Origin of the sequence: Bacillus sp. 2205SS5-2 (genome assembly GCF_037024155.1) — a bacterium.
In the GTDB taxonomy this organism is placed as follows: Bacteria; Bacillota; Bacilli; order Bacillales; family Bacillaceae_K; genus Bacillus_CI.
In genome coordinates this window covers 1-57,671 of record NZ_JAYKTS010000009.1, presented here as the reverse complement: position 1 = coordinate 57,671, position 57,671 = coordinate 1, and the positions used below count along the sequence as shown (strand labels likewise).

The window sequence follows — 57,671 nt, the reverse complement described above, 5'->3', positions numbered from 1 at the left end:
ATTTTCTGGTTTTATGTTGGATAAAATTTTAACGGCTTCCTCATCATTCATTTTACTTAGTATACCCGCCGCGCTTTTAGCTGCCATCGTTTCAAAAGTGCTGATAATTTCTTTAAAGGCTCGTTTATTTTCACTCTGAATTTGCTTTAGCTCCTCAATTTGCTGTTGAAGCTGCTCATTAGAGAGAGTGGCATTTTCGAGTTTTTCTTCCTGTCTTGAAACCTCGACTTCTAATTGCGCTATTTTTGCTTCCTTGTTTTGCACCTCAGCATGAAGTGCTGTTGCTAGTTCTTCCGTTTTCTGTTTCGAGTCATCTTCACCAACCATACTCGATATTACGGGAATACGCTCACTCACTTCTTTCGCCTTTTCTATAACATTGATATCCGCTGCTGTAGCTACCACAAGGGCGACAACAATAGCAAAAAGAATTGGAAAGATGACAACTAACAACACCCATTGAAAAAGGCCATATGGTTTTCCTTGCTTATCTAGATCACTCTTTCCCATGAAATCACCTAATTTCGCGGTTCACGAATTTCATCACCGATAATTCGTCTAGCATTTTATTTTCTTCCTTTTGCTGCTCTAGCTTATAGGCACTCGCATCATTTTCTTTTATTTTCTCAAACTGTTTAACTTCCATATTTTTTTCGGAAAATTTTTGTTCTAACCATTTCATTTTATTGCGTGCTTTCATGACTTGATCCTGATAATATGAGATGGTTTTATCCATATTCATAATAAAGGTCTGAAAGTGTCTGATTTCTTGTACAGCGAATCCCTTTACAAGCTGGTCAGCCTGATAGGTCTCTAAATCTTCTTTCTTTTTTAAGGTTTCATAGAGTTTTTCGGCCGCTTTCTCAAAAGAATGAATACTATTTTGATAATTGTAATAAACTTCCTCTTTTTCCTGCTCTTTAATTGAAAGGATCTTATCAAATTTAAACTGAAAAATGGTCATAAATTGTCACCCTTTTCGGCTAAGTGAATCAAGGAAAGGATACTCTCTTCCATTGAAATTTTTTCATGTGTTCCCTGCTTCAAGAACGTTAAAATTTTCGGATAAAATGCGATCGCTTCATCTATATCTTTGGAGGTTCCTCGTTTATATGCACCGATGCTGATTAAGTCCTCCGAATGATGATACGTACTCAATAAATCACGAATTCGACTTGCACCATCTGAATGGAGGGGCTCGGCTAAGTGATTCATTAATCGACTGACACTTTTCAGCACATTGATTGCGGGAAACTGACCTTTATTGGCTATGTTACGATCCAAGACGATATGACCATCTAAAATTCCACGTACGGTATCTGCGATTGGTTCATTCATATCATCTCCGTCAACAAGCACCGTATAAAACGCTGTAATACTTCCATGCTCATTTGTCCCCGTCCGTTCTAATAACTTAGGTAATATCGCAAAAACTGACGGAGTATAACCTTTTGTAGCTGGAGGTTCACCAGCAGCAAGACCTATTTCCCTTTGAGCCATAGCCACACGGGTTACAGAGTCCATCATGAGCATGACATTAAGTCCTTTATCTCGGAAATATTCAGCGACAGCCGTGGCCGTAAAAGCTCCTTTAATCCTCATCAACGCAGGCTGATCAGAAGTTGCTGCAATCACAATGGACTTTTTTAGCCCTTCTTCCCCTAAATCTCTTTCAATGAATTCACGGACTTCTCTACCACGTTCCCCGATCAAAGCTATTACATTTAAGTCCGCATTTGTATTTCTGGCAATCATGCCAAGTAAGGTGCTTTTCCCTACCCCACTACCAGCAAAAATGCCCACCCTTTGCCCCTTACCAACTGTTAACATTGAATCAATGGTTCGAACTCCTACCTCCATTTTCTCATCAATCGGGGGTCGACTTAACGGATTGGGCGGGAAACGATCTGTCGCCGTCGTCGTTAGGCCCTTTGGTAATTGATTTTCTGTCATTGGTTGCCCTAACGAGTCAAGTACTTGACCAATTAAAGGCATGCCTACTTTAATTTCGAGCGGATTTCCTGTCGCTTCGACTAGGGATCCAGATGATATGTCACTTACATTCGAATAGGGCATCAAAAGCACAGAGTCCTCATTAAATCCGACCACTTCCGCCATGATTTTGTTGGCTGGACGAAGCGCTTTTCCTTTGAGATGAATAAAACACACTTCGCCAATTGCACTTTCAGGACCTTGCGACTCAATCATTAAGCCGATCACTCGTTTAACTTTACCAAAGCGTTTATACGTATCTTGCGCTTCGATTTCTTCTACAAGATGCTCTAATTTCATCATGAGCCCCCTTCAAGTAGCTCAACAAGTTTAGCTTGCAATTGTTGCAACTGGCTGTCGACACTAACGATGATTCTACCCTGATTGGAATCAATGTAGCATTCAGTTTCTGTCAAATCTTCATTTGGATACAAATAATACAAGGTATTGGGAGGAATCAATTTACGGATTTCTTCACTGTACCCCATTAAGAGCGCATGATTAGTTGGATGAACATGAATTTGAATTTCCTTCATCTCTATAGCTTCTTTTATGCCCCGTTTCACAATAGAAAGAAAAGCCTCTGGTTCTTCTTTTAGGGTTTTACCTAAAATTTTCTCAGCACTTTTCATACCTAAAGTTAAAATTAATTTTTCAGCTACTTGAATCTGACGAAGGTATTCTTCCTTTGACGATTCAATTATTGATTGAGCTTCCTGGATGAGTTCTGTGTGTTTTTGAACGCTCTCTACATACCCTTGTTGAAAACCTGCTTCATACCCTTTAGTCCGTGCTTCTTCGAGGGTAGCTTGTTTAAATTGCTGAAACTCCTGCTTTTCAATTTCTATCTCTTCACTAAGTGAAATCCTTTGCATATTCGCTTCTTCTACTATCCGGTGAGCTTCTTGATTTGCTTCTTTCAAAACGTCTACATGTCGGTTTTCTAGTTCTGGCTGAGCTTTATCCTCTTCCTGTGAGAAGAAGGAAGGAAGGACTTTCAGACCGATTTCTCTTGTTGTTTCGGGAGTGGGAGATGTTTGTCGAGATTTAAAAATTCTAGACAATGATATCATCTCCTCCACCGCGAGCAATAATGATTTCTCCAGAATCTTCCAGTCGTCGGATCGTGCCGACAATTCGGGACTGAGCATCTTCAACATCTCGAAGTCGAACTGGACCCATGAGCTCCATCTCCTCTTTAAAGCTATCAACCATCCGCTTAGAAAGATTTTTATAGACTACCTCTTTAACTTCTTCACTTGAAACTTTTAGTGAAAGAAGTAAATCTTCATTTTCACAATCTCGGATGACTCGCTGAATGGCTCGGTTATCCAAGGTAACTATATCTTCAAAAACAAACATTCTCTTTTTAATTTCTTCTGCCAATTCAGGGTCCTGAATTTCTAAAGCATCTAAAATGGTTTTTTCAGTACTTCGGTCGACACCATTGAGGACTTCAACAACCGTCTCAACGCCACCTGTTTGGGTATAGTCTTGAGTAACAGTTGCAGAAAGCTTCCTTTCAAGAATCGCTTCGACTTCGCTAATAACCTCAGGGGACGTACTATCCATAAGGGCAATCCTTCTTGCAATATCCGCTTGAACCTCTTGCGGCAATTCTGATAAGATTTGACCCGCTTGTTGGGGGTCTAAATAGGACAGAATTAGCGCAATAGTTTGAGGATGTTCATTTTGAATAAAGTTTAATATTTGAGCTGAGTCTGCTTTTCTAGCAAAATCAAAAGGTTTCACTTGTAATGATGAGGTCAATCGATTGATGATGCTCGTTGCCTGTTCCGGACCAAGGGCTTTTTCTAGTATCGTTTTTGCATATCCAATTCCACCTTGACTGATAAAATCTTGCGCCAGAGCAATACTATGAAACTCTTCTAATATATCTTGCTTTGCGGCTGACTCAACCTTTTTCACACCAGATATTTCAAGTGTTAATTTTTCAATTTCTTCTTCAGACAAGTGCTTATAAATAGATGAAGCAACATCTGGACCTAATGATATGAGGAGAACAGCAGCTTTTTGCTTTCCCGTTAGTGGTTTTTCTCTACTCATGCTCTCTCCTCCTAATCTTCAGCTAACCAAGTTCGTAACAACTTAGCAAATTCTTCAGGTTTATCTTTGGCCATTTTTTCAAGTTGCTTTCTTCTCAGTGATCCTTCCGTTTCTTGGCTATTGTTCACATCAGGAAGGGTAACGGCTTCTGGTTCACTTTCTAAAACAACTTCTTTATTCTTGCGAGAACGAAGCATCATGATAATCAATAAAATAATAACAACAAACAAAATGCCGCCAATTACATAAATCCACCAAGGAATTGACGAAATTTTCGCTTCGGCAAACTCCATTTTCCCGTTAAAACGCTGAACAGAAACGATAATTTTATCTTGAATCGCTTCATCTGAGATATCTGTTCCCACATTTTTATCAATAGATGTACGAACAATGGTTGAGAGGATTTTACTTATATCATTTTTGCTCTCTTCAGAGAGTGAATTTAAATCATCAGGATTTGGCGGTTCTACCATCACTTGAATTCCCAAATCTCTGATTTTGTATGGGCTCTCAACGATTTCTTTGCGGATACGATTTACTTCGTTATTAATTGTTTCTTCTACACGTTCATAGTCTCCGTTCCCGGAAGTTCCTTCAATGTAAGAACTACCAAGTGAATCGGCAGGATCTTCAGCGGCTGGTACCCCAATAGCTCCGTCTCCATTTCCTGTATACGTCTCTGATATCCTTTGTGCGCTAAGCGCAATTCCTTCATTATTTTCTTCATCAACTGGGACAACAAGATCTTCTTTCCGATTCTCCTGCTTAAAATCAACATCTGCAGTTACTGACACGACAACCTTATCAAACCCAATTAATGTGCCAAGCATATTTTGTACTTGCCTCTGAAGGTCTCGTTCAATTTTTTGTTTGATGTCCATTTGTTCAGTGAAACTTCCTGCAATGGATTTTTTTTTGAAATTATTTAGTTCAAAGTACTCAAAAAATTGGTTCATAATGACGATATTATCTGTAGGAAGGTTTGGCACACTTTTCGAGACTAAGTGATACAAAGCTGCGATCTGTTTTTCTTCAAAAATTTGTCCCGGAAGCGTGTTTAAAACGATGGAGGCTGATGCGTCTTTTCCTGTGTCAGCAACGAAAATCCCTGCTTCTGGTAAAGTAATCATTACTTTTGCATCTTGAACTCCATCAATTCCTTTCATTAATTCAGCTAATTCCGTTTGCATAGCATCTAATTTAAGTACATTAAATTCATTGTCCGTCATCCCAAAACCTGCATTTTGACTAAAAAATGAATAATCAATGCTTCCAGATTTAGGAATTCCATCAGCTGCCAATTCTACCTTTAGCGTATCCACCATCTCTCTTGGAACCATAATGGTAGTACCACCGTCGGATATTTGCGAATTGATACCTCTTGAATCCAAACTCTCTTTAATTGTGCCGGTTTCAGAAGGCGTTAAGTTTTTATATAATGGTTCAAGTGTTGTTTGAGTTGCGAAAAAACTTGTTAAAAATATGGCTAGAATGGAAACACCAACGGCGATACCCATAATTAATTTTTGCTTCTTTGACTTGGAACCCCAAAATGCCATACTTTTGTCTTTAAGCTTCAATAATGTTTCATTCATTTAGTACCCCCTCGGCTATTCCGTCATCGATTGGCAGAAAGTAACCTCAGCCTCTACATCTGCATCCTCATTACTTCTTGATAGGCTTCTACGACCTTATTTCGGAGTTCTACTGTCGTTTGCAAAGAGATACTTGCCTTCTGTGCAGATATCATTACTTGATGCAAATCCACATCTTCCCCTTTGACAAGCTTTTCCGTCATTACATGAGACTGATGCTCTACTTTGCTCACTTCATTTAATGACTGTTTTAAAAAAGTTGCAAAATTTTGTTGCGATTGATAGGGACTTGTTTTCACTTCTTTTTCGGTTGACGGACTAAAAAGTGATTGGCTTACCGAATGTATTTGATTGAAGGACATGATGATTCTCCTTATCTACCAATTTCTAAAGATTTCATTAACAGTGATTTATTAGCATTAAAAACAGTTACGTTTGCTTCATACGAGCGAGTGGCAGAAATGAGGTCTGTCATTTCTCTCAATGGATCTACATTAGGCATACTAATGTAGCCATCTTTATCCGCATCAGGATGCGTCGGGTCATACACTACTTTAAAGGGAGTTTCGTTATCTTCTTTTATACGAGCAACATTGACACCACCGCTCGTTCCTTTTCTATTTTGAGCTGTCTCTAAAAACGATGAAAAACGAGCTGCATTTTCTTGTAGCACTACCGATTTCCTGGTATACGGTTGCCATTTTCCGTCGACTAACTTCCCCCTAGTGGTGTCCACATTCGCCATATTAGAAGAAATCACATCCATCCTTAATCTTTGTGCTGTTAAAGCAGAGGCTGTAGAATTCATTGAATTAAAAATAGACATGATTATCTCCCTCCTCTTATGACGGTTTGCATATTTTTAAATTGATGATTCAATTGTTCAGTTAACGAGTGGAAATACAATTGGTTTGTAGCTAGATCTGCCATTTCTTTATCCATATCTACTCCGTTACCATTATGGTTATATTGAACTGAGCTTTTTTTGGCAAAAGTTGATTGACCGGTTGAATAACCCTCAATTGGAATATGACGTGTGTGAGTTCTTTCCTCGTTAAATGATCGTTTCATCGATTGATTTAATTGATCTTTAAATTTTACTTCTGTCGATTGGTAGTTTGGTGTATCAACGTTAGCTATATTTTGAGCGATGGCTTTTTGTTTTAAGGAGGAATAGTTTAATCCCTGTTCGATTACATTAAAAGTATTGGAAAATAACTTCAAAATTTTCACTTCTTTCCAAAAAAATGACAAAATCATTGTAAATTTGACAAAATAATTCAAAACCCTCTAACTATTGTAATGTTATTACAATTGACTGTCCATGACTAAACTGTTAATTCCTCTATGAATATTCGCCTATTTTATCTATCTGTAATTAATGTCACAGTTTATCAATTCGACATCTTCAGACAAACACCCACTTTTACAGATTATCACAGCTGCTAACTACATATAAAGACATAATCCATACTTTATTGATAATTCTCGACTTTTTTTCTATATATTTTTTATCGGTTCCCCGTAATTTCATTGTATCACTCTACTTTTTATCATCAATGGTATTTTTTTGGAAATGTATTCTACGATAACTCTTTTCTTATTCCCCAAATTTTTGCTGGCTTTATGGTTATTACATGGCTACTTCTTTCTTACTTCCCTTTCCCAGGCACATCATCTCCCTCGCCTTAACTAAAGTCTCAAAAGAGTTATCACCTGTAATTTCCAAGTTCATTCAATTAAAAACAAGAAAAAAAGGAGATGCACGGAGCATCTCCTTTTAAACTAAACGAGATTTAGTTCGTTTTTAGTTTATCTAGTTCGATTAAGAATTTGTTATTTAAGACTTTGATATAGGTTCCTTTCATTCCTAAAGAACGAGATTCAATAACCCCTGCACTCTCAAGTTTTCGAAGGGCATTAACAATCACTGATCGGGTAATTCCTACTCGGTCTGCAATTTTAGAGGCTACAAGTAATCCTTCATGTCCATTCAATTCTTCAAAAATATGTTCGATTGCTTCTAGCTCACTATAAGATAAAGAAGAAATCGCCATTTGCACGACTGCTTTACTTCTAGCTTCTACTTCGATTTCTTCCCCTTTTTCCCTTAAAATCTCCATTCCAACTACTGTCGCACCGTATTCACCCAGAATTAAATCGTCATCTTCAAAACTCGCTTCTAAACGGGCCAATATTAAGGTACCGAGACGATCTCCCCCACCAATAATTGGTACAATCGTCGTCAATCCATTTTTAAACAAATCTTTATTTTCAACTGGAAAGGCTGTGTATTCACTCTCGACATTAAGGTTAGGTGATGTCTCAGAAATATTGAATAAATTTTTTGTGTACGCTTCAGGAAATTGACGATCCTCTAACATTTGCTTCATACGCTCATTTTCAATGAGTTGATTTACAGCAAATCCTAATAACTTTCCTCTTCTGCTCACTACGAAAACATTCGCTTCAATGACGGTAGATAATGTTTCAGACATTTCTTTAAAATTCACCGGTTTTCCAGCTGAGTTCTGTAGCATTGAGTTAATTTTTCGTGTCTTACTTAATAAATTCATGATTCTTGTCCTCCTAGAACGATCTAAAATCCTATTTTATCTGTATTTTATACCCTGTATCATTTCCTGTAAACAACTAGAGAATAAACTCACTCAAATCCTTATTTTTAGAAATTTTGCCAAGCTTGGAATCCACATATTTAGAAGTGATTTCCACTTTTTCCATCGTTATTTCAGGCGCTTCGAACGAAAGATCCTCAAGAAGTTTTTCCATAATCGTATGTAATCTTCTTGCCCCTATATTATCTGTATTTTGATTCACATCAAAAGCAATTTCAGCCATTCTACGAATAGCTTCGTCAGAAAATTCAATTTGTATACCTTCCGTTTCAATTAATGCAATATATTGTTTAACTATTGCGTTATCAGGCTCAACAAGAATGCGAACAAAATCTTCAACAGAAAGCTTTTGTAACTCAACCCGAATTGGGAATCGTCCTTGAAGTTCAGGGATTAAATCAGACGGTTTTGCAATATGAAAAGCACCTGCGGCAATAAATAATACATGATCGGTTTTTACAGAGCCGTACTTGGTAACGACGGTTGACCCTTCAACGATTGGTAAAATATCGCGCTGAACACCTTCTCTAGAGACCTCGGCTGACGATTGGGAGGAGCTTTTGCTCGCAATTTTATCGATTTCATCAATAAAAATAATCCCAGTCTGCTCTGTTCGTCTGACTCCTTCTGACGTAACCTCATCCATATCGATCAACTTCTGGGCTTCTTCACTGGTTAACACTTTGCGTGCATCTTTCACTTTTAATTTGCGCTTTTTTTTCTTTTTAGGCATGAAGTTACTAAATGCATCCTGCATATTCATTCCCATTTGTTCCATACCAGATCCTTGGAGCATATCAAACATAGATGCTTGTTGTTCCTCGACTTCAACCGTAATCCATTCTTCTTCTAATTCTTCATTAAACAGCTTAGCTTCCACTGTTTTTCTGCGTTCATAGACCGTTGATTCTTCTTTGGTTTCTTCTGAAGAGTCTTGATCAGGTTGATTGCCACCAAATAGCATTTCAAAAGGGTTTTTGATGTTCGTGCTCTTTTTAGCTGACGGGACTATTAATTCCAGTAACCGCTTATTGGCATTTTCCTCAGCTCGTTCTTTGACACTTTGCATTTTTTCTTCTTTTACTAATCGAACAGAAGTCTCAACTAAATCTCTCACCATGGACTCAACGTCTCGGCCTACATAGCCCACTTCAGTAAATTTCGTCGCCTCTACTTTAATGAAAGGGGCACTCACAAGCTTGGCCATTCTTCTGGCAATCTCCGTTTTACCTACCCCAGTTGGACCAATCATTAAAATATTTTTGGGATGAATTTCTTCTTGAAGTTTTTCGTCAAGACGACTTCTTCTGTAGCGATTACGTAAAGCAACCGCAACGGATTTCTTCGCTTCATTTTGACCAACAATATACTGATCTAAACGGTCCACAATCTGACGGGGAGTTAAGTTCATTTCATTCTTCATTCCACTCACTCCTTAAATTATAGTTCTTCTACAATAATATTATGATTCGTATACACACAAATATCGGCCGCCACGCCAAGGGCTGCTTCGGCAATTTCCTTCGCTGAAAGATGATCACTTGCGTGTTGTTTTAATGCTCGACCTGCAGAGAGAGCATAATTTCCTCCAGAGCCAATTGCTAATATGCCATCATCTGGTTCGATGACTTCACCCGTACCGGATATGAGCAGTAAATGCGTTTCATTCATGACAATCAGCATCGCTTCTAGCTGACGGAGCATTTTGTCGCTTCTCCACTGCTTGGCAAGCTCTACTGCTGCTCGTTGAATATTACCGTTAAATTCTTCTAATTTCCCTTCAAACATTTCAAATAACGTAAATGCATCTGCGACAGAACCAGCAAAGCCAGCCACTACTTTTCCATTAAACAGTTTTCGAACTTTTTTAGCTGTATGTTTCATCACGACTGCATTTCCAAAGGTTACTTGACCATCACCAGACATGGCGTTTTGCCCTTTGTGTTGAACAGCAAAGATGGTCGTTGAATGAAATTGTTCCAACCGAATTCCTCCTCTTCATGTTTTCTACGCTCGGGGATGATGGGCTAAATACGTTTTTCGTAAATGCTCTTTGGTCACATGTGTGTACACTTGAGTAGATGAAAGATGAGCATGACCTAATAACTCTTGTACCGACCGTAAATCAGCCCCATTATTTAATAAATGAGTTGCAAATGTATGACGGAGCATATGTGGATGCATTTTGCCATTCACAGTTGCTTTTGAAACAAGTTTTGTAAGAATATGCCGGATTCCCCCTGTTGTTAACGGATTCCCACGAAAATTAACAAACAAAAAGGAATGCTCTTGATTTTTCATCAAGGTCGGACGGGCATTATGTATATAGATTTCTATAGCATCTCCCGCAAAACTACCGAAGGGAACATACCGCTCCTTTTTTCCTTTCCCTTTGACTAGAAGGGTTGAACTTGAAAAGTCAAAATCTCGAAGTTGAATGCTTACACATTCACTTACCCTAATTCCTGTTGCATATAATAACTCAAACAGGGCTAAATTTCGCCGTTGTAATGGTGATTCCCCTTGGCAGATATCTATCAATTTCTCCATGTCTTCTTCGTAAAAAAAATGTGGTAATTTTTTCTCTCCCTTTGGGTGGTGAACTAGGGAGAAAGGGTTGTCTGTTATTACTTTTTCCCTCATAAAATATTTATAAAAGCTTCTTAAGCACGATATTTTTCTTGCCGCAGTATTACGAGAACATTTTCGTTCATATAGTTCAGTCAAGTATATCCTTGCATTAAAATATTCCACATCTGCAATGGATGCAATATTTTCACGAATCAAGAAGGTAGCAAATTCGTTTAAATCACTCTCATATTGCTGGATGGTGTGAGTAGAATAGTTTCGCTCAATTTTTAAATATTGAATAAATTGAGCGAGCTCTTTTTTAAATGTTTCATCCATTTCTGTTCACCCCGCTAAGGCTTTTAAATATTATCATACAATGTTCGAGGTTGCAATGAATATCACTAATTTTTCAAAAATTTCTGAATTGTTTCTAATGCTCTTTTCGCGTGAGCTTCATTTCTCTCTTGTTTGTTTTTATGTCTCTTTTCTAAATCAGGGAACAGGCCAAAATTAGCATTCATCGGTTGAAAGTTCTTTGAATTTGCTGTCGTAATGTATCTTGCCATACTTCCAATTGCCGTTTCATGAGGAAATTCTACCGGTTTTTCCCCTTTAGCTAATCTGGCAGCATTCAATCCCGCAACGAGACCACTTGCTGCAGACTCTACATATCCCTCTACTCCTGTCATTTGTCCAGCAAAGAATAAGTCTTGACGATTTTTGAATTGATATGTAGATTTTAACATCTTTGGTGAATTGATAAATGTATTTCGGTGCATAACACCATAACGAACAATCTCAGCCTTTTCTAAACCTGGAATTAATCGAATAATCTCTTTTTGTGGTCCCCATTTCAAATGTGTCTGAAAACCGACAATATTATATAAGGTTCCTGCTGCATCGTCCTGACGTAGTTGCACAACGGCATATGGTCTTTTTCCTGTTGAGGGATTTTCTAGACCAACTGGTTTCATTGGGCCAAATAACATCGTCTTCCTTCCACGAGCCGCCATTACTTCAATTGGCATACACCCTTCAAAGAACACTTCTTTTTCGAACTCTTTTAGAGGCACCGTTTCAGCAGCAACGAGGGCATCATGAAAGCGATTGAATTCTTCTTCTGTCATCGGACAATTTAAGTAAGCCGCTTCTCCTTTATCGTAACGTGACTTTAAATACACTTTATCCATATCTATGCTGTCCTTTTCTATAATAGGAGCAGCTGCATCATAAAAGTATAAATGTTCTTCTCCAGTTAAGGTACGTAATTGATTTGACAAAGCTTCACTTGTTAAAGGGCCCGTTGCAATGATGGTAATGCCCTGTGGAATGTCTGTAATTTCTTCTTGACTTACTTCTACATTAGGAAGATTTCTTACTCGCTCTGTTACAAGCTGAGCGAATTCATGTCGATCTACAGCAAGGGCACCACCTGCTGGGACCGCACAATCGTCTGCCGAAGAAATAATCACAGACCCCAATATTCTCATTTCTTCCTTTAAAACACCTACTGCGTTAGTAAGTGTGTTCGCTCTTAACGAATTCGAGCACACAAGTTCTGCGAATTGATCCGTATGATGGGCTGCTGTTTGCTTGACAGGTCTCATTTCGTATAACTTTACATTAATTCCTTGGCGAGCTAATTGCCAAGCAGCTTCACTTCCAGCAAGCCCAGCACCAATTACACTTACATATGTTTCCATGACGAACCCTCCACATGACTATCTGTTTTCATCATCTTCTAGTGTTGCCTTAATTGTAAAGCGTTTAACCTTGAATTCAAGAATACATTATCTTCATTTTACTCGTTCACATTAAATGAAGTCTCTTACTTGTACTCTCTCGATCAGGCATAATTCAATGGTCCATTTATCTTGACCTTGAAACATCTGTATAAATAGGTCGCCTTTCGTCTAGAAGTCCCCGAAAAATTAATAAGGAAAACTTCAAGCAATTTGAGACCATTCCTCACTACTAATAAATAGATGAATCATTTGATCACTAACTTTTATTGTATTCGATGATTTGTGAGGAATATTGTTTTTTCCAACAGGGTTAATTCCGAAAAGAGTTCCTTGTAATGAGAGATTACTCGTGATGGTAGCAAGATTAATAAGGAAAGATAAAAAACAGAAAGAGTGAGCTAGAAGCTCACCCTCACAAACTTATTGTTGTGCATCTTCTTTAAAATCACATTTCGTACATTGAACTTGAATACCTTTTTTGAGTTTTTTCTCAACCAATAAACTATCACATTTCGGGCAAGACCTGTCGATCGGTTTATCCCAAGAAAGAAATTCACAAGTCGGATATTGATCGCATCCATAAAAAATTCGTTTCTTTTTCGACTTCCGTTCAATAATGTTTCCTTTTTCACAATCAGGACATTTGACACCGATTTCCTTAATAATTGCTTTTGTGTTTCGACAATCTGGAAAATTACTACACGCCATAAACTTTCCATATCGACCCATTTTGTAAACCATTGGGTTCCCACAAATTTCACAATCCTCACCAGCAAATTCTGGTTTGATTTCTATCTTTTCCATCTCGGCTTCTGCCTTAGTCAAGTGCTTATGAAAATCATGGTAAAATTCATCAATAATCGCGATCCATTCAATCTTTCCTTCTTCTACATCATCAAGCGATCTTTCCATATTGGCGGTAAATTCAACATTCAATATATCAAGGAAGTATTCTGTCATGATTTCATGGACGATATTGCCTAACTCAGTTGAAACAAATCGTTTATTATCAAGTGTCACATATCCACGTTTTTGAATTGTATCTAGTGTTGGTGCATACGTTGAAGGTCGCCCAATACCCAGTTCTTCTAGAGTTTTAACCAAACGAGCTTCTGTATATCTTGGTGGCGGCTGAGTAAAATGTTGATTTGAATTGATTTCATCCGTGTTTACTTTATCACCATTTTCAAAACTAGGCAACCAATTTTCTTTTTCTTCTTTCTGGTCGTCATTTCCTTCAACATATACCTTCATAAAACCTGGAAATTTAACTTTTGAGCCATTTGCTCGAAATTGAACTTCCCCGTTCATCAAATCTACCGCAAGTGTATCCATAATGGCCGGTGTCATTTGACTTGCTACAAAGCGCTCCCAAATTAATCTATATAATCGTAGCTGGTCTCTTGATAAGAATTCCTTTAACGTTTGTGGTTCTCTCAAAACACTTGTTGGGCGAATGGCTTCATGTGCGTCCTGTGTTTTCCCACTTGACTTTTTTCCTCCACTTGAAGGTTTTGTGTAGTCCTCACCGTATTGAGATAGTACATAGCTTGCTGCCTCGTTTTGAGCGGTTTCTGATGTTCTAGTTGAATCTGTTCTCATATACGTAATCAAACCAACAGTTCCTTGTTTCCCAAGATCAATTCCTTCATACAATTGTTGAGCAAGCATCATCGTTTTTTTCGCTCGGAAGTTTAATTTCCTAGCAGCTTCTTGTTGAAGTGACGAAGTAGTAAACGGCGGAGATGAGTTCCGTTTCCGTTCTTTCTTCGTAACTTTCGTGACTTCAAAAGAATCATGTTCAATCTTAGCAAGAATCTCGTTTACTTGTTCTTCGCTAGATATTTCAACTTTTTTTCCATTCAAACCGTAAAAGGAAGCACTAAAGGATTCTTTGCCACTCTTAAACGAGCCACTAATTGTCCAATATTCTTCTGGCTGAAAAATGTTGATTTCTTTTTCTCGATCAATAATCAACCTTAGTGCGACGGATTGAACTCGACCTGCACTTAAACCCTTTTTCACTTTCTTCCATAATAAAGGACTTATATTGTATCCGACTAAACGGTCTAACACTCTCCTTGCTTGCTGAGCATCAACTAGGTCCATGTCTATGGCTCTTGGGTGTTTAAAGGATTCTTTGATTGCCTCTTTCGTGATTTCATTAAATACAACCCGACAATCACTTGAGATATCTACGTCTAAGCTATGAGCTAAGTGCCATGCAATCGCTTCACCTTCACGATCCGGGTCAGCTGCGAGATAAATTTTTTTGGCTTTTTTTGCTGCAGTTTTTAACTCTTTTAAAACGGGTCCCTTACCACGGATAGTGATATATTTTGGCTGAAAGTTATGTTCCGTGTCCACACCCATCTGACTTTTTGGCAAGTCACGTAGGTGTCCCATTGAGGCACGAACTTTATATTTTTTCCCTAAATATTTCTCAATCGTTTTCGCTTTTGCAGGTGATTCTACAATCACTAAATAATCTGACATTAAAAGTCCTCCTTAGAGGTATATATACTGAATATTCAAGAATAAATGTTATAGACTGTTGAACTCTTTGTCAATATTAGATAATCTGATTGATGACAACGTTTACAACTTACGCACCTAATTTTTCGCTATTCTTGTTCTTCATCCTCAATTAACTTCTGTTGCAAAATGTATAACAGTTTCCTTATAAATGCAACCTTTTTGTTAATATTTCATGTAAAAATACTGTTCTGGATGATTTTTTACTCGATTTCCTCTAAAATATCTCCTGATGATTGGACAAGCTTCGCACCCTGTTGAATCAGCCAATTTGTCCCTTTTGAAAGAGGATGATGTATCGGACCAGGTACCGAAAAAACATCTCTTCCTTCATTTAATGCCATTTCTGCTGTAATTAATGATCCACTTCGTTTTCCTGCCTGAATGACTAAACTCCCCATTGCTATTCCACTAATAATTCGATTACGAGCTGGAAAATGCCATTTTTTTGGTGGTACATTCGGGGGATATTCGCTCACTAATAAATGATGATTTGCTATTGCTTTTGCTAATAAACTATTTTCTTTTGGGTAAATATGTGAAAACCCCCCTCCTAAGATAGCAATTGTATTCCCTTTATTTTGAATACAACATGTATGCGCCATCGTATCGACCCCTTTTGCGAGACCACTTACAATCACCACTTCATTTTTGACTAACGGGGGAAGGAGCTTATTGATGGTTTGTTGGGCATATTGGTCTCCTGCTCTCGCACCAATCACTGCCAAGATTTTTGGGGATGTTAATAGACTTGTGTTCACAATACAAAATAACCCCCATGGCGGTTGATATATATGCTTCAGGGGATTTGGATAACTTTCATCTAGAATGGTCACAATGCTAATTTGTTGTTTTTCGTATTGTTCCATTAGGTCTTGGACAGGGAAATCATGTAGTTGAGAAATCAGCTGTGGTAGGGCTTGGGAGGTAAGTTGAAAGGCTTGTTGAAGAGAAGAACGGGAAGAGGTGTATAGTTTTTCAAGAAGTGGGTCTCTCTTTAAATAGCAGTAGATATTTTTCCACCCGAGTGTTTGGCAATGTAATAAATGTACCAATTTTTGTCTTGTTTCCATAGACTCCTCCTTAAATATAGCAGAAACAGCCCTCCACCGAGAAGGGCTGTTTGATTTGGCTTAGTGAGTTTTACATTGATCGAATAGCTTTTCTTCTTTAAGAACTTTAATTAGCGTTTCACCCATTACAGATGGGGTATCTGCTACTTGAATTCCACATTCATTCATTACTTTAATCTTTTCATCTGCTGTTCCTTTACCGCCAGAGATAATTGCACCAGCATGGCCCATACGCTTTCCTGGAGGTGCCGTACGACCACCAATAAAACCAACAACCGGTTTCGTCATATTTTCTTTTACCCAAAGCGCAGCTTCTTCTTCAGCAGTTCCACCGATTTCACCGATCATGATCACCGCATACGTATCTTCATCATCATTAAACGCTTTTAAAGTGTCAATAAAGTCTGTCCCATTAACTGGGTCTCCGCCGATACCAACTGCTGTTGATTGACCAATTCCTGCTTGAGAGAGTTGATGAACTGCTTCATACGTTAAAGTACCCGAACGAGAAACCACTCCTACATGACCTTTTGTATGAATATATCCTGGCATAATCCCAATTTTACATTCATCTGGAGTGATTACACCAGGGCAGTTCGGTCCAACAAGGCGTGTTTTCTTTCCTTCCATATAACGTTTCACTTTTACCATATCTAAAACAGGAATATGCTCGGTGATACAAATGGCTAAATCTAGCTCTGCATCCACCGCTTCAAGAATGGCATCTGCTGCAAATGGTGCAGGAACATAGATAACGGAAACATTAGCACCAGTTTCTTCCACCGCTTGTGCCACAGTATTAAAGACAGGAACTCCCTCAGCTTCTGTTCCTCCTTTACCAGGAGTAACACCTGCAACGATTTTCGTTCCATATTCTAGCATTTGTTTAGTATGAAATAGGGCTGTTGAACCCGTAATTCCTTGTACAATGACTTTCGTATCTTTATTAATAAATACGCTCATTATGTCCCCCTGCCTTTCTTAACCTACTTGATCTACGATTTTTTGTGCGCCATCAGCCATTGATTCTGCCGCAATAATATTTAAACCCGACTCATTTAGGATTTTTTTCCCAAGGTCTACATTCGTTCCTTCTAAACGAACCACTAAAGGAACATTCAAGTCGATTTGCTTGGCTGCTTCTACAACACCCGTTGCAATAACATCACACTTCATTATTCCACCGAAAATATTTACGAATATTCCTTTTACTTTTTCATCTGAAAGAATGATTTTGAATGCCTCTGTTACCTTTTCAGCCGTCGCACCGCCCCCAACGTCCAGGAAGTTAGCGGGGTCTCCGCCATAATGCTTGATTATATCCATCGTCGCCATCGCAAGCCCAGCTCCGTTAACCATACAGCCAATATTTCCATCAAGCGCAATATAGCTTAAATCATAATTAGACGCTTCGATTTCTTTTGCATCCTCTTCTTCTAAATCACGATACTCTATTACATCTTTTTGGCGGAATAGTGCATTAGCGTCAAAATTCAACTTCGCATCAAGTGCCATCACGTTTCCATCGCCCGTAACGACAAGTGGGTTAATTTCAGCAATTGAACAATCTTTCTCATCATATGCTTTGTAAAGACCCATCATAAATTTAACGGCTTTGTTCACAAGTTCTTTTGGGATATTGATGTTAAAAGCGATTCGGCGAGCTTGGAAGCCCGTTAATCCGACAACGGGATCAATATACTCTTTAAAGATTTTTTCAGGCGTTTTTTCAGCCACTTCTTCAATTTCAGTTCCACCTTCTTCAGATGCCATTAAAACAACACGAGATGTGGCTCTATCTAGTACTAGACCTACATAATATTCTTTTTTAATGTCACAGCCCTCTTCAACAAGTAAACGTTTTACTTCTTTTCCTTCAGGACCCGTTTGATGCGTGACTAAGGTTTTTCCTAAAATTTCTTTTGCATATGTACGAACATCATCTAAGCCTTTTGCCACTTTTACGCCGCCTGCTTTACCGCGACCACCCGCGTGGATTTGTGCTTTGACAACACATACTTCAGTACCAAGTTCTTTAGCTGCTTCAACCGCTTCTTCAACAGTGAAAGCGACTTTTCCATTAGGAACCGCTACCCCATACTCTCTGAGGATTTGTTTACCTTGATATTCATGGATATTCATTTCCCATCCTCCTATCAAACTCTTCAAAAAATAGACTGCGCTTACATTGTATAAAATGTCAGAAACTCTGTCCACCTTAATGATAAAAATATTATATTAATTTAAAAATTCAAACTTTAAAACAACTCAAAAGATTGAATCCGTTTTCATTTTACCTTATAAAATTACTTTTGTAAAAAAATATTTAGGAAGAAGAAATATTCTCTTACTTCCCTTCAATTATTTTTCTTTATTTAATGAATCAAGCTTATAAACAAAAGCAAATACTTCTGCTACAGCTTCGTATAAATCTTCAGGTATTTTATGATTAAGGTCGAGTTGACCGAGTAATTCAACGAGATTTTTATCTTCTTGGATAGGAATATCGAATTCATTTGCCTTTGATAGAATAGTATCCGCTATTAAACCGTTTCCTTTAGCTACGACTTTTGGTGCGTCTCCTGACTGAGGTTCATATTTTAAAGCCACTGCTTTTTTTCGCCGATCGGGATTCATATCTTAATATCGACTCCCTTCGATGTAAATTTAGAAGATTGATAGTTTCGTTCAATGGTAGACTGATTTGCTTCTTGTTCAAAAGCAATGGATGTTAAGGTGTAGCCCTTTTCCCTCATTGATTCTTTTAATATCTTTACAAAAGGAGCAGCCAACTCTTTCAGATGCGTATGTTCATTGAACACTCTAAGAGAAACGATTCGGTTTTGCACATTCATGTCAATAATCATTTCGTTTAACGTTTCCAACTGCAAATGAAACACCACTCGACAAAAATCAGCATCAATAGACCCATCCTTTTTTTGTTTTCCGGTCCATTGTAAGGTGAGATCATGAGAAAGACCAATAAAATCTAATGGAATGCTAAAAATAATGTGCTGCATGCCTTGTAAAGGCTGTGAAAGAAGGTTTTGTCCATTTAATTTATGAAGAATTTCACTAGCAATATTTTTGCTTTCACTCGAGACATCTTCAGTTAAGAGGGCCACTAATAAAGGCTTTAGTAAGTGATTTATTTCTTGCAGATTCTCTCTATTTATCGTCTGCAAAAAATGCTCATAATTAAACCCTAATCTTGAAAATTGATGCTGAATCTGTTGAGTGAGTTGACGAGCAGATAGGGGAATATTGTCATTCGAAACAGTTTTTGCGCCCTGGAGCTGCTCATAAAGAAGAGATAACTTTTCTTTGTTTATGGACAGCAGATTCTGAATTTCTTTTGGTTGTTTCTCCTCAATCAGCTTCATGACCGTCCTTTCAATCTCCCTATTTCCCTCGCTTTTTGGCACCTTTTGAATAGGTAAAAGGTGAATTAAATCACTTTCAGTAGCATTTTCAATATGTTGAACTCCTGCAATCACTAGCTGTTGTAGCCAGTTTTTCTCGTTTGCCGAAGACGGTAAGATGCTTGCTTGCTGAAGTTGTGATACACCCCAACGTTTTTCTTGTATTGGCACTGTTTCTTCTGTAAGAGAATTAAGAAGCCTTTGAAAGGTCTCCAAGGGGTCTATTTCTCTTTTATTAGAAAGAAGCTCTTGTAGCACCTTCTGTAGCTCTCCAGAACCTTGATAGCTTTCATTCAGTGCTAATTGTTGCGCTAATGCTCGAAATAAATTCGAAAAACTCTCATTTTGGACGGCTGTTACGATCGATTTGAATACTGTTTTTGTCATTGGTAAATTCCGTTCCACTATTATTCGAACAGCGGATACCCCATCTTCTTTTGTGGAGAGATCTGAAAACCATTGGCTAACCTCGACCAATTGCTTCTTCGTGAATGGAAGATTTTCTTTTACCAGATTTAACAGAGACATCCGAGTGTCTCTGTCTTTCGTCATAAGTAAAGAATCAATTTCTGAATTCACACTCTCATTTCGCGCACCACTTCTAGACTGTGTTGATTCTTTGGGTTTTAAAACTATTCCTTCTTCTGTTAACGCTACTTGAAATAGTCCTGGACCAAGTGTTAGAGCAGTCTCTAATTTTGCTACAAAGGAAGTAGAATTCATTTGTAGTAACGCTGTTTGATTGGGATAAAGTTTTTTTATTGTCGCAAATAGCAATTGACCGTCTTTCAATTTCAAACTCTCTAGATCTATGCCCTTCGTGAGAGTCGATTGAAGCAGACTGGTCAGTCTCCCGATCTGACTCATCATCCACTCTCCTTTTAAACAAAATTCTTAACAGGGGCAAACGTTCTACGGTGAATTTCACATGGACCTACTTGGTTTATTGCCTGAATATGTTCACTCGTCCCATACCCCATATGACGGCGAAACCCATAAACAGGATACAACTTATCATACTCTTTCATCAGTCGGTCCCTCGTTACTTTTGCTACTATAGACGCTGCCGCAATGGAGACAGATTTCCCATCTCCCTTTATGAGAGAAGTCTGCTTGATAGGTAAGTCTAATTTCATTGCATCGATTAGTAAGTAATCAGGCATTGGCGTTAACTGATGCACAGCTTGTATCATTGCTTTTTTTGTAGCTTCATATATGTTCATTTGATCGATTTCGAGAGCGGAAACTAACCCAATACCAACCGAAATAGCCTGCTTGTGAATTTCCTGGTACAATTCCTCTCTTCTTGATTCACTAAGCTTCTTTGAATCATTGAGTCCTGGAATAAAGCTATTTTCAGGAAGAATTACTGCGCTAGCGACGACAGGTCCAGCGAGCGGACCTCTTCCTACTTCGTCAATCCCAGCAATAAATGTGAACCCTTCAAGTCTTCTTTCCCGTTCATAAACAGACATTTCTACAAATAGATCATTTAGCGTTCGGTGTTTCTTATCTTCACGATACCATTTTGCGACTGCTTGCTGGACACCTTTTCGTTTGTCCTCTTCTAAAGACTTCAAAAGAGGGTCCTGCGAATCAGTCACCTGTTGAAGTGCTTCAATAATGTCTTTTATTGTTTTCAACCATATCGCCTCTTTTTCTTTATCGGATTTATATCAAAAAAATAAAGACCCTGCCAGGGCCTTTATTTACATTTCTCTCATTTCTTCTTCAGGAATCTCAAATGTAATCTTGCCTAAATATAATCCACGGATATCACGGATGATCAGCTCTGCTGTTTTATCAAAATCAACTTCTCCACCTGCAATTAAACAGCCTCTGAGCTTCCCAATATGTGTGAATTTCTCGAGAACATCTTCTGGTATTTCAGCAAATTGATAACGTTCTTTTAAGCGAGTGGGGTATTGTTTCTCTAAAAACCTTAACCCAAATAAAGATATATCTTCTAAATTGAGAATCGTATCTTTAATCGCGCCCGTCAAAGCCAATTTATATCCAACCAATTGATCTTCAAATTTTGGCCACAAAATCCCAGGGGTATCAAGCAGTTCAAGCTCTTTGCCCACTTTAATCCACTGCTGTTTCTTGGTAACGCCTGGTGTGTTACCTGTTTTAGCAATATTTTTTTTGACAAGCCGATTAATCAATGTCGATTTCCCTACATTAGGAATGCCAACAATCATCGCACGTATCGCTCTCGGTTTCATTCCACGAGCTCTCATTCGGTCCCATTTTTCTTTTAAAATATCTTGTGAGGCTTTGACAATTTGTTGCATCCCTATCCCAGCTTGAGAATTCACTGGAATAGCCTTCATTCCTTCACTCTCAAAATACGAAATCCACCGCTTTGTCATATGAGGATCCGCCATATCTTCCTTATTCAACAGCACAAGACGTGGTTTATGTTGAACAATTTCATCAATCATTGGATTCCGTGAAGAGAGTGGGATTCTCGCATCTACTAGCTCAATGATAATATCTACTAATTTTAATTTTTCCGTTACTTCCCTGCGAGCTTTCGCCATATGTCCAGGAAACCATTGAATCGTCATGCCTATTCCTCCTGGTTCTATTCAACATTCCGTACATTGCCAACTGGCCAGAAAACAATACTCGTATTGCCCACAATCTCTTCGATATTAACAGAGCCGATCGTGCGACTATCTTGACTAACGGGACGATTATCCCCTAACACAAAAATATGTCCTTCTGGTACGGTGCTTTGATTGATAACTTCTTCTAATGAAAAGTCTTTTGTATAGTGTGTTCCTGGATATTCCTTTTTGTATTCATCCAGATAAGGTTCATCATAAGCTTCACCGTTAATATACAACACATCATCTTTGTATTGAATTTCATCTCCTGGTAAACCAATCACGCGTTTAATATAGTCTTTATTTCCAGGTGCATGAAAGACAACGATATCAAATCGATCTGGTTCTTTGAACTGATAGCTGATTTTGTTCATAATCATTCGTTCACCATTATGTAAGGTTGGGACCATAGAGCTTCCATCTACCACAATGGGTGAGAATAAAAAGAAGCGTATGATCGCCGCAAGTCCCGCCGCTATTAATAAGGCTTTCGTCCATTCCCATACTTCGTTTTTTTGTCGCTCCATTCCCTCCACCCCTTTATTATAGATAATTATCTATCTATTTATTATTTATAACCTTACTAAGTATATACTATTTCGGATTGAAAATGAATATGAAAAAGGAGCTTGAACCCAAGCTCCTTTAATTTCATAACTATCGAATTTCTTTAATACGAGCTGCTTTACCACGTAGATTACGTAGATAATAAAGTTTCGCACGACGCACTTTACCACGACGCAATACTTCGATTTTAGCAATTTTAGGCGTGTTTACTGGGAAAGTACGTTCTACACCTACACCGTAAGAAATCTTACGTACTGTAAATGTTTGAGAAATACCGCCACCACGACGTTTAATTACAACACCTTCGTATACCTGAACACGCTCACGGCTACCCTCAACGATGTTCACATGAACACGTACAGTATCACCAGCACGGAATTTAGGTAAATCAGTGCGAAGTTGCTCCTTCGTAATTTCACGAATAATATTGTTCATTGAATTCAACTCCTTCCAAAGGACATTCATACAAAACTTGTTTGCAGCGGAACATTCAAAATAGACGAAAGTAGAAACTACTTTTAGTCACAAAGAATATCTTACAACATCTTGGGCTACTTTGCAATGGTTATTCAGAATTTCTCCACTGAGATATCCATTTTTGCTGTTGCTCTGATAACGGATAATTCTCTAGTAAATCTGGTCTTCTTTCAAATGTCCTACGTAGAGATTCCTTTTCTCTCCACTCTGCGATTTTCGCATGATTGCCAGAAAGAAGAGTTTCTGGTACTTCTAGTCCACGAAAATTAGCAGGTCGAGTATAATGAGGGTGCTCGAGTAATCCAGAAGAGAAGGAATCTAATATCGGAGAATCTTCGTTTCCTAACACACCGGGAAGTAATCGTACCACTGAATCAATGACGACCATCGACCCTAATTCTCCGCCTGTGAGCACGTAATCTCCTATGGAAATCTCGTCTGTGACTATATTTTCTCGAATTCTTTCGTCATAGCCTTCATAGTGACCACATAAAAAGATCAAATGATCTTCCTTTGATAATTCTTCGGCTTTCTTCTGGGTATAACGCTCACCTTGAGGGCACATCAGTATAACACGGGGCTTCTTTCCTCCGCTGTTCAATTCTTCTACAGCATCAAAGATTGGCTGAGCCATAAGAACCATACCCGCTCCTCCGCCATATGGGTAATCATCAACAGAGTTGTGCTTGTTGCTTGCATAATCACGGAAATTGGTGACAGAATATGTGACTGCTCCCTTTTCGCTTGCTTTTTTTAAGATGGATTCATTCAAGACACCCTGGAACATCGTCGGAAACAAGGAAAGAACATCGATTTTCATGACAAAAGCCCTTCCATCGGTTCTATTACAATCTGTTTTTTCTCCACATCGATGCTGACAACAATATCTTCAATATAGGGAATAAGGAATTCTCCTTTGTTTCCTTTTACAACCCAAACATCATTTGCGCCCGGGGCTAATATTTCTTTCACTTCTCCAATTTCTTCACCTGAAGTAGTTGTAACATTACAGCCAATAATCTCGTGAAAGTAAAATGAACCCTCTTCTAACTCGCTCAATTGATCTTCTGTTACTTTTAATGTTCCGCCCTTAAAACGTTCAACATCATTAATATTTTCGTATCCCTCAAATGTAAGCAAGTCGAAATTTTTGTGTCGGCGATAGGAAGAGACAGTCAATGAAATTTCTTCTTTTTCAAGAAATAAGCTAAGCACATTTCCTTTTCGATATCTTTCCTCAGGAAAGTCAGTACTCGAAATGATTCTAAGTTCACCCTTCACTCCATGCGTATTCACTATTTTACCAACGTTAAACCATTTTTCCATGTTGTTTTCACCTCTCACGAATTTCAGATATAACCCCATCTTTTACTAAGATAGTTTTCCCGCTTATTACCTTCTCCCATTGATCTCCGACTTCAACCTCAATGATCGATTGCAGTTCTTGATCCTTGATCTCACTACCAATGGGCAAAATAGTTAATTGTTCGATTTGAAATTCTACCAACTTTATTTTTTCTTGTCTTGCTGCGATTTCTTTTTCAAAATGAACGGCAATTGTTTTCGGAGAAAATTTTTTCATTTTCTCTTGTTTTTTTAATTCAAATTTAAACTGATCAATTTCTTTTTGCATTTGACGTTTATGACTTTCGTATTTCTTAAATAGTTTGTCCTTACTATGTGTTGTTAGTACTTGTTTGACAATAACTGTTTGGAGAATTTTCACCTTTGTGTCCCCCTTTAGTAGCTTTTACTCTATACCTTTGCCCTTAGCTTTGTAAAAGTGGGAAGTTTATGTATGAAGACCATGTAGAAATATTATAGTTTGCGGAAAAAAAGATATGGAAAAAGGGAGGTTATCCCTCCCTTTCAATCAACGATTTCTAATACGGTTTTCTTCTGTTGATGCGAACCCGCTGCAGCGTAAACGACTGTTCGAATCGCTTTCGCAATTCGTCCTTGCTTACCAATGACCTTTCCCATATCGTCTGGATGAACCGAGAGAGTCAGTAATATCCGATAATCTTGTTCAACCTCTGTAACCGATACTTGTTCAGGATGATCAACAATAGGCTTTACGATTGCTTGTAGTAGTTCAGTCATCATGATGAATTACTTGCTTTGTTTTGAATTGTGGAATTTTTCCATAATTCCTTGCTTTGAGAAAAGGTTACGAACAGTGTCTGATGGTTTTGCACCGTCTTTTAACCATTTAAGAGCTAGATCTTCGTTAATGTCAACGATCGCTGGCTCAGAAACTGGGTTGTATGTCCCAACTGTTTCGATGTCGCGACCATCACGTGGTGAACGAGCATCTGCTACTACGATACGATAGAAAGGGGATTTGTTAGCTCCCATACGTTTTAAACGAATTTTTACTGCCATTTAAAGCACCTCCGGAAAATTTCACAGTAAATAAGTTACTATCTACTGTCGATTTGTTTGTAAAGTATTTTTTCTTAACAGACGTTAGTATAATACCAAATAACTTGTTTGTAAAGTCTTTTTTCTTAACAGTTACTTTTTTTAGTGATATAGGGCTGTTTTCGCAAAATATGTTGTATTTCGATTCAGTTTATAAACGATGATATAGCTTTGTTTCGGCGCATCTCTACGTTTATTTTCGATATGAATCACCAGTAAAATAAACCAATTCATCTAAAATTAGACTAAATAGCAACAATGCAAACAAAAAGAGCCAAAGATAATTACATAAACGGGAATTTAAAGCCCTTCTTCTTCCCTTTTCCTTGCATATTTGTCATTTGTTTCATCATTTTTTTCATCTCTTCAAACTGTTTTAATAGACGATTGACTTCTTGAATACTCGTGCCACTTCCACGAGCAATTCGCTTTCTTCTGCCGGCATTGATTACTTCAGGATGCAACTTTTCTTCTTTTGTCATCGATTGAATAATCGCTTCGATATGACTGATTTGTTTTTCATCCACCTGCATCTTATCTAAGCCTTTCATCTTGTTCGCACCCGGCATCATCTTAATCAGTTCATCTAGGGGACCCATTTGGCGAACTTGGCCTAATTGCTCGAGAAAATCATCTAGTGTAAAGGATGAGGTTCTCATTTTTTGTTCTAATTCTTTAGCTTTGTCTTCATCTACGTTCACTTGCGCCTTTTCAATAAGAGACAAAACATCTCCCATTCCTAAAATCCGCTGAGCCATACGCTCTGGATAAAATGGTTCTAACGCATCCATCTTCTCGCCCATACCGACAAATTTTATCGGCTTATCCGTCACAGAACGAATACTTAAAGCCGCACCGCCTCGTGTATCTCCATCAAGTTTAGTTAAAACCACACCTGTAATACCAAGAGCATCATTAAAGCTCTCAGCAACGTTGACAGCATCTTGCCCCGTCATCGCATCAACCACTAAGAAAATTTCGTCAGGAGAGGTCAATTCTTTAATTTGTTTCAATTCCTCCATCAAATTTTCGTCAATGTGCAAGCGGCCAGCTGTATCAATTAACACATAATCAAGATGTTCTTCTTTCGCGTGTTCGATCCCTTTTTTAGCAATTTCAACAGGACTCACTTGATCGCCCAATGAAAATACAGGTAACGTTAATTGCTTCCCTAATGTTTCTAGTTGCTTTATCGCTGCCGGTCGATAAATATCAGCGGCCACTAACAAAGGCTTTCGATTATGCTTTTTACGAAGAAGATTAGCAAGCTTCCCGGACGTTGTTGTTTTCCCTGCCCCTTGAAGACCAACCATCATAATTACTGTAGGTGGACGTTTGCCCACAGCGATCACGCTCTGTTCACCACCCATTAAATTGGTCAGTTCTTCTTTCACGACTTTAATCACTTGTTGTCCTGGAGTTAGGCTAGTCATTACTTCTTGACCAATGGCACGTTCACTTACTTTTTTCACGAATTGTTTGACTACTTTAAAGTTAACATCTGCTTCAAGTAAAGCCAGACGAACTTCTCTCATCATTTCTTTGACGTCTGCTTCGGAAACTTTCCCTTTTCCGCGAATCTTTTGCATTGTACTTTGCAGTCGGTCGGCTAACCCTTCGAATGCCATCTATGCCGCCTCCTAATCTAATTTCTCTATTTGTTGTAGCCAATCCTGTATCTGTTCTACACTTACATCTTGGACTTGAAGATCAATTCGAAATTGTTTAATTAATTGAGCTTTTTGTTTAAATTTATCAAAGAGCAACAGCTTTTTTTCGTATTCTTCGAGCATTGCTTCTGTTCGTTTAATATTGTCATACACAGCTTGTCGGCTTACACCAAACTCTTCAGCAATTTCACCTAATGATAAATCATCTAAAAAATAAAGGGACATATAACTTCTTTGTTTAGGAGTTAACAACGAAGAATAAAAATCATAAAGATAGTTAAGTCTTGTCGTTCTTTCTAACATGTTGTTCCCCCCTTTGTTAAGTGAAAAACCTTTACATATGAAGAATACCGAGTCACATAATAAAAGTCAAGCAGAACCTTACACTACATTACAACACATAATTACCCCAAAAGAGAAGGGACAACAAACAGAGATCCCCTCCCCATCAGACAATAGTTGACTATTGCAACAATCTAAACAGCTACGCTTCTTCTTGATCAATTAGGTCAGAAAATAACCCATATACATACTTTTCAGCGTCAAAGGGTTGCAAATCATCCATCTGTTCTCCTAATCCTACAAATTTAACAGGGATGTTAAGCTCGTTGCGAATAGCAAGGACGATTCCTCCCTTTGCCGTTCCATCTAACTTAGTTAAAACAATTCCAGTCACATCTGTCGCTTCTTTAAAGGTCTTGGCTTGAATTAGTGCGTTTTGACCTGTAGTGGCATCAAGCGTCAGAAGAACTTCATGTGGAGCATTCGGTACTTCTCGCTCTATTACTTTTTTCACCTTTTCTAGTTCTTTCATTAAATTAACTTTATTTTGCAATCGTCCAGCTGTGTCACAAATCAACACATCTGCTTTTTTGGCTTTAGCTGATTGAACCGCATCAAACATGACCGCAGCAGGGTCTGAACCTGCTGCTTGTTTCACAACATCAACACCAACACGCTCGCCCCAAACCTCCAATTGCTCAATCGCCCCTGCACGGAATGTATCGCCTGCTGCTAAGACCACTTTATTGCCTTCTTTTGTTAACTTATGGGCCAATTTTCCAATTGTGGTTGTTTTTCCAACACCATTGACACCGACAAACAAAATCACTGTGAGTTTATTTTCTTGAAGATTCAATTTACTTGACCGTTCATCGCTACCTTCGTAAATATCGACCAATTTTTCAGAAATAACACTTTGAATTTCTCGCGAATCACTAATGTTTCTTCGCTGAACTTCAAACTTCAATTCATCAATTAATTCCATCACCGTATTAAATCCTACATCCGCACCTATCAAGATTTCTTCCAGCTCTTCAAAAAATTCCTCATCAATTTTGCGGTATCTCGCTACGAGATCATTTACTTTGTTAGAAAAATTATCTCTCGTTTTCGTTAAGCCTTCTTTAAATTTATCTGTCACAGAATCAGATTTTGTGGTGAATTTTTCTTTCATTTTTTTAAAAAAACTCATCATATCACTTCCTTTAGTTCGTTTCCATTAATTGTTGAGTCTCTTCGAGTTTGACAGAAACTAGCTTGGAGACACCCGATTCTTGCATTGTCACACCATATAAGACATCCGCTTCCTCCATTGTTCCTTTTCGATGAGTGATAACAATAAACTGCGATTCTTCACTAAATTTTTTTAAGTATGAGCTAAACCGTTGGACATTTGCTTCATCTAGAGCTGCTTCCACTTCATCTAAAATACAAAATGGGACAGGCCGTACTTTTAAGATTGAGAATAGAAGTGCAATTGCCGTTAATGCACGTTCTCCTCCTGATAATAAACTGAGATTTTGTAGTTTCTTCCCGGGTGGCTGAGCAACAATTTCTACACCTGTTCGCAGTAAATCCCCTGGATTGGTTAGGACAAGATCCGCCCGACCTCCCCCGAATAATGAGCGAAAAACCTCATCAAAGTGTTCGCGAATGGAAGTAAACGTCCATTCGAATCGCTTCACCATTTCTTCGTCCATTTCATCAATTACTTGGAAAAGAGTGTCTTTTGCTTCTTGCAGGTCATTTTTTTGCTCGAGTAAAAAATCATATCTTTCTGAAACCCGATCATATTCTTCAATTGCGCCAATATTCACGTTTCCAAGCTCATCTATAGCAAGTTTGATTAATTTCACTTTTTTTTGAGCCTCATCGACTGAACTATTCAAAGGGAATTCTTGTTTGGCAGCTTCAAAGCTTAAAGCATACTCTTCCCGCAGATGATTTAGTCGGTTGTCGAGCTCAACATCCAATCGATTCATCCGTACTTCTTCGTCTTTCAAAAATCCGCTAATACCGCGATGCTGACGTTGGTATTCTTTTAATTCTCTCTCTTTATCTTCAATTAATCCGACCAGTTTTAATCGTTCTTCTCTTCGAACCGAGATAAGATTGGTAGTATCCTCTTTTTGTTTTCGAACTTCCACTGCGTCACGATCCAGTTTTTCTTCTCCACTAAAATTATTGGTCATTTCCTCTTTAAGCCAAACAAAATCTTCTTCCATTCGTTGTTTCTTTTGGGTCGCATTCACAGTCTCTTCTTCTAAGAAGTCCAGCTGTTTAGCAGAATGTGAGAGTTGCTCCGCTTTAACGGCCAATGTTTCTTTTACCTCACTTAATTTAAGAGTAAGTTCTTCCTTTGACGCACTCTGTTCTGCTTTTTTCCTGGTTAGGTCCTCTATGTTTCGATTGATTCCAACAAGTTCAATTTCTAGTTCCTCTAGAGTTTGATCTAATTCTTGCTGTCTTAGGTTGATTTTCTCGTGTGAAGAATCAAAATCTTTCATTTCGAGGTCGTATAGGGCTAAGCGCTCATTCATATTTTGTTGAGATAAATCTACCTCACGACTTTGAGCTTTGAATTCTTGTTCTTTTAATCGTAATTGTTCGCCCTTCAGTCTCGCTGACTCAATCTTTTTCTCTTGATGTTCTATCGTTGCTTTTAAAGATTTGACCGAATATTCTCGCTGGTGTGTCTGCTCTTCCATCTTCATTAATTTTTCTTTTATATCTTCTAACTCCCCTTTTCTAGTCAATAAGGAATTAGATTTTTGTTTCATCGTTCCTCCGGTCATAGATCCACCCGGGTTTACAACATCTCCGTCAAGGGTCACCATTCGATACCGAAAGGAAGTTAGTTTAGCAATTTCATTTGCTCCTTTTAGGTCTTTTGTAATGACAACTGTCCCTAATAAGCTAGAAATGACAGGTTGGTACTTTTCTTCAAATTCAATTAACTCTGCGCCTAGCCCAATAAACGAATCATGGTTAGATAGGGTCGTATAGAGAGAGGTCTGTATGCTCTTCCCTTTAATGATCGTCATCGGTAGAAATGTTGCTCGACCATACTGATTCTTCTTCAAATAGGAAATAGCAGCTCGCGCATTCTGTTCATTATCAACAACAATATGTTGCAATGCTGCGCCTAGAGCTGTTTCAATCGCTTTTTCATACTCTTTTTCAACAGAAATGAGTTCAGCAACAGCGCCTTGAACACCACTTAATTGACCATCTCTCTCTTTTAAAACTTCCTTAACACCTTGAAAAAATCCAGCGAATCCTTCTTCCATCTCTTCTAGCATCTCTTTTCGAGACTTCGCCTGTTGTAGAAATTGATAAGCTTGGTAAAGTGCACTTTCTTGTTTTTGATATTTTTTTTTATTTTGTTCTAAAGCACTTTGCTCGTTGCGATACAGGATCACTTGGTCGTCTAGCGTTTGGCGTAGTTCTTTCAAATTTAAGGTTAAGTGTTCTTTTTTCTTTTCAATTTCTGCTCGCTCAAAAACGTATTTTTCGTTTTCAAGATGAAGACGAGAGGTTCTCGTAGCTTGCTGTTCAAGTTGACCCGCTAAATATTGTTTTTCGTTTCGAATATTCGCCTGTTGATTCAACTTATCAAAATAATCGGATTTAAGTGACTCGATTTTCCCTTCAATATCTTCATTTAAGCTTTTAAGGTCACGTTGAGTTTGCCCTAATTCTTCTTTGAGCTGAAGGACGGTTTGAGAAAGAGACGTATTTTCTTCTTCAATTTCCCTTTTTTGTCTAATCAATGTTTCTAGCTTAATCGTAAGTTCTTCAATTGTCCGTTGTAATTGTTCCTTGTTTTGTGACGCATTCTTTTTTCGTTCTTTTAATACTTCTTTACGACCTTCTAATTTTTTCAACTCTTCACTAACACTTAGAAGAACGTCTTGAAGGTCAGTGATCGACTCATCTAAAGCAACCATTTGATCCCGAGAAAGAATTAAATCTGTTTCTCTTTCAGTGAGAAGTGTTGAAAGTGTCAATTCTTTCGCACTTTGCTCCTCTAATTGTTGATTAGAAGCCTCCCAGTGCTTATGTATCTCTTCAATTTCATGGACCGTTACCCCCACTTCAAATGCCTTCAGTTCATCTTTTTTCTCTAAAAATTCTTTCGCCATGCTAGCTTGAATTTTCAACGGCTCAACTTGACCTTCTAGTTCGTGAAGAATATCCTGAACTCGGTTTAAGTTTTCTTGCGTTTCATCTAATTTATTTTCAGCCTTTTTTTTTCGGTTTTTATATTTTAATACGCCTGCAGCTTCTTCAAAAATCGTTCTTCGATCTTCTGCTTTACTGTTTAGAATTTCTTCTACGCGTCCTTGAGAGATAATCGAAAAAGCTTCTCTTCCTAGCCCTGAATCCATGAATAAATCAACGATATCTTTTAATCGACAGTTTTGTTTGTTTATCAAATATTCACTGTCTCCAGATCGAAAAACTCTTCGCGATATACTAACTTCATTATAATCAATCGGTAAAAATTGATCTTCATTGTCTAGTGTTAACGTGACTTCTGCAAAGTTTAACGGTTTTCTAGAATCAGAACCCCCAAAGATAATATCTTCCATTTTCGCTCCCCGAAGTGATTTCGCAGATTGTTCTCCAAGAACCCATCGAATGGCATCCGTAATATTACTCTTGCCACTTCCATTTGGACCTACAACTGCGGTAACTCCGGAGACAAATTCTACAGAAACACGTTCGGCAAACGATTTAAACCCTACAACGTCTAAACGCTTTAGGAACATCTTCCTTCTCCTACCTTCTGTCTTAATTATTCTGTTTGAGCTTATCAAGGGCCATACGAGCAGCATTTTGTTCTGCTTCTTTTTTGGACCTTCCTGTACCTACTCCAAGCTCTGAGTCATTAAACATAACTTGAGAAATAAACTCTTTGCTATGAGCAGGACCTTTCTCTTGGAGGATTTGATAGTGTATTCCACCTGCACCATCTCGCTGAATATACTCTTGCAGTTGGCTTTTATAATCCATCACATGAGAAAAAGCACCGTTATTTATTTTAGGAAACACAATTTTGTCTAAAAAGGATACCACCATATTTACCCCTTGATCTAAGTACAAGGCTCCAATAAATGCCTCAAACACATCAGCTAAAAGAGCCGGGCGCTTGCGACCACCCGTTAATTCTTCTCCTTTGCCTAATAGCACCAAGTCTCCAAATTCCAATTCATGAGCAAATGTTACTAAAGATGGTTCGCACACAATTGCTGCTCGGAGCTTTGTTAACTCCCCTTCACTCATCATTGGGTATTTGTTAAAAAGAAAGTGGGACACGGTTAATTCTAATACAGCATCTCCTAAAAATTCTAAACGTTCATTGTCTTCGAACGGTTTTTTTCGATGCTCATTCACATAGGATGAATGAGTAAAAGCTTGCTTTAATAAAGCATCATTTTGAAATGTTAGTCCTATTTTTTCCTGAAACTTTTTAAAATTCTCTTCTGTTTTATTCCATTTTTTTTGCTGACGATCTTTGTTCACTTTTCGCATAGTGCCTCCACCTTGCATATTATTTCGTCGTACGACATAAATCACACTCTTAAAGTTTAGTTCAATTCTTCATAAATGGCAAAGATCATTTTTAAAAAATCCTTTTCAAACATGAAGAAAGCCCCGTCAGAAACGGAGCTCGAACTAGTGATTATTGCTTACTATTTATGTAATTCACAGCATCACCAACTGTGCCAATTTTTTCAGCGTCATCATCTGAAATTTCCATTTCAAATTCATCTTCTAGTTCCATCACTAGCTCGACAACGTCTAAAGAATCAGCTCCTAAATCATCTTTAAAAGATGCTTCAAGTTTTACTTGTGCTTCATCTACTCCAAGACGGTCAACTACAATTTTTGTTACACGATCTAATACTTCTACCATTTTAGTACACCCCCTTTCAAGTCATTATAGTCAATTACGGAGAAAAAATAAAATGTTTTTTTCTTTCAACCATCATATCCTAACTTACATGACCATGCCACCATCAACATGAAGAGTCTGCCCCGTGATATAAGCTGCATCGTCTGACGCGATAAATGAGACAAGCTTTGCAATATCCCTAGGCTCCCCTAATCGTGCTAATGGTATTTGCTTTAACATTTCATTTTTAACGTCATCAGAAAGCTGATCTGTCATATCCGTGGAAATAAAACCAGGTGCAATCGCATTTACGGTAATATTTCTGCTTGCCAGCTCTTTAGCAGTGGTTTTCGTTAAGCCAATTACGCCTGCTTTAGCAGCCACATAATTGGCTTGACCAGCGTTTCCACTAACGCCAACAATGGAGGCAATATTGATTATCCGACCTTTTCTTTGCTTCATCATTTGTCTTGTTACTGCTTTCGTGCAAAGAAATACGCCCTTCAAGTTTGTATTGATGACCTCGTCCCATTCGGCTTCTTTCATTCTCATAAGTAAGTTATCTCGTGTTATCCCAGCATTATTGACTAAAATGTCCAAAGTGCCAAATTCGGCTATTGTTCTTTTTATCATACTCGACACGGCTTCTCCATCACTTATGTCTCCTTGAATGGCAAGAGCTTGTCGTCCCATTTTTTTAATCTCATCGACGACTTCATTCGCTTTTGCTTCACTGCCAGCAAAATTGACGACCACATGAGCTCCTTGAGAAGCTAGCTCAAGCGCTACTGCTCGACCAATTCCTCTAGAAGCGCCGGTTACTAGGACTGTTTTTCCGTCTAGTTTCATGATTTATTCTCCTTTAAGGTTTGAATCGTTTTTTGTAAACTTGCCTCATCGTGGACTTGCAACGTAACCGCAGCTCTATTTATTTTTTTTATTAGACCTGACAATACCTTTCCAGGACCAATTTCAACAAAGGTCGTTACTCCTTGTGAAACCAACTCATTGATTGTATCTTCCCATAACACTGGTGAATACAATTGTTCTTCAAGCAAAGAAGAAAATTGATCGCAGCTAGTCACTGGTTGAGCTGTTACATTTGAAATCACCGGAAAAGAAGCATCTCGGAAATTAATATGTGCTAAGACGTTAGAAAATTGCTCGGCTGCAGGTTTCATTAAGGATGAATGAAACGGTCCACTCACTACAAGAGGAATAATTCTCTTTGCTCCCTCTTCCTTTGCCCGCACGGATGCCTTCTCTACACCCATTTTCGTGCCGGAGATAACAATTTGTCCTGGACAATTTAAATTGGCGAGTTGTACCGAATCTCCAGCTGCCGTCGTCTCTTCCATGATAATTTCTAAAGCTTCTTTTTCCATTCCCAAAATCGCACTCATGCTACCTTCACCAAAAGGAACGGCCTCGTTCATAAACTTTCCTCGCTGATACACAGCCTTCACTGCATCTTCAAAATTTAAAGCTTCTGCTGCGACAAGCGCGGAATATTCCCCTAAACTATGACCAGCCGCAAAGTCAGGGATTATCCCCTCCTTTTTCACTAACTCTAAGAAAGCTAGACTTGTCGTCAAAATACCCGGTTGAGCATATTCCGTTTTCGTTAATTCCTCAATCGGACCTTGGAATACCGTCTCTGAGAGGGAGAAAGGTAATACTTGATCTGCTTGTTCAAACACTTTACTCACCTCAGGAAACGCGAGGGCTAGACTCTTCCCCATTCCTACTTGCTGAGAACCTTGACCTGGAAAAACAAATGCCACTTTACTCACACCAGTTTCCTCCTCTTCATTTCTTACTGATTATGATGATCAATCGCTGCTTTAATTGTTGCTGGCACCTCATATTGCACCATCTCATGTGCTTGTTTAATCGCATTAAAAATGGCGTTAGCATTTGATGAACCATGTGCCTTTATTACAGGTGCCTTTAATCCAAACAACCCCGCTCCACCGTATTCAGTGTAATCCATCTTATCTTTGATCGCGCGTAAATCATTTCTTACTAGACCTGCTGCTACTTTAGATTTTAATGAAGAAGTAAACACGTCTTTAATCATAGAAAACATGCTCATCGCGGTTCCCTCGATTGATTTCAGCACCATATTACCTGTAAAACCGTCGGTAACAACCACATCTGCTACTCCTTGTAAGAGATCACGGGATTCAACATTACCCACAAAATGAATATCTACCTCACTTAGTAGAGCGTAAGTTTGTTTTGTTAGCTCTGTGCCTTTTTTCTCTTCCGTACCGATATTTAACAATCCTACTCGAGGGTTTTGAATCCCTCTAACTTTTTCAGCATAAACACTACCCATAATCCCATATTGCAAAAGATGCTCAGGTTTTGCATCTACATTTGCCCCTAAATCCAACATAAGAAATCCCTTGCCATCAATTGTCGGTAGAGTCGGAGCTAATGCAGGGCGATCAATGCCGTCGATCCTACCCACAACAAACAAACCGGCTGCCATTAACGCTCCTGTGTTTCCAGCTGAAATACAAGCATCCGCTTTCCCGTCAGTCACCCACTGACTCATAAGAACCATAGATGCGTTTTTCTTTCTCTTAACAGCACGAACAGGCTCATCCGTCGCTAAAATCTTTTCTTCAGTATGTACAATTTCAATTCTCTCTTTCGATGAGAGCAAAGGAGAAATTTGATTCTCATCTCCAAATAAAATAAAGTTCACTTTAGGGAAGTGTTCTCTGGCTAAAAGCACTCCATTTACAATTTCTGTTGGGGCGTGGTCGCCTCCCATTACATCTATCGCTAAGTTCATTTCCTAACATCCTTTGCTTCTGACTTCGAACGATACATCTCAAAGATACCATTAAACACTAGCTCTTGTCCTACAAAACTATTCACCTCTACTATGGTTCTTCCTTTATCATTTGTAGCGGTAGAGACTTTCGCTTTGGCGATGATGCGCTCTCCTTCTCGAACAGGTCGATGGAAACGGATTTTTGATTCTGCCGTCAGGGCAAGTTCGTCATTTATCACTGCAACTGCTAGAGAATTCGCTTGTGCAAATAAATGATGCCCTCGAGCAATTTGGTTTCTTTTAAAAACATGCTCTCCTCTAACATCAAAAATCGATATGGCACTTTGATCCAGATCTATATCTATAATTTCCCCAATTACTTCTTCAATTGGTAGAGATTTTAATTCACCAGAGATCGTCTTCTCTGCAACGTGTTTGATTCTTTCCCTTAATTCAGGTATGGATAACTCCATACGATCTAACCGGATCGTTTGCACACTCACGCCAAATCGTTCTGACAGTTCATCGTCAGTAATAAATGGATTTTCTCCAATTGTTTCTCTTAATTGTTCTTGTCGTACTTTTTTGGTCAATTTCATCCTTCACACCGTCCAGTATTAGCACTAGGTACTAATAGTAGTATATAAGTTTAAAAAGAAGAATGCAAGAAAATATCCTGCATTCTGCTCTTAATCTAGTTTTTCACCCGTCATAACACCTGAGTTTTGCAAAAACATTCTCAATTCTTGATATTCTTCCTTTTCCCAAAATGCTTGCGATTGAATTAGTTTTTGAGCATCGTCTCTCGCAACTTCCAATGCCCGAAAATCATGTACCATATCGGCTACTTTGAATTCCGGTAGTCCGCTTTGTTTCTTACCAAAGAAATCGCCAGGTCCTCTCAATTCCAAGTCTTTTTCACTTAGAACAAAGCCATCCGTTGTTTCAGTCATCACTTGCATTCGCTCTTTGCCTACTTCTGTTTTGGGATCTGCCAAAAGAATGCAATACGATTGGTAACTCCCTCGTCCTACTCTCCCTCTCAATTGATGAAGCTGAGACAATCCAAATCGTTCCGCATCATATATGACCATCATCGTTGCATTCGGAACATTCACCCCGACTTCTACAACAGTTGTTGAGACAAGGATTTGAACATCATTTTCGCTAAAGTCCAACATGACCGCCTCTTTCTCCTCAGAAGTCAATCTACCATGCATAAGACCAACAGTATATTTCTCTTTAAAGTATAGCGACAATTGTGAATGTACATCAATTGCATTTTGCACATCTAATTTTTCTGATTCTTCAATAAGAGGACATATAACGTAGGCTTGCCGTCCACTTTTCAACTCTTTCTCCATAAACCCTAAGATTCTATCTAACATGTCTTGTTTCGCCCAGTACGTTTCAATCGTCTTTCTTCCTGCAGGCATTTCATCAATATTGGAAACGTCCATTTCCCCAAATACCGTAATAGCCAGTGTTCTAGGAATGGGTGTTGCCGTCATAAATAATACATCTGTTTTTTCTCCTTTTTCGCGGAGAATTCGTCGTTGACCTACACCAAAACGATGCTGTTCATCCGTAATTACGAGTCCTAAAGAATCGAACACCACTTCATCTTGAATGAGTGCGTGCGTTCCGATTAGAACATCTATTTCCTTCGCTCGTAACATCTCTAACAGAATTTTTCGTCGTTTTCCCTTAACAGAGGAAGTAAGTAACGCTACATTTAATCCCACCGGCTCGAGAAGTTGCATTAAGGATTCTGCATGTTGTTCTGCTAATATCTCTGTTGGTACCATCAGCGCCCCTTGAAAACCAGCAGTCACACTTGCATATAAAGCAATAGCCGCAACGACCGTTTTACCTGAACCCACATCCCCTTGAAGAAGGCGATTCATTCGATGAGGAGATTTCAAGTCGGCAAAAATTTCATTGATCACTCTCTTTTGCGCATTCGTGAGAGGGAATGGCAACGAATCAATGAGTGCTTTCACTTTTTGCAAATCGTACTTTTGTGACATGCCGAATGAATTTTCTCTTTCGAATTTTCTTAATCCTTGCATTTTCAATTGAAAATGTAAAAACTCTTCATAGACAAAGCGTCTACGAGCCTGTTTCATGTCTTCAGGTGAAGCAGGGAAATGTAATTTTTCTAAGGCTGTTCGCCGATCGACGAGCTTATATTGTTGGAGAAGATGAATAGGTAAATTTTCAATTATATCCTCACCATATTTAGAAAACGCTTGATCTAATAGCTTTCTTATAGTGACTGATGTGATGGACCCTTTTAACGAATAAAGAGGCTCGAAATCCTTTTTGGTTGTTTGAGGACCGAGGGTATAGCTTTGAACCGTAGTAATTTGGCGATGCTTGTCCCATTTACCACTTACTGTGATCGTCTGACCGATAGCAATTTTCTTTTTTAAATAAGGTTGATTAAAAAAAACGGCTTGAATCAGGTATCGATCAACTAGAAGCCTAACTGTAAGTCGGTTTTTCTTACGACTATAATACATAAGAGAAGGTTCGCTATGAACCTTCCCCTCTACTGTTACTCTCTCTTCGTGAGCCACTTCCGATAACTCTTTTAAGCGAAAGTCATCATAGCGATAGGGAAGGTATTCAAATAAATCACCTATCGTGTAAATACCTGTTTCCTCTAACTGACGAGCGGTTTCTTGTCCTACACCATCTAATACCGAAATCGCTAAGTCGGCACTCTTCATTATTTTTTATCTAGCGGGATGCCAAAGATTTTTGCCTCAAGCTCACGTCCTGTTGGCGTAGCAGCTAGACCTCCTTGGGCGGTTTCTCTGAGCGCTACGGGCATGCTTTGACCAATACGATACATCGCATCTATTACTTCATCACAAGGGATGCGACTTTGAATTCCAGCTAAGGCCATATCTGCTGCTACCATTGCATTAGCCGCTCCCATTGCATTGCGCTTGACACATGGGACTTCCACCAGGCCAGCTACTGGATCACAAACGAGTCCTAACATATTTTTTAATGTAATCGCCATCGCTTCAGCACATTGCGAAGGGGTACCTCCTGCTAACTCGACAATGGCTGCAGCTGCCATACCTGCTGCAGACCCTACCTCAGCTTGACAACCACCTTCTGCTCCCGATATAGAGGCATTATTTGCAACAACAAACCCAAAGGCCCCTGAAGTAAACAAGAAAGACACCATTTGTTCACGGGTTGGTTTCAGTTTACTTTTAACAGCAAACAAAGTTCCAGGTACAACTCCTGCTGATCCAGCTGTAGGAGTTGCACAGATGGTTCCCATAGCCGCATTGACTTCATTAGTTGCAACCGCTTTGCTCACTGCATCCAAAATCGTTTCTCCGCTCAGTACATTCCCCTTCTCAATATACTTTTTCATTAGTACAGCATCTCCGCCAGTTAATCCTGAATGAGACTGGACGCCACCTAATCCTTTTTCAACTGCTTGTTCCATCACCTCTAGATTTCGCTCCATTATCGATAGAATTTCCGCTTTTGATTTCCCTTTATACTTCATTTCTTGTTCAATCATAATCTCAGATATTTTTTTATTTTGACTCTCCGCTAACTCTACAAGTTCAGCCACATTTCGAAACATATTATCCTCTCCCTAACAGTCGTGTAAACGCTATCATATTTTCGTTTTATACATTTAATCTACAATTCTTGTTACTTGGGTAATATTAATAAGCTGACCAATTTCCATTAAAATTTCGTCACTTATATTTTGATCAACCTCAATGGTCATTAACGCCATTTTCCCCATCTCTTTTCGCGACACTTCCATATGACCGATATTAATGTGATGCTGAGCTAATATTGTCGAAACAGAAGCAATAGCACCAAAACGGTCATCGTGAACAACAAGAATAGCAGGATGATGGCCACTTAGCTTTAATTGAAAGCCATTAAGTTCAATGATTTCAATTTTTCCTCCACCAATGGAAATTCCGACAAGCTCCATGGTTCCTTGGTCGTCTCCTATATGAATTCTTGCCGTATTTGGATGTTCCGTTATGGCGTCCTCTTCAATAAAAGTGATACTCATACCGTTTTCTTTCGCTAGCTCAATGGAAGAGATAATCCGTTCATCATCCGTATCAAAATCCAATAATCCACCGATTAACGCTACATCTGTCCCATGACCTCTGTACGTTTTTGCAAATGATCCATAAAATGAAATTGTGGCCCACTTAGGTTCTCTTCTAAATAAACTCCTAGCAACCCGACCGATTCGAGCCGCACCCGCCGTATGAGAACTCGATGGACCAATCATCACAGGACCAATAATATCAAATACCGATTTGTATTTCACATACACCTCTCCCTTCTCTTTCTGAACTATATTCTATAAGCAAATAGAAGGGGGACCCCCTTCTATTTTTTAAGTACTATTCAATTGAAAATATAAATGAATACAAAGGTTGTTTGCCGTTATGTGTTTCAACTTCAACTTCTCCAAATTGATTTTCTACAAATTCCTTTAGGCTTGTCACTTCCTCTGTAGAAACATCTTCACCGTAAAGAATCGTTAAGATTTCAGACTCTTCATCAATCATATCTTGTAGTAATAATTTTGCTGTTTCTACTTTACTCGAATTGGTTAAGATAATTTTCCCATCAGCAATACCCATAAAGTCATCTTTGCTTATTTCAACACCGTCGATATTCGTATCACGAACAGCATACGTAATTTGACCAGTCTTTACAAAAGAAAGCGCTGCACTCATACCGGACTGGTTATCCTTTAATGGTGCGGATGGGTTGAATGCGAGAAGGGCAGCCATACCTTGAGGTACTGTTTTAGAAGGGATGACGATTACTTCTCCTTCAGCGACTTGAGCAGCTTGCTCAGCAGCCATAATGATATTTTTATTATTCGGAAGAAGAATCACTTTTTCAGCATTAGCTTCTTTAATTGCTTTAACGATATCTTCCGTACTTGGATTCATCGTTTGTCCACCTTCAATGACATTCGTCGCTCCAATGCTTCTAAAGAGATCCGCTATACCTTCTCCCATTGTTACGGTCACTATTCCGTATTCTTTCTTTTCGTTCTTTTGTTCAGTCTTTCTTTTCTTAGATGGTGTTAGTGTTGAATTACCAACAATAGAGGTGTGTTGCTCACGCATATTTTCGATTTTCATCTTGATTAAATCACCAAAACGTTGGCCGTACGTCAAAACATCACCTGGTTGCTCAGAATGAATATGCACTTTGACAATATCTTCGTCGGAGATCACAAGAAGTGAGTCACCATATTGGCTTAAATCTTGTCGGAAAGATTCTTCGAGAAAAGGATTTACCGCCATCTTCTCTTCCGTAAACTTCACCATAAACTCCGTACAATATCCAAATTCAATATCTTCTGTATTCATGAAATCCTGAACTTTATGATGTTCAGCACTAACCAATTCTTCCATAGCAGGTTGCATCGATTTCATCTCTGCTAAGGTCTCACCTTTTAATTCTGCTAAAAATCCTTCATACACAAGCAAAAGCCCTTGACCGCCGCTATCAACAACTCCTACTTCTTTCAAAACTGGTAGCAGATCGGGCGTTCGATTTAGGGATGCTTGACCTTCTTCAACCACTTTTCCCATAAAATTAATAAAATCAGGCTCATCTTTCGCCACTTCTACAGCTTTTTTCGCAGCATCTTTGGCCACGGTTAAAATTGTGCCTTCTACCGGTTTCATGACAGCTTTATAGGCTGTTTGAACCCCTGCATCTAACGCTGAAGCAAATTCTACGGTTGAAACTTCCGCTTTGGATTCGATTGCCTTCCCAAAACCTCTAAATAGTTGGGACAAAATAACACCCGAATTACCGCGTGCCCCCATTAGCAAGCCTCGTGAAAGTGAGGCAGAAACTTTCCCAATGTTCCCTTGGGTATTTTCCTTTACTTCTTTTGCTCCTGATGTCATTGATAAGTTCATGTTAGTTCCAGTGTCTCCATCTGGAACCGGAAATACGTTAAGTGCATCGACCATTTGCGCATTTGCTGCTAAGTGGTTGGCTCCTTGTATCACCATTTCTGCAAAACGATTTCCTTCTAATGCTGTAATTGACACAAATCTTTCCTCCTCACTACGGGTTCGTTACTCGAACTCCTTGTACAAAAATATTAACGGAATCAACCGATAATCCGACGGTTTTATCCAAAGTATATTTCACTTTTGATTGAACATTATTAGCAACTTCAGATATTTTCGTTCCGTAGCTTACAATGATATACATATCAATATGTACTTCTTCCGCTTCTTGGCGAACAATCACACCACGTGTGAAATTTTCTTTTCGTAATATGTCTGTTAAACCGTCTTTAATTTGGCTTTTTGAAGCCATTCCTACGATTCCGTAGCAATCTACAGCTGCACCACCTGCAATCATAGCAATTACATCGTTTGAAATATCGATTTGCCCTAATTTGTTAGTTAGTTCGATGGACATTTATCGTTCCCCCTTTAATGTGTAGTAGAGCTGAGTCTCTTTAAAACATACCTACAGCTACTATACAATACTTGCTTGACTAAAGTCATTTTACTATAACTACTATATTTTTAAAAGCTAAAGTAACCATGTATTATATAAAATACCCCTTATATGCCCTAATATTCCCTCATCCATATCATAGTGTCTAGTATTAACCTTGGGATTAACTACGGTTTTTTTAAGAAGTCTATCAATTATTTCACCATGAATAAGATAGAAAAATTTTACTTATCTTCCTAAATAACAATTGCTTTAACATCAGTGAAGAGAATGTTTGCAAGGATTGTTGCTATTCAATGCAGGATATAGATTATTTAAATAAAGTTTTGGGAGATCACAACGCATCATTTCGGTAGAAATCACTGGAAACAAGGAGGAAGGATAGTCTATTAAATTCAAATAGTAGCATTCTTACGAAGAGAAGCTGATCGATTGAGATAAGCCTCTCCACTTTCAAACCCCGAAAGTAATTCAGTTTATCTTTTCAACACGAAAACCTAAGCTAGGTTAGCGGCTTCATTTAGTTGTTCAGGCGATCGTGCCACACCCAAGGTAGCTGCGCCAATTTCTTGAATGGTTAGAGTCAAAGTATCTATCATTTGTTGAACTTTTGCAGCTCTTTTTGAACTTTCTTACGCTGATTCGGCAATTTTTTCAAATACCGTATTTGTGTTTATAGCTGTTTCTTTTCCACTTAAAACGGCTTGATCAACTTGATTAAGAGAATTTGTAACATCTGACGTAATCAAGTTGGATTGATTAACTAAAGTTTGAATTTTTGCGACTGAACCTTTTGTTTGTGCAGCAAGCTTCCTTACCTCTCCAGAGACAACTGCAAACCCTTTTCCACGCTCCCCGGCTCTTGCGGATTCAACCGCTGAATTTAATGCTAATAAATTTGTTTAATCAGCAATTTCTTTTACGAGTGAAACGACTTGTACCATTCTCTGACTCGAGTTTTTAATTGTTGAAAAAGTCCATTCATTTATTCGGTGTCTTTCGTGACATCTTGAATTTTCCCGACTAATTCCAGCATACTCATTTTCCCACTTTCCGCTAATTGTTGTGCGGAACTCGTTTCTTGATTTGTTTGGTGAACTGACTCTTTAACTTCAACATTGTTCTGAACGAGCGTTTCCATTGAAGCATGTGTTTGTTCTGCAAAGGCAACAAGTTCTGTACTTATGTCAAAAATTTCCCTTTAAGATCCAGATTAATTTGTTCATATTGTTGCGATTGTTGACGAAAATTTCCTTCTTCGTACTTCTCTACGACAATTTGCTGTTTTAAGTTTAATAGTTTAAGAGATGATTGGATGAGGACGACCTGTCGATCTGATTGACTTTCTAATTCAAAAACGGATTGAATCACCCACTCTTGAAGAGTCTGAAATACCCCCATATACCAATCGGGCTTTAAGCCAATTCTGTAATGGATCATGGCAACACATAATCTTTTTTCGACAAATTCATCATCTATTACTCCATTAAATAATTCGATAAAATGCCTCGTTAACGTTTGTCTTAATTTCTCCACTGAACTATATTGATTAATGATTGTTTCTAACTGCGGAATTACCAATATCGTTCGATGGCATGAATCGACTATTTCAGGGACATTTTCCTCAATCATTGGCTGGAGAGTCGTAATATTACTTAAATCTTGTTCTGTAATATGAAGTATAGTGATTTTCTCAGAAGTAGCAGAACCCAATACATTTATTTCTCCCTTTTTCATCACAAAATCTTTGTTTTTTTCTTCTTCATCAAACCCAACATGTACAACACACTCTGTCTATACAGTTTTCGTTGAAACGGACTCCAACAAAAACTTCCAAATATTTTCCGTTTTTTGATCAAACTCAAAAGTTAGATGAAAAAAAAGTGAATTCAGCCTATTTCTTTCATATCTTAAGTCCTAGATTTCCCACTTTCCCAAACTGTCTATTCCATTACAATTTCTTATGAATGTATTTAAAGTGTGTTACGTCCCACAACATGATTTAGGATTATTGCAAACCGTCCCATTTTCTAAACGGCACCACATTTCTAAATAAGTTTTTGTTTGTGTATTGCATTATGGTGAGGGGTGTGATAAATTATTAAAGTATGTTTGAGATATTGAATGATTTGTGAATCTGAAATTACTATTCAGCTTCATTTTTGTGAGGAGGGAATAACATGCCAAAAAAATGCGTAGTTACAGGCCGTAAAGCTCGTTCTGGTAACGCTCGCTCCCACGCGATGAACGCTACTAAGCGTACTTGGGGCGCTAACCTTCAAAAAGTTCGCATTCTTGTAGACGGAAAGCCTCAACGTGTATGGGTTTCTGCAAGAGCACTAAAATCAGGTAAAGTGGAACGCGTTTAATACGCGCTCAAGGTATTTGCATAACTGCAAATACCTTTTTATTTTTATCTCCTCCTGTTTCTTAGTTATTTTTTGAATTGTCATAGACATATTACATACGAAAAGGATCCCTCGAAACCTATTATTTTCACATTTTATTTACATTTGCGAAAACAGCCTATCATAAAAAAAGAAAACACCCCTGCGGGTGTTTTCTTTTTTTACTATTCTTTCTTAAACGTTCCAAGCATGGCACGTACGAGCCCACCTAGAAATCTTGGTAATTTAATGGTATAAAATCTCATAGTAAAATTCCCTCCTCATGAATCGTAAAGCCATATTCCTTATTGACGTTGTATTCTATTCTTCGGAAAGTTTTTTGTACATGATTGAAAGGATTTTAATCTTCGCTTCTTACCATCAATAATATGCCGTCGCTAAATGAAAAAGTACCATTGAATTGAATTAGTTCATTACTAATACAAAGTGTAGACCCTAATGAAATATGATGATTGATTAACTCATACTTAAATCCTGACAGAGTTAAACCTCTCACCTCTTGGCTGACGGGGAAAAAAGATATGTATCTTTTGGAATCCAGTTTTTCAATTGTATAATGTCCCGGTTGAAAGACATTCAAGCGATTTTTTCGGTCAATCAATTCGATTTTTATTGATTCTTCTTTATTCATTGTGCGAATTAGCAATTGAATATTCGCCATAAAATGATCTAGTCGGCCACCAGTCCCTCCAAAAATACGGATTTTGTCGGGATTCTGCTTTACAGCCCAATTTAGGGCAAGCTCCATATCTGTTTCATCTTTCTCTGGTTGATATTGATTAATCTGCTTGGCATATTGTTGAATTTCTTCCCATTCCTCTTGAGATACCGAGTCAAAATCACCAAATGCCCTTTCAGGTATGATCCCTTGTTTTAACAAGATATAAACACCCTTGTCAACCCCGACCCATAGGACATTTTTTTCATTCCATTCGGATAATAAAGGGAGTTCCGTTTGAGGTCCTCCTCCTACAATATAAATATTCAATTCTATCACCCCTTCAAGCGTTTTATTACTCTATTCATAACCTAAATCACTTTCCTTGTCTTCATACAGGACTCTATGTTATATATCATTGCTACTGAAACGATAATTTTAAGAAACATCTATTTTAGTATAGATTTCATTTAATTAACTACAAACAAAAGTCTCGAAAACAGCCTAACCCGCAAATAAAAGAGGAGGCTTCTGAAGAAACACTCTCCCCCTTAAGCTCTCCTCTTGTTTATTTCGACAATACTCCTAGGCGGATGGCTTCAATCGCCTGTTGACGATTCTCTTGGCTATAAATAGCAGAACCTGCAACGAACACATCTGCTCCTGCTTCATAGCATAACTTCGCAGTTTCTGGATTGATTCCCCCATCCACTTCAATTTCAATGGCTAATCCTTTTTCGCGAATCCAGTTTCGAACGGTGGTAATTTTCGGCAAAACAGTTGAAATAAAGGACTGACCACCAAATCCAGGATTCACGGTCATCAGCAGAACCATATCAACTTCTTCAAGCACATGTTGAATCATTTCAGGTGGAGTACTGGGATTCAAAACAACTCCCGCTTTTACCCCGTACGATTTAATTTGTTGAAGTGTACGATGTAAATGGGGACACGCCTCAGCATGGACAGTAATAATGTCGGCTCCTGCTTTCGCAAAATCCTGAATATACCGTTCTGGGTGTTCGATCATTAAATGAACATCTAATGGCATTTTCGTAATCGGACGAACAGCTGCAACGATCAAAGGACCAATGGTGATATTGGGTACGAAATGACCATCCATCACATCAATATGGATATAATCTGCTCCTCCTCTTTCAACATCTTCAATTTCATTTTTCAGTTGAGCAAAATCGGCTGACAATATGGATGGGGCAATTTTAATCATAGTTAATACCTCGGCTTTCTGTCTTTAATTTCTTCGTAAAACTGTTGGTAATGTTCATAGCGATATTCAGGAATTTCACCTGAATTCACCCCTTGTTTAACGGCACATTTCGGCTCATTCATATGGAGGCAGCCTCTGAATTTGCACTTTTCACCGAATTTCACAAAGTCTGGAAAGCAAAGCGGCAATTGATCTAGCTCAATACTTGTAAATTCTAACGAACTAAAACCTGGAGTATCTGCAACAAACCCTCCTTCAATTGCGATGAGTTCAACATGCCTTGTAGTGTGCTTCCCCCTTCCAAGGTGGGAAGAGATATCATCTGTTTTTAAAGCTAAATCAGGTTGAAGGGCATTTAGTAAGGAACTTTTCCCTACTCCCGATTGTCCCGCAAACACAGAGATTTGATCTCGAATATACGGACTTAACTCATCTAGTCCCTCCATTGAAAAAGAAGATGTGGCGATCACTTCATATCCTATCGATCGGTATTGTTCAATATATGAAAGAATTTGTCCCTTCATCTCTTCGGGAACAATGTCCATTTTTGTCACACAAATAAGTGGAGTGATTTCCTTCTCTTCAATCAAAACTAGAAAACGATCCAACAATGAGGTACTAAAGTTAGGTTCTACAGCTGAGAAAACCAGAATTGCTTGCTCCACATTCGCAATGGGCGGACGAACTAACTCATTTTTTCGAGGCTTTACTTCTAAAAGATAGCCTTCCTTTTCGTTTTCTGCTTGAAAAACAACATAGTCACCTACAAGAGGGGTAATTTTATTTTTACGAAAAACCCCTCTCCCTCTGCATTGGACAACTCTGTCGCCATCTTGAACATAATAAAATCCACTCAGAGCTTTGATAATTTTTCCTTTAGGCATTTCAGTCCTCCTCTTATCACTCACGTTATTGTGCTTGTTCAAATGTCAGTTCATCCTCCAAAATCACTTCTCCATCTCTAATCACCTTCCACGTAGCCTTATCTCCTTCTTCAATATAGAAATTGAACGTGTACGGTTTATCGGCTGTGATTTGAAAAGTATCAACTTCTTCATTGCTTACGGTTGAATCTTGATAATAAACTGTCACTTCATTCGGACTTGAATCCTCTGGCGGCTCTGAAGGCTCATAGGGAATCGTAATGGTTTTGGTCACTTGTCTTGGAGGTAATGGCTCTTTTCCTTTTGATAAGACGACCTTTACTGTAGATCCTACTTCTATTTCAGTGCCTGGTTGAGGAGATTGACGAATGACACGATTGGGTGAAACTGTACCACTATACTCGTAGTCGTCTTCAATCGTGATATTGATTTTCTTATCTTCTTCATAGTTATTAAGTTCATTAAATGACATATTTTGCAAATCATCTAACGTAACTATTTCAACGCCCTGACTCACATCAAGAGTGATTTCTGTTTCGCTCGGCACGAATAGTTCCCCAGATTCTAAACTTTGTTTCGTGATGGTTCCTTCAGGTTCAGTACTATAATCAAGTTCCTGGTTCACGGTAAAACCAGCTGCTTCTAATTGCTTTTTGGCCTGTTCATAACTTTTGCCAACGTAATTTTCGAGTGAATATGTTTTTTTACCCGAACTAATAAAAAGGTCTATTTTGGATCCTTCTTTTACGAAACTACCTGCTTTTGGCTCACTTTTGATAATTAGTCCTTTTTCTATCTCTTCATCGGAAATTTCTTTTTCTGCTCCCACATCGAGCTCATGGTTTACAATGATGCTATAAGCTTCACTTAAGCCCTTTTCACTTATATCAGGAACTTCTACATCCTTTGGTCCCATCAATTGTGGAAGCACAAAATATGCTGCTGTTCCTAATCCCACTACCATTAAAAACAATAATATCCATGGCCATTTCCTTCTTTTCTTTGGATTCTGAATGGGCTGTTGCGGCGTCTGAACATTTGTGAGTTCTGACGTATCATGAATTTTTGTATCCGAAAGATGACTATCAACGTGTTGATCCGTTATCACCGGTATCGCACGCGTCGCCTCTTCATCAATCGGTACAGAGAATTTCGGTTCATTTAACCTGTTTGGATCTAATGATGAAGATAGATCCTCTCGCATTTCTTCTACATTGTTGTAACGCTGAAAAGGATCCTTTGCCGTCGCTTTTAATACGATATTCTCAATGCTTTGAGGTACCTCTTGATTCCATCTTTTCAATGAAGGGGTTTCTGCCTGTAAATGTTTTAAGGCAATCGATACCGCAGATTCCCCTGAGAACGGAAGACGCCCTGTAAACAATTCGAACATGACGATTCCGAGTGAATAAATATCAGATTTATTGGTTGCCATACCGCCTCTTGCTTGTTCTGGAGATAAATAATGGACAGAACCTAAGACGGAATTAGTTTGTGTTATAGAAGTATTTGTCAACGCCATGGCGATCCCAAAATCGGTGATCTTTACTGTACCTCCATGATCGATCAAAATATTCTGTGGCTTAATATCTCGGTGAATAATATGGTGTTGATGAGCATGTTCGATGGCCGACGTTAACTGTTCCATAATATCAATCGCTTTATCCAACGAAACAGGATAGTACTTTTGTATGTATTGCTTAAGCGTTAACCCATCAATATACTCCATTACTAAATAATAAATTCCATCATCTTCACCGACATCAAAAATATTCACGATATTAGAATGAGCAAGACTTGTTGCTGATTGGGCTTCCCGTTTAAATCGTCGAATAAATTCATCTTCATTTGCAAAATCCATCCGCAAAACTTTTATCGCCACATCACGGTCAAGAATCATATCTGTAGCAAGGTATACGTTCGCCATTCCTCCTCCACCAATCGTTTCGAGGACTTTATAGCGACCACTAATTCTTTTTCCTATTAACAACCCTTTCACCTACTCTCATAGCCATCAACATATTCAAGCAAAACAATAGAAATATTATCTTCGCCTCCATGTTCATTAGCTAAGCCAATCATATTCTGTGCCCTGTCTTGTAAACTGGTTGAAGATGTAAGAATAATCATCATTTCATCCTCAGACAATTTATTACTTAGTCCATCTGAACATAAAAGTAACAAATCTTCCTCTTCAAACATAATGGTTTTAACGTCTACTTCTACTGAATTCTCAGTTCCTAATGCTCGGAGGAGGACATTCTTCCTGGGATGCATCTCAGCATCTTCGCGTGAAATTTGGCCGGTTCTCACCAATTCATTTACAAAAGAATGATCATTCGTCATTTGATGTAATCCTGTTTCATTATGTATGTAGCCACGACTATCGCCAATATTTGCGATGGTCAAAAAACGATTTGTGCAAATTGCTGCCACAACAGTGGTCCCCATTCCTTCACACCCAGGATGTTCGCTCGCATGTTCGTAAATCTTTTTATTCACGTTTAAAATATGCGTATTGAACCAGTCCTCAGATGCCTGAGCGGTTTCGAACTTATCCGTTTGTTGCCAATATTGCGCTAGTAGTTCCACGGCCATTTCGCTTGCAATATCACCAGCATTATGACCTCCCATACCATCAGCAACGATAGCAAGGCGGTCTCCATGGGAATTCACAAAAACTCCTCCATGATCTTCATTATGCTGACGAACTTTCCCTGTATCTGTGAAAAAAACAGCTTTCATATTCGTCACCTCGTTTCATCTTCTCTATCAATACAATTGCAATCAAATATCATTATGCACTTCATGAGGTAGTCAGTCCATCATAATCGGTAACCCACTAGACGTGCTCGAGCCGTTTAGTGACTAGCGCTGGTTTTTTCGGTCTGTTATATCAATACGACTTTCACCATAAATTCTCCTGTTTTACGTTAGAGAATCTATCCTAAAGTGGCTCTTAATAGGATTCTTTTTTGATAAAGCTTGAAATGAAAAACCCATCACCACCAAAGTCTTGCGGAAGGACTTGAAGAGTGTTTTTTTCAATCAACGGTTGAACGAATTCAGGTAGTGTCGACAGCGGATGAAGTTCAAAATCTGAATGTTTTTCCAAAAAAGCATCTACCGTTCCTTTATTTTCATTTTGGTCCACTGTGCACGTACTATAAACAAGAATTCCACCTTTTTTCAAAAGAGGAGCTACTTCATCCAAAATGTCTAGTTGAATTTTTTGCAAAGACATGAGATCTTTTTCTGTTTTATTATACTTAATATCCGGCTTTCTTCTTAATACCCCTAAACCCGAACATGGAGCGTCTACGAGAATACGATCTAGTGACTCATTATCAATAATATTTTGTGCTTTTCGACTATCGGTCGTCTTGGTTGTGATGTTGGTTAATCCCAACCTATCAGCATTTTCACGAATAAGCTTCACTTTGTGTTCATGTAGATCAAGAGCGAGCACGCTCCCAGTATTGTCTAATTTTTCTGCAATATGGGTTGTTTTACCTCCTGGAGCTGCACATGCATCTAGCACATTTAGTCCTTTTTCAAGCCCAAGAGCATATGCAACAATCATCGAGCTTTCATCCTGGATGGTGAATAATCCTTTTTTAAACGCAGATGTTTTCGCTAAATTCCCTTTTATAGCGCGAATTGCTTCGGGGATAATCACACTTTTTTCTACCTCAACGCCTTCCTCATGTAACATATCAACGACTGCATCCACTGTAATTTTTGTGACATTGACTCGTGCGGATTGAAAAGGAGCAAGAATATTGGTTTCACACATTTTTTTCGTTTTTTCAATCCCGAACTGTGCAACCCATCTATTCACTAACCAAAGAGGGTGACTGGTTTCCACACTGAGTCGTTCTACTTCGTCCTTAATTAGGTCTAATGATTGAACACCATCGCGTTGAACCGACCGCAAAACACCATTAACCATGCCGGATATGCCTTTATGACCTTTTCGCTTCGAAATTTCAACCGCCTCAAAAATAACCGCTCTGTCTGGAATTTTATCTAGGTAGAGCATTTGATAAAGGGAGAGTCTCAGCAGTTGCTGAACCCAACTTTCAATCTTCTTTTTCAAAAAAGGCGTTAAATAATAGTCTAGTGTTAGTTTTCGTTGAATAGTACCATACGTTAATTCTGTCACTAAACCAATATCCGGACCTGTTAATTCGTATTTTTTTATTACTGAATTTAGCAAAAGATTACTATATGCTTGATTTTTTTCAACTGATTCTAAAACTTCTAACGCCGCTTCACGTACCGATTTTTTTTGTTTACTCATAATCTACTCCTAATACAACTCCTTCGGTCAATCCTGAGCCAGCCCCTCGTAAATATTGTTCCGCACTCATTTGTTTTTTCCCCGAGGGTTGTAATAATATAATCTTTATACTTATTAAGTTTCCAGTTGCTACTACAAATCCGTCTTCATGGATTTCAATAACTTCTCCAGGAGTTCCCTCTGATTTGGACTGAACTTTCTCTCCCCACCATACCTTAACTACTGATCCTCCTAAAGTTGTAAAAGCTACTGGCCATGGGTTCATTCCACGAATGTGATTGTAAATCTCTTCTCCCGTTTTTGACCAATCAATTTTCTCTTGATTTCGTTTAATATTTCGTGCAAATGTGGCAATTGAATGATCTTGAGGAGTCGCAACAATTTCTTTAGCAATCAGTTTAGGCAATGTATCAGCTAATAAATTTGATCCTGCCATACTTAGTTTATCATGAAGACTACCAACATGGTCTCGCTCGTCAATGTTTACTTCAACTTTACTAATCATATCCCCAGCATCAAGGGCCTCAACCATATACATGATCGTCACGCCAGTTTTTTCATTTCCACGAATAATGCTGTAATGGATAGGCGCTCCCCCCCTTAAATCGGGAAGTAATGAAGCATGAACATTAATACATCCTAAAGGAGGGGCTTCTAATAATGCAGTCGGTAATATTTGGCCAAACGCAGCCGTGATAATTAAATCAGGATTTAAGGATAGAATTTTTTCAACTTCTTCTTCTTGACGAATTTTTTCGGGCTGGAACACGGGAATTCCTTGCTTTATGGCTTCTATTTTCACTGGTGGAGGAGTTAACACACGCTTTCTTCCTACAGGTCGGTCCGGTTGAGTGACGACGCCGATAACCTCATACCCCTCTGTAATAATTCTTTGTAGGACTGGCACCGAAAAATCCGGTGTTCCCATAAATACGATTTTTGTCATTCATTCTCATACCTTTCTAGTTCTTCTTCTTCAACATAACGAATCACCTTGCTCGTGAACAAAACCCCTTGGAGATGATCAATTTCATGTTGGATAGCTCTAGCCAAAAATCCATTTGCGTCGATCTCAAAGGTCCGTCCTTTCCGGTCTTGAGCCTGCACTTTGACAAAACTCGGTCGGGTAACTTCTCCATAAAGACCCGGAAAACTTAAGCACCCTTCCAAATCTGTTTCCTTACCTTTACTTTCGAGAATTACAGGGTTAATTAACTCAATCGTCCCTGCCTCATCTCCTATGTCTACGATTGCGATGGATCGACTCTCACCTATTTGTGGTGCTGCTAAACCGACACCATCAGCTTCTATCATCGTTTCATACATATCTTGTAACAGTTTTTTTAGCTTTTTATCGAAAACCGTTACTTGTTGAGTAGATTGTTCAAGAATCTCTGCTGGATGCTTAACAATAGAAATAATTGCCATTTTTTCCTCCTAATAAACATATACTTACATCATCATAAATGGATTCATATCGATTGAAATCGTCAACCCTTCAGATGAATATTGTGTTTGATAATGCTCCAATAATGCCTTAAGTGTTTCTGATAAGCCTGGTTCCCGCTTGTATTTTATCAGACATTGATATCGATATCTATCGTTTATTCTCGGAATAGGAGAGGCTGATGGTCCCAATACAATTGCCTCTTTTGAAAGTCGCTGGGAAATAAACTTAGTCATTTTCTCTGCGATATTCACCACTTTTAAAAGATCTTCATGTGTAACGTTAACAAGTGTTAGGAAATAAAAAGGAGGATAACTCGATAGCTTTCTCATGCTCATTTCCTGCTGATAAAACGCATCAAAATCTTGCTGACTGGCTAATTGAATAGAATAATGCTCCGGAGTGTAAGTCTGAATAACCACTTCACCTGGTAATTCATGTCTACCTGCTCTCCCGCTCACTTGTGTTAATAATTGAAACGTTTTTTCAGCTGAACGAAAATCCGGTAAGTGGAGCATCGTATCAGCGCTCAGGACTCCAACAAGAGTGATATTCGGAAAGTCTAGACCTTTAGCAATCATTTGAGTGCCTAATAAAATATCCGCTTTCCCTTCAGAAAAGGCGTTCAATAACTTTTCATGGGCACCTTTCCTACTTGTTGTGTCTACGTCCATTCGAATAATACGTGCTTCTGGCAATAATTTTGTTAGTTCTTCTTCTACTTTTTGTGTTCCCGTTCCAAAATACCGAATATAATCACTTTGACAATCTGGGCAGTTTTTCGGAACTGCTTCTTCGTGACCGCAGTAATGACATTTCATACGGCTAGAAGAGCGATGGTATGTCAACGAGATATCACAATGTGGACATTGAAGGACGAATCCACAATCTCGACACATAATAAAGGATGAGTATCCTCTTCGATTTAAAAACAGCACCGTTTGCTGTCTTTTTTCTACACGATCTTGTAGTTTTTCAAACAATTCACGGGAAAACATCGAGCGATTACCTTCTCTTAGCTCTTCCCTCATGTCAACAATCGACACAGACGGCAACGACTGTTGATTCATCCTACTTGGCAAGGATAGGAGGGTATACACTTGTTTTTGAGCTCTTGCAAACGACTCGAGCGATGGCGTAGCACTGCCTAATATCACCGGGCAATTGTACTGCTTTGCTCGGTGAATGGCGACATCTCTAGCATGATACCGTGGATTTTCTTCTTGTTTATAACTCGATTCATGTTCTTCATCTATGATGATAATACCTAAGTTTTCAAAAGGTGCAAATACCGCTGACCGAGCCCCTACGACCACTTTCACTTCTTTTCTTTGAATCTTTCGCCACTCATCATATTTCTCTCCTACAGAGAGCCCTGAATGTAATACTGCCACATCATTACCAAAACGACCTTTAAATCGATGAACCATCTGGGGAGTTAACGCAATTTCGGGAACCAAGACTATCGCTTCTTTTCCGCTCAATAACATCCGTTGAATAGATTGCAAATAAATCTCTGTTTTTCCACTACCTGTTACTCCATAGAGCAAAAATGTGTCGTGTTGGTTTGCATCGATAGAGGAAAAAATTGGAGCAATCGCTGATTCTTGATCAACTGTTAACTCAAGAGGAGTGGTTTTTTGAAATGTGCGATCTCCGTAAGGGTCACGATAAACTTCTTGAGTAGACTCTTTGACCAACCCTTTTTTTATTAACGTTTTAAGTGTGGAAGCCGACGCTTTACTACCTTCTAAAACATCGTTTACGGGAAGTGCGCGCTTTTCCTCTAGCAAAAATGAGAGTATGTCTTTTTGTTTTTGAGCAATTTTCGGCAACGTAGCCAGCGTGCGTTGAACTTCATCCTCATTATCGTTTAATGAAACGATTCTAATATTCCGTTTCTTGCCTCTCTGCTTTACAATATACAAAATCTCAAGATTATCTTTTTTCACTTCTTGATAGAGAAGTGACAATAGATTGTCTGCCTCTGCTTGCTTCCAACTTAGATTTTTCCCTTTATCAAACCAAGGTTGCAGCTCTACAGGAAGCTGTGAAATAGGGCAGCAAAGAATAAATTCTTTTTCATACTTGGCTTTCATCGCTGCAGGAAGCATAGCCTGAAAAGCCGAAACTTTATAGCACAATGTTTCCTTCGTTAGCCAGGTACCTAATCCCAATAACTCTTCATTTAATACCGGCAACATATCGACAGGTGCTGATATTTTTTTTAATTTGTCAAAAGTACTTGTGGACTTCAGTTCTACTACAAATCCTTGTACTTTACGAGGACCAAAAGGAACGATTACTCTCATTCCAGGTAGAATGCTCCCACTCCATTCATCCGGAATCAAATAATCGAACGTTTTGTCTGTCTGCCTTGCCGGTACATCCACAATAATGGAGGCGATGGTGTTTCTCATGAATGTCCTTCCACTCGTTTGGAAATTTCCGTTAGTATCTCCACAGCTGTCTGTTTTTTAGATAGTAATGGCAATTCCTTTTTGTGACCATCTTTCATATATAGGGTGACAATATTTGTATCTCCCCCGAATCCAGCTCCTTCGGTGGTGACATTATTTGCTACAATCATATCAAGATTTTTCTTTTTTAATTTTATAGACGCATATTCTTCTAATGAGTGTGTTTCTGCTGCAAATCCCACTAAGAATTGATTCGTTTTGGTTTCACCTAATGTCTTTAAGATGTCTCTGGTTCGCTTTAACTCAAGAATCAAATGGCCCTCTTGTTTTTTTAGTTTTTTATTCGACACATTCATAGGCGTATAATCTGCAACAGCTGCGCTCTTTATCACAATATCCTGGCTAGGATATTGTTCCATGACGGACTCATACATCTGCTGAGCACTTTCTACTGAGATTACATTCACCCCTTTCGGAGGTTGTAAAAATGAAGGTCCTGATATTAGCGTCACTTCTGCCCCCCACTCATTAGCAATCTCGGCTAGAGAATAGCCCATTTTACCAGATGAATGATTGGTAAAGAATCGAATTGGATCAACACTTTCACGAGTCGGTCCCGCTGTTATCAATATTCTTTTTCCTTGTAATAGTTGAGGCGATAAAAATTGGTTTTCTATTAGCGAAACAATTTTTTCTGGTTCTTCAAGGCGCCCCTTACCCACATATCCACAAGCCAAATACCCTTCACTAGGTTCTACAAACTTATATCCAAAAGAAGCTAATGTCTTAATGTTTTTTTGGAGAGCTGGATGGTCATACATATGTACATTCATTGCCGGAGCGATCCATACTGGCGCTGTGCTAGCAAGTAACGTAGTAGTTAGCATATCATCAGCGATTCCGTTAGCCAATTTCCCGATTACATTTGCCGTAGCAGGTGCTACAAGAATAAGATCTGGCCAATCTGCTAAATCTATGTGTGCGATGACTGAAGGATCTTTCTCATCAAACGTATCTATGTAAACAGCATTACGAGAAAGCGCCTGAAATGTTAATGGTGAAACAAATTCTTGTGCTGATGAAGTCATCAACACCTTCACATTTGCCCCCGTTTGGACAAGCTTACTTGTTAGAGCAGCTGCTTTATAAACAGCAATACCACCAGATACACAGAGCAATATATTTTTTTCCGAAAGCATATTAAAACCCCCATCAGGAAATATTCTTTTTAAAGATTATACCGTAAGAAACGGAAAAGCGCTCTTTCGGCTTCCATCACTTTACTGAGTTAATATCTTTTCATAAGGCTCTTTTTATACGAAAATGGGTTTTGATGCTGATTTTGACACAAAAAAGCACCCTCCCTAAAATGGAATGACCATTTTTAAAGATTGGCTATGGCACCATTACTTGATTTAAGCTGGTTTTGATTTTTGGATATCTACC

Annotated in this window: 58 protein-coding genes and 1 pseudogene (1 of these 59 running past the window's edge); 1 reads left to right on the top strand and 58 read right to left on the bottom strand. The window is 38.6% G+C overall.

Annotated features, from left to right (window positions below; all coding sequences use genetic code 11):
* From U8D43_RS08300 to U8D43_RS08075, 47 genes and pseudogenes are all read right to left on the bottom strand, one after another.
* Window positions 1-510, bottom strand: the 5' portion of a protein-coding gene (locus tag U8D43_RS08300) for a MotE family protein (protein ID WP_335870717.1). The gene continues 81 nt to the left of window position 1, outside the view; only the first 510 of its 591 coding nucleotides appear in the window; its start codon is at window positions 508-510; the stop codon falls past the left edge of the window.
* A gap of 4 nt (window positions 511-514) precedes the next feature.
* Window positions 515-964 carry a flagellar export protein FliJ gene (gene fliJ / locus U8D43_RS08295; RefSeq protein ID WP_335870716.1) on the bottom strand — a complete coding sequence of 150 codons (450 nt, stop codon included), beginning with the start codon at window positions 962-964 and terminating at the stop codon, window positions 515-517.
* Window positions 961-2,292 carry a flagellar protein export ATPase FliI gene (gene fliI, locus U8D43_RS08290; RefSeq protein WP_335870715.1) on the bottom strand — a complete coding sequence of 444 codons (1,332 nt, stop codon included), beginning with the start codon at window positions 2,290-2,292 and terminating at the stop codon, window positions 961-963. Before fliI ends, fliJ begins: the two co-directional genes overlap by 4 nt.
* Entirely contained in the window at window positions 2,292-3,056 is a 765-nt protein-coding gene (gene fliH, locus U8D43_RS08285; RefSeq protein ID WP_335870714.1) for a flagellar assembly protein FliH, read from the bottom strand. The genes fliI and fliH overlap by 1 nt, the downstream gene beginning before the upstream one ends.
* Window positions 3,049-4,059 carry a flagellar motor switch protein FliG gene (gene fliG, locus U8D43_RS08280; protein WP_335870713.1) on the bottom strand — a complete coding sequence of 337 codons (1,011 nt, stop codon included), beginning with the start codon at window positions 4,057-4,059 and terminating at the stop codon, window positions 3,049-3,051. The genes fliH and fliG overlap by 8 nt, the downstream gene beginning before the upstream one ends.
* An 11-nt stretch (window positions 4,060-4,070) precedes the next feature.
* Window positions 4,071-5,654 (bottom strand): flagellar basal-body MS-ring/collar protein FliF, encoded by a 1,584-nt coding sequence (gene fliF, locus U8D43_RS08275; RefSeq protein ID WP_335870712.1) that lies wholly within the window; start codon window positions 5,652-5,654, stop codon window positions 4,071-4,073.
* A 53-nt stretch (window positions 5,655-5,707) separates the two neighbouring features.
* Entirely contained in the window at window positions 5,708-6,016 is a 309-nt protein-coding gene (gene fliE / locus U8D43_RS08270) for a flagellar hook-basal body complex protein FliE (RefSeq protein ID WP_335870711.1), read from the bottom strand.
* Window positions 6,017-6,027: 11 nt separating this feature from the next.
* Window positions 6,028-6,480 carry a flagellar basal body rod protein FlgC gene (flgC, locus tag U8D43_RS08265; RefSeq protein WP_335870710.1) on the bottom strand — a complete coding sequence of 151 codons (453 nt, stop codon included), beginning with the start codon at window positions 6,478-6,480 and terminating at the stop codon, window positions 6,028-6,030.
* A 2-nt stretch (window positions 6,481-6,482) separates the two neighbouring features.
* Window positions 6,483-6,887: a flagellar basal body rod protein FlgB gene (gene flgB, locus U8D43_RS08260; RefSeq protein ID WP_335870785.1), complete on the bottom strand. Its 405-nt coding sequence runs from the start codon at window positions 6,885-6,887 to the stop codon at window positions 6,483-6,485.
* Window positions 6,888-7,450: 563 nt separating this feature from the next.
* Complete coding sequence (gene codY / locus U8D43_RS08255) at window positions 7,451-8,230, bottom strand: GTP-sensing pleiotropic transcriptional regulator CodY (RefSeq protein WP_335870709.1); 780 nt, start codon at window positions 8,228-8,230, stop codon at window positions 7,451-7,453.
* A gap of 76 nt (window positions 8,231-8,306) precedes the next feature.
* Complete coding sequence (gene hslU / locus U8D43_RS08250; RefSeq protein WP_442893582.1) at window positions 8,307-9,713, bottom strand: ATP-dependent protease ATPase subunit HslU; 1,407 nt, start codon at window positions 9,711-9,713, stop codon at window positions 8,307-8,309.
* Window positions 9,714-9,730: 17 nt separating this feature from the next.
* Window positions 9,731-10,273, bottom strand: coding sequence for an ATP-dependent protease subunit HslV (gene hslV, locus U8D43_RS08245; RefSeq protein WP_335870708.1), 543 nt, complete (start codon window positions 10,271-10,273; stop codon window positions 9,731-9,733).
* A 24-nt stretch (window positions 10,274-10,297) separates the two neighbouring features.
* Window positions 10,298-11,197, bottom strand: a complete 900-nt coding sequence (gene xerC, locus U8D43_RS08240) for a tyrosine recombinase XerC (RefSeq protein ID WP_335870707.1) — start codon at window positions 11,195-11,197, stop codon at window positions 10,298-10,300.
* 65 nt (window positions 11,198-11,262) lie between these two features.
* Window positions 11,263-12,564, bottom strand: coding sequence for an FADH(2)-oxidizing methylenetetrahydrofolate--tRNA-(uracil(54)-C(5))-methyltransferase TrmFO (gene trmFO, locus U8D43_RS08235; RefSeq protein WP_335870706.1), 1,302 nt, complete (start codon window positions 12,562-12,564; stop codon window positions 11,263-11,265).
* 462 nt (window positions 12,565-13,026) lie between these two features.
* Entirely contained in the window at window positions 13,027-15,102 is a 2,076-nt protein-coding gene (gene topA, locus U8D43_RS08230; protein WP_335870705.1) for a type I DNA topoisomerase, read from the bottom strand.
* Window positions 15,103-15,344: 242 nt separating this feature from the next.
* Window positions 15,345-16,214, bottom strand: coding sequence for a DNA-processing protein DprA (dprA, locus tag U8D43_RS08225; protein WP_335870704.1), 870 nt, complete (start codon window positions 16,212-16,214; stop codon window positions 15,345-15,347).
* A 60-nt stretch (window positions 16,215-16,274) separates the two neighbouring features.
* Window positions 16,275-17,177 (bottom strand): succinate--CoA ligase subunit alpha, encoded by a 903-nt coding sequence (gene sucD / locus U8D43_RS08220; RefSeq protein ID WP_335870703.1) that lies wholly within the window; start codon window positions 17,175-17,177, stop codon window positions 16,275-16,277.
* Between the two features lie 18 nt (window positions 17,178-17,195).
* A complete protein-coding gene (gene sucC / locus U8D43_RS08215; RefSeq protein WP_335870702.1) occupies window positions 17,196-18,356 on the bottom strand; it encodes an ADP-forming succinate--CoA ligase subunit beta in 1,161 nt (386 codons plus the stop codon).
* A gap of 219 nt (window positions 18,357-18,575) precedes the next feature.
* Window positions 18,576-18,851, bottom strand: coding sequence for an EscU/YscU/HrcU family type III secretion system export apparatus switch protein (locus U8D43_RS08210; RefSeq protein WP_335870701.1), 276 nt, complete (start codon window positions 18,849-18,851; stop codon window positions 18,576-18,578).
* The gene (locus U8D43_RS08205) at window positions 18,848-20,503 is read right to left on the bottom strand and encodes a hypothetical protein (RefSeq protein WP_335870700.1); all 1,656 of its coding nucleotides are present in this window, start codon (window positions 20,501-20,503) and stop codon (window positions 18,848-18,850) included. Before U8D43_RS08205 ends, U8D43_RS08210 begins: the two co-directional genes overlap by 4 nt.
* A gap of 14 nt (window positions 20,504-20,517) precedes the next feature.
* Window positions 20,518-21,279 carry a ribonuclease HII gene (gene rnhB / locus U8D43_RS08200; RefSeq protein WP_442893581.1) on the bottom strand — a complete coding sequence of 254 codons (762 nt, stop codon included), beginning with the start codon at window positions 21,277-21,279 and terminating at the stop codon, window positions 20,518-20,520.
* A gap of 66 nt (window positions 21,280-21,345) precedes the next feature.
* Window positions 21,346-22,209: a ribosome biogenesis GTPase YlqF gene (ylqF, locus tag U8D43_RS08195; protein WP_335870699.1), complete on the bottom strand. Its 864-nt coding sequence runs from the start codon at window positions 22,207-22,209 to the stop codon at window positions 21,346-21,348.
* A 17-nt stretch (window positions 22,210-22,226) separates the two neighbouring features.
* Window positions 22,227-22,778, bottom strand: coding sequence for a signal peptidase I (gene lepB, locus U8D43_RS08190; protein ID WP_335870698.1), 552 nt, complete (start codon window positions 22,776-22,778; stop codon window positions 22,227-22,229).
* A gap of 130 nt (window positions 22,779-22,908) precedes the next feature.
* The gene (rplS, locus tag U8D43_RS08185) at window positions 22,909-23,253 is read right to left on the bottom strand and encodes a 50S ribosomal protein L19 (RefSeq protein ID WP_335870697.1); all 345 of its coding nucleotides are present in this window, start codon (window positions 23,251-23,253) and stop codon (window positions 22,909-22,911) included.
* 130 nt (window positions 23,254-23,383) lie between these two features.
* Window positions 23,384-24,115, bottom strand: a complete 732-nt coding sequence (gene trmD / locus U8D43_RS08180) for a tRNA (guanosine(37)-N1)-methyltransferase TrmD (protein ID WP_335870696.1) — start codon at window positions 24,113-24,115, stop codon at window positions 23,384-23,386.
* On the bottom strand, window positions 24,112-24,621 hold the full coding sequence (gene rimM, locus U8D43_RS08175; protein WP_335870695.1) for a ribosome maturation factor RimM: 510 nt from the start codon (window positions 24,619-24,621) through the stop codon (window positions 24,112-24,114). Before rimM ends, trmD begins: the two co-directional genes overlap by 4 nt.
* A 7-nt stretch (window positions 24,622-24,628) precedes the next feature.
* Window positions 24,629-25,021: a YlqD family protein gene (locus U8D43_RS08170; protein WP_335870694.1), complete on the bottom strand. Its 393-nt coding sequence runs from the start codon at window positions 25,019-25,021 to the stop codon at window positions 24,629-24,631.
* 143 nt (window positions 25,022-25,164) lie between these two features.
* Window positions 25,165-25,398: a KH domain-containing protein gene (locus tag U8D43_RS08165; RefSeq protein WP_335870782.1), complete on the bottom strand. Its 234-nt coding sequence runs from the start codon at window positions 25,396-25,398 to the stop codon at window positions 25,165-25,167.
* A gap of 9 nt (window positions 25,399-25,407) precedes the next feature.
* Entirely contained in the window at window positions 25,408-25,680 is a 273-nt protein-coding gene (rpsP, locus tag U8D43_RS08160; protein WP_335870693.1) for a 30S ribosomal protein S16, read from the bottom strand.
* Window positions 25,681-26,003: 323 nt separating this feature from the next.
* The gene (gene ffh, locus U8D43_RS08155; protein WP_335870692.1) at window positions 26,004-27,347 is read right to left on the bottom strand and encodes a signal recognition particle protein; all 1,344 of its coding nucleotides are present in this window, start codon (window positions 27,345-27,347) and stop codon (window positions 26,004-26,006) included.
* Window positions 27,348-27,359: 12 nt separating this feature from the next.
* Window positions 27,360-27,692, bottom strand: a complete 333-nt coding sequence (locus U8D43_RS08150) for a putative DNA-binding protein (protein WP_335870691.1) — start codon at window positions 27,690-27,692, stop codon at window positions 27,360-27,362.
* A gap of 181 nt (window positions 27,693-27,873) precedes the next feature.
* Window positions 27,874-28,863: a signal recognition particle-docking protein FtsY gene (gene ftsY / locus U8D43_RS08145; RefSeq protein ID WP_335870690.1), complete on the bottom strand. Its 990-nt coding sequence runs from the start codon at window positions 28,861-28,863 to the stop codon at window positions 27,874-27,876.
* Window positions 28,864-28,876: 13 nt separating this feature from the next.
* Window positions 28,877-32,446 (bottom strand): chromosome segregation protein SMC, encoded by a 3,570-nt coding sequence (smc, locus tag U8D43_RS08140; protein ID WP_335870689.1) that lies wholly within the window; start codon window positions 32,444-32,446, stop codon window positions 28,877-28,879.
* Window positions 32,447-32,468: 22 nt separating this feature from the next.
* Window positions 32,469-33,209, bottom strand: a complete 741-nt coding sequence (gene rnc / locus U8D43_RS08135) for a ribonuclease III (protein WP_335870688.1) — start codon at window positions 33,207-33,209, stop codon at window positions 32,469-32,471.
* A 151-nt stretch (window positions 33,210-33,360) separates the two neighbouring features.
* Window positions 33,361-33,594, bottom strand: coding sequence for an acyl carrier protein (locus U8D43_RS08130; protein ID WP_335870687.1), 234 nt, complete (start codon window positions 33,592-33,594; stop codon window positions 33,361-33,363).
* A gap of 84 nt (window positions 33,595-33,678) precedes the next feature.
* A complete protein-coding gene (fabG, locus tag U8D43_RS08125; RefSeq protein WP_335870686.1) occupies window positions 33,679-34,422 on the bottom strand; it encodes a 3-oxoacyl-[acyl-carrier-protein] reductase in 744 nt (247 codons plus the stop codon).
* Window positions 34,419-35,366: an ACP S-malonyltransferase gene (gene fabD / locus U8D43_RS08120; protein WP_335870685.1), complete on the bottom strand. Its 948-nt coding sequence runs from the start codon at window positions 35,364-35,366 to the stop codon at window positions 34,419-34,421. The genes fabG and fabD overlap by 4 nt, the downstream gene beginning before the upstream one ends.
* Window positions 35,367-35,389: 23 nt before the next feature.
* Window positions 35,390-36,379: a phosphate acyltransferase PlsX gene (gene plsX, locus U8D43_RS08115; RefSeq protein ID WP_335870684.1), complete on the bottom strand. Its 990-nt coding sequence runs from the start codon at window positions 36,377-36,379 to the stop codon at window positions 35,390-35,392.
* Entirely contained in the window at window positions 36,376-36,960 is a 585-nt protein-coding gene (gene fapR, locus U8D43_RS08110) for a transcription factor FapR (protein WP_335870683.1), read from the bottom strand. The genes plsX and fapR overlap by 4 nt, the downstream gene beginning before the upstream one ends.
* A gap of 90 nt (window positions 36,961-37,050) precedes the next feature.
* Window positions 37,051-39,096: an ATP-dependent DNA helicase RecG gene (recG, locus tag U8D43_RS08105; RefSeq protein ID WP_335870682.1), complete on the bottom strand. Its 2,046-nt coding sequence runs from the start codon at window positions 39,094-39,096 to the stop codon at window positions 37,051-37,053.
* Window positions 39,096-39,980: an L-serine ammonia-lyase, iron-sulfur-dependent, subunit alpha gene (sdaAA, locus tag U8D43_RS08100; RefSeq protein WP_335870681.1), complete on the bottom strand. Its 885-nt coding sequence runs from the start codon at window positions 39,978-39,980 to the stop codon at window positions 39,096-39,098. The genes recG and sdaAA overlap by 1 nt, the downstream gene beginning before the upstream one ends.
* A gap of 54 nt (window positions 39,981-40,034) precedes the next feature.
* Entirely contained in the window at window positions 40,035-40,697 is a 663-nt protein-coding gene (gene sdaAB / locus U8D43_RS08095) for an L-serine ammonia-lyase, iron-sulfur-dependent subunit beta (protein WP_335870680.1), read from the bottom strand.
* Between the two features lie 76 nt (window positions 40,698-40,773).
* Window positions 40,774-42,456 (bottom strand): DAK2 domain-containing protein, encoded by a 1,683-nt coding sequence (locus tag U8D43_RS08090; RefSeq protein WP_335870679.1) that lies wholly within the window; start codon window positions 42,454-42,456, stop codon window positions 40,774-40,776.
* A 16-nt stretch (window positions 42,457-42,472) separates the two neighbouring features.
* The gene (locus U8D43_RS08085) at window positions 42,473-42,835 is read right to left on the bottom strand and encodes an Asp23/Gls24 family envelope stress response protein (protein ID WP_335870678.1); all 363 of its coding nucleotides are present in this window, start codon (window positions 42,833-42,835) and stop codon (window positions 42,473-42,475) included.
* A 674-nt stretch (window positions 42,836-43,509) separates the two neighbouring features.
* Window positions 43,510-43,779 (bottom strand): annotated as a pseudogene (locus U8D43_RS20935) (methyl-accepting chemotaxis protein); the annotation flags it as partial.
* 83 nt (window positions 43,780-43,862) lie between these two features.
* Window positions 43,863-44,018: a hypothetical protein gene (locus U8D43_RS08080; RefSeq protein ID WP_335870677.1), complete on the bottom strand. Its 156-nt coding sequence runs from the start codon at window positions 44,016-44,018 to the stop codon at window positions 43,863-43,865.
* Between the two features lie 41 nt (window positions 44,019-44,059).
* The gene (locus tag U8D43_RS08075) at window positions 44,060-44,590 is read right to left on the bottom strand and encodes a protoglobin domain-containing protein (protein WP_335870676.1); all 531 of its coding nucleotides are present in this window, start codon (window positions 44,588-44,590) and stop codon (window positions 44,060-44,062) included.
* Window positions 44,591-45,057: 467 nt separating this feature from the next.
* Between U8D43_RS08075 and rpmB the strand changes: the two genes are divergently transcribed.
* Window positions 45,058-45,246 (top strand): 50S ribosomal protein L28, encoded by a 189-nt coding sequence (gene rpmB, locus U8D43_RS08070; RefSeq protein ID WP_335870675.1) that lies wholly within the window; start codon window positions 45,058-45,060, stop codon window positions 45,244-45,246.
* Window positions 45,247-45,449: 203 nt separating this feature from the next.
* Here rpmB and spoVM read toward each other — a convergent pair whose 3' ends face one another.
* The 11 genes from spoVM to coaBC all read right to left on the bottom strand — a co-directional run bounded on the left by spoVM (window position 45,450) and on the right by coaBC (window position 57,424).
* Window positions 45,450-45,530 carry a stage V sporulation protein SpoVM gene (gene spoVM, locus U8D43_RS08065; RefSeq protein WP_335870781.1) on the bottom strand — a complete coding sequence of 27 codons (81 nt, stop codon included), beginning with the start codon at window positions 45,528-45,530 and terminating at the stop codon, window positions 45,450-45,452.
* Between the two features lie 95 nt (window positions 45,531-45,625).
* Entirely contained in the window at window positions 45,626-46,279 is a 654-nt protein-coding gene (locus U8D43_RS08060) for a thiamine diphosphokinase (RefSeq protein WP_335870780.1), read from the bottom strand.
* Between the two features lie 232 nt (window positions 46,280-46,511).
* Complete coding sequence (rpe, locus tag U8D43_RS08055; protein ID WP_335870674.1) at window positions 46,512-47,171, bottom strand: ribulose-phosphate 3-epimerase; 660 nt, start codon at window positions 47,169-47,171, stop codon at window positions 46,512-46,514.
* A 2-nt stretch (window positions 47,172-47,173) separates the two neighbouring features.
* Window positions 47,174-48,055: a ribosome small subunit-dependent GTPase A gene (gene rsgA / locus U8D43_RS08050; RefSeq protein WP_335870673.1), complete on the bottom strand. Its 882-nt coding sequence runs from the start codon at window positions 48,053-48,055 to the stop codon at window positions 47,174-47,176.
* A gap of 25 nt (window positions 48,056-48,080) precedes the next feature.
* Entirely contained in the window at window positions 48,081-50,054 is a 1,974-nt protein-coding gene (gene pknB, locus U8D43_RS08045) for a Stk1 family PASTA domain-containing Ser/Thr kinase (protein ID WP_335870672.1), read from the bottom strand.
* A complete protein-coding gene (locus U8D43_RS08040) occupies window positions 50,051-50,800 on the bottom strand; it encodes a Stp1/IreP family PP2C-type Ser/Thr phosphatase (RefSeq protein ID WP_335870671.1) in 750 nt (249 codons plus the stop codon). Before U8D43_RS08040 ends, pknB begins: the two co-directional genes overlap by 4 nt.
* A 214-nt stretch (window positions 50,801-51,014) precedes the next feature.
* A complete protein-coding gene (gene rsmB, locus U8D43_RS08035) occupies window positions 51,015-52,358 on the bottom strand; it encodes a 16S rRNA (cytosine(967)-C(5))-methyltransferase RsmB (protein WP_335870670.1) in 1,344 nt (447 codons plus the stop codon).
* Complete coding sequence (gene fmt, locus U8D43_RS08030) at window positions 52,351-53,304, bottom strand: methionyl-tRNA formyltransferase (RefSeq protein WP_335870669.1); 954 nt, start codon at window positions 53,302-53,304, stop codon at window positions 52,351-52,353. The genes rsmB and fmt overlap by 8 nt, the downstream gene beginning before the upstream one ends.
* On the bottom strand, window positions 53,301-53,786 hold the full coding sequence (gene def / locus U8D43_RS08025) for a peptide deformylase (protein ID WP_335870668.1): 486 nt from the start codon (window positions 53,784-53,786) through the stop codon (window positions 53,301-53,303). Before def ends, fmt begins: the two co-directional genes overlap by 4 nt.
* Before the next feature lie 24 nt (window positions 53,787-53,810).
* Window positions 53,811-56,225: a primosomal protein N' gene (gene priA, locus U8D43_RS08020; protein WP_335870667.1), complete on the bottom strand. Its 2,415-nt coding sequence runs from the start codon at window positions 56,223-56,225 to the stop codon at window positions 53,811-53,813.
* Window positions 56,222-57,424: a bifunctional phosphopantothenoylcysteine decarboxylase/phosphopantothenate--cysteine ligase CoaBC gene (gene coaBC, locus U8D43_RS08015; RefSeq protein ID WP_335870666.1), complete on the bottom strand. Its 1,203-nt coding sequence runs from the start codon at window positions 57,422-57,424 to the stop codon at window positions 56,222-56,224. The genes priA and coaBC overlap by 4 nt, the downstream gene beginning before the upstream one ends.
* Window positions 57,425-57,671 lie beyond the last annotated feature (247 nt).

Bases quoted from the DNA above. Each gene is read 5' to 3' on its own strand.
- fliJ (WP_335870716.1), bottom strand. From the start codon at position 964: ATGACCATTTTTCAGTTTAAATTTGATAAGATCCTTTCAATTAAAGAG.
- fliI (WP_335870715.1), bottom strand. From the start codon at position 2,292: ATGAAATTAGAGCATCTTGTAGAAGAAATCGAAGCGCAAGATACGTAT.
- fliG (WP_335870713.1), bottom strand. From the start codon at position 4,059: ATGAGTAGAGAAAAACCACTAACGGGAAAGCAAAAAGCTGCTGTTCTC.
- fliF (WP_335870712.1), bottom strand. From the start codon at position 5,654: ATGAATGAAACATTATTGAAGCTTAAAGACAAAAGTATGGCATTTTGG.
- fliE (WP_335870711.1), bottom strand. From the start codon at position 6,016: ATGTCCTTCAATCAAATACATTCGGTAAGCCAATCACTTTTTAGTCCG.
- flgC (WP_335870710.1), bottom strand. From the start codon at position 6,480: ATGTCTATTTTTAATTCAATGAATTCTACAGCCTCTGCTTTAACAGCA.
- codY (WP_335870709.1), bottom strand. From the start codon at position 8,230: ATGAATTTATTAAGTAAGACACGAAAAATTAACTCAATGCTACAGAAC.
- hslU (WP_442893582.1), bottom strand. From the start codon at position 9,713: ATGAAGAATGAAATGAACTTAACTCCCCGTCAGATTGTGGACCGTTTA.
- xerC (WP_335870707.1), bottom strand. From the start codon at position 11,197: ATGGATGAAACATTTAAAAAAGAGCTCGCTCAATTTATTCAATATTTA.
- trmFO (WP_335870706.1), bottom strand. From the start codon at position 12,564: ATGGAAACATATGTAAGTGTAATTGGTGCTGGGCTTGCTGGAAGTGAA.
- topA (WP_335870705.1), bottom strand. From the start codon at position 15,102: ATGTCAGATTATTTAGTGATTGTAGAATCACCTGCAAAAGCGAAAACG.
- dprA (WP_335870704.1), bottom strand. From the start codon at position 16,214: ATGGAAACAAGACAAAAATTGGTACATTTATTACATTGCCAAACACTC.
- sucD (WP_335870703.1), bottom strand. From the start codon at position 17,177: ATGAGCGTATTTATTAATAAAGATACGAAAGTCATTGTACAAGGAATT.
- sucC (WP_335870702.1), bottom strand. From the start codon at position 18,356: ATGAATATCCATGAATATCAAGGTAAACAAATCCTCAGAGAGTATGGG.
- U8D43_RS08210 (WP_335870701.1), bottom strand. From the start codon at position 18,851: ATGAATCCCGATCGGCGAAAAAAAGCAGTGGCTTTAAAATATGAACCT.
- U8D43_RS08205 (WP_335870700.1), bottom strand. From the start codon at position 20,503: ATGAGTCAGATCGGGAGACTGACCAGTCTGCTTCAATCGACTCTCACG.
- ylqF (WP_335870699.1), bottom strand. From the start codon at position 22,209: ATGACGATTCAATGGTTTCCTGGACATATGGCGAAAGCTCGCAGGGAA.
- lepB (WP_335870698.1), bottom strand. From the start codon at position 22,778: ATGGAGCGACAAAAAAACGAAGTATGGGAATGGACGAAAGCCTTATTA.
- rplS (WP_335870697.1), bottom strand. From the start codon at position 23,253: ATGAACAATATTATTCGTGAAATTACGAAGGAGCAACTTCGCACTGAT.
- trmD (WP_335870696.1), bottom strand. From the start codon at position 24,115: ATGAAAATCGATGTTCTTTCCTTGTTTCCGACGATGTTCCAGGGTGTC.
- rimM (WP_335870695.1), bottom strand. From the start codon at position 24,621: ATGGAAAAATGGTTTAACGTTGGTAAAATAGTGAATACGCATGGAGTG.
- U8D43_RS08165 (WP_335870782.1), bottom strand. From the start codon at position 25,398: ATGACTGAACTACTACAAGCAATCGTAAAGCCTATTGTTGATCATCCT.
- rpsP (WP_335870693.1), bottom strand. From the start codon at position 25,680: ATGGCAGTAAAAATTCGTTTAAAACGTATGGGAGCTAACAAATCCCCT.
- ffh (WP_335870692.1), bottom strand. From the start codon at position 27,347: ATGGCATTCGAAGGGTTAGCCGACCGACTGCAAAGTACAATGCAAAAG.
- U8D43_RS08150 (WP_335870691.1), bottom strand. From the start codon at position 27,692: ATGTTAGAAAGAACGACAAGACTTAACTATCTTTATGATTTTTATTCT.
- ftsY (WP_335870690.1), bottom strand. From the start codon at position 28,863: ATGAGTTTTTTTAAAAAAATGAAAGAAAAATTCACCACAAAATCTGAT.
- smc (WP_335870689.1), bottom strand. From the start codon at position 32,446: ATGTTCCTAAAGCGTTTAGACGTTGTAGGGTTTAAATCGTTTGCCGAA.
- rnc (WP_335870688.1), bottom strand. From the start codon at position 33,209: ATGCGAAAAGTGAACAAAGATCGTCAGCAAAAAAAATGGAATAAAACA.
- U8D43_RS08130 (WP_335870687.1), bottom strand. From the start codon at position 33,594: ATGGTAGAAGTATTAGATCGTGTAACAAAAATTGTAGTTGACCGTCTT.
- fabG (WP_335870686.1), bottom strand. From the start codon at position 34,422: ATGAAACTAGACGGAAAAACAGTCCTAGTAACCGGCGCTTCTAGAGGA.
- plsX (WP_335870684.1), bottom strand. From the start codon at position 36,379: ATGAACTTAGCGATAGATGTAATGGGAGGCGACCACGCCCCAACAGAA.
- fapR (WP_335870683.1), bottom strand. From the start codon at position 36,960: ATGAAATTGACCAAAAAAGTACGACAAGAACAATTAAGAGAAACAATT.
- recG (WP_335870682.1), bottom strand. From the start codon at position 39,096: ATGAAGAGTGCCGACTTAGCGATTTCGGTATTAGATGGTGTAGGACAA.
- sdaAA (WP_335870681.1), bottom strand. From the start codon at position 39,980: ATGTTTCGAAATGTGGCTGAACTTGTAGAGTTAGCGGAGAGTCAAAAT.
- U8D43_RS08085 (WP_335870678.1), bottom strand. From the start codon at position 42,835: ATGTCCATCGAACTAACTAACAAATTAGGGCAAATCGATATTTCAAAC.
- U8D43_RS08080 (WP_335870677.1), bottom strand. From the start codon at position 44,018: ATGGAAACGCTCGTTCAGAACAATGTTGAAGTTAAAGAGTCAGTTCAC.
- rpmB (WP_335870675.1), top strand. From the start codon at position 45,058: ATGCCAAAAAAATGCGTAGTTACAGGCCGTAAAGCTCGTTCTGGTAAC.
- spoVM (WP_335870781.1), bottom strand. From the start codon at position 45,530: ATGAGATTTTATACCATTAAATTACCAAGATTTCTAGGTGGGCTCGTA.
- rpe (WP_335870674.1), bottom strand. From the start codon at position 47,171: ATGATTAAAATTGCCCCATCCATATTGTCAGCCGATTTTGCTCAACTG.
- rsgA (WP_335870673.1), bottom strand. From the start codon at position 48,055: ATGCCTAAAGGAAAAATTATCAAAGCTCTGAGTGGATTTTATTATGTT.
- U8D43_RS08040 (WP_335870671.1), bottom strand. From the start codon at position 50,800: ATGAAAGCTGTTTTTTTCACAGATACAGGGAAAGTTCGTCAGCATAAT.
- rsmB (WP_335870670.1), bottom strand. From the start codon at position 52,358: ATGAGTAAACAAAAAAAATCGGTACGTGAAGCGGCGTTAGAAGTTTTA.
- fmt (WP_335870669.1), bottom strand. From the start codon at position 53,304: ATGACAAAAATCGTATTTATGGGAACACCGGATTTTTCGGTGCCAGTC.
- def (WP_335870668.1), bottom strand. From the start codon at position 53,786: ATGGCAATTATTTCTATTGTTAAGCATCCAGCAGAGATTCTTGAACAA.
- priA (WP_335870667.1), bottom strand. From the start codon at position 56,225: ATGAGAAACACCATCGCCTCCATTATTGTGGATGTACCGGCAAGGCAG.
- coaBC (WP_335870666.1), bottom strand. From the start codon at position 57,424: ATGCTTTCGGAAAAAAATATATTGCTCTGTGTATCTGGTGGTATTGCT.